This window comes from Arthrobacter sp. CAN_A2, from assembly GCF_015752045.1.
Taxonomy (GTDB): Bacteria; Actinomycetota; Actinomycetes; order Actinomycetales; family Micrococcaceae; genus Arthrobacter_D.
Genome location: NZ_JADOUS010000011.1, coordinates 1 through 57,071, shown reverse-complemented (window position 1 = coordinate 57,071; position 57,071 = coordinate 1). Strand labels below are relative to the sequence as shown.

Here is a 57,071-nt window from a genome sequence, read left to right as displayed (position 1 = left end):
CGTTGCCGAGGCGGAGGCGACGCTCGACGTCGGGTCGGGCGCCGTGACGGACGCAGGCTGCACGGCATCCGGGACGTCGCGCCGGATGTGATGAGGGGCGCTGCGATCGGCGGCGCCCGCGGCGAGGTCGGTCGCCCGGTCGGCACCAGCGACAACCCCACGATCCATGTGCTTCGTGCGCTCGGTGCGCTCCGCGGGCGGGCCGGACCTGTCCCGAACCGCGGGGTTCGTACCACGGTCAGCCGTCGAGCCGGGGCTACGGCCGGCAGCACGCTCGGCGACACCATCGGAACCGCGGTCAGCCGCACGACCAGCGACACCGCCGACAACAGCGCCGGAACCACGGTCCGCCGCACGAGCCGCGGCACCGCCGGCAGCAGCACCGGGGCCGCGGTCCGCCGCACGACCAGCGACACCGCCGACACCGCCGATACCGCCGACAACCGGACCGACACCGCCGCCGACCCTTCGCCCGCCCGGACGCTCCCCCACGTGCGTCCGGTACAGATCACCGAAGGATGCCGACGAGTCCGTGTCACGGGGACGGCCACCCGGACGCGCCGGATCCGCTGCCGCACGCGGAACGGCTGCCGCAGGCAGCCCCTGCACGGGGGTCATCGTGCCATGCTCGCGAGGAAGGCCGCCTGGGCATAGGCTGCGTCCGCCGTCTCCGGAGTTGCCTCCGTGGCGACCACCGGCGCCGCCACGGAGGCAGCTCCGGCGGGATCCGCGGGCAGGATGCGGCGGATCGTGGTGATGTTCGCGTCGGTCTCCCACATGTCCCGGACCGCGACGGTCTTGCCGGGCTGCGGGGCATCGATCGCCTTGCCTCCCCCGAGGTACATGGACACGTGGCCGCCCTCGAGGCTGAACAGCAGGTCGCCGGGCTGGGCCTCGGCGAGCGACGGAACCTGGGTGCCGGCGTTCATCTGGTCCCAGGTCACGCGCGGGATCTGGATGCCGATGTCCGCATACGCACGCTGCACGAATCCCGAGCAGTCGAGGCCGGACGCCGGGTCGGTGCCGCCCCACACGTACGGGATGCCCTCGTAGGACCGCGCGGCCTCGATCAGCCGGGCCGCGTCCGCCGAGGCCGGAACGGGAACCGGAGCTGTACCCGCTCCAGCGACGGGCGCCGGGGACCCGCCAACGGGTGCAACCGCAGGCGCCGCATCGGCGGACTCCGTGGGCACACTTCCGCCGGATGCACCTGAAGCACCTGAAACGCCTGCGAGTGCGTCGGCGAACAGGTCCGCGGAGGTACTCGCCGCCGCCTTCGGCGAACCCGCCGAGGATGTGGCCGTCGTCGTCGCTGCCGTGCCGGCCTGCGCCCGCGCCGCCGGGGCGGCGAGCATGGTCAGGGTGGACTGGATCTGCTGGATGCGGCCCACCGCGTCGGTGATCGTCATGGTCTCTCCTCTACATTGCGCCGGGCACTGCTGACCGAGGCGAGTTCGTCGAGGACACGCTGCTCGGCGCCGATCAGCGCCGTGGCCTCCGTGTCCCGATGGCGGTCCTCGAGTTTCTCGAGGCCCATGGTCGCCGCGCGTGCAGCACGGTACTGGTCCTGTGCGCGGCCCTGCTCACCCCGCAACTGCTCCTCGAGGGCGTGCAGGTCGGCGAACATGCTGCGTGCCGAAGCCCGGGCCGCGGCCACCGCGTACAGCGACGCGGAGCCGGCGGGGCTGATGTCCGTGCCGTCGAGGGCGTCGCTCAGGATGTCGGTGCGGGTACGTGACGCCCGGAGCCGCTCGTTCGCTGCCGCCAGGGATCCCGCGGCCTCTTCCTCGCGCAGCTGGCGCAGCCGGAGCAGGCCCGCGAGGGGGAACTGTCGTGCCATCAGGAGACTCCCATCGATGCCGTGAGGTGCGCCAGGCGGTTCCAGGCGTCGTCGAACGGGGTCTGCTCGTCCATCCGCTGCTGCAGGAACGCGTTGATCCCGGCCTCGTGGTTCAGGGCGGCGTCCACCAGCGGATTCGACCCGCGGGCGTACGCGCCGACGTCGATCAGGTCCTGGGCGGCCTTCCGCGCTGCGAGCGTCCTGCGCAGCACGCCGGCGACGGCCGCCTGCTCGCGGGTAGTGACGCGGGACGCCACGCGGGAGATCGAGGCCAGCGGGTCGATCGACGGGAAGTGCCCCGCGACGGCGAGCTTGCGGTCGAGCACCACGTGCCCGTCGAGGATGGACCGCGCGGCATCGGCGACGGGCTCGTTGTGGTCGTCGCCGTCCACGAGCACGGTGTACATGCCGGTCACGGAGCCGGACGCGCCGGTCCCCGCACGTTCGAGGAGCTGGGCGAGCAGGGAGAAGGTGGACGGCGGGTAGCCGCGGGTGGCGGGAGGCTCTCCGACACTGAGGCCGATCTCGCGCTGCGCCATCGCGACGCGGGTGAGCGAGTCCATCATGAGCATGACGTCGGCGCCGCCGTCGCGGAACGACTCGGCGATCCGCGTGGCCACGAACGCCGCGCGCAGGCGCAGGAGCGCCGGCTCGTCCGACGTCGAGACCACCACGATCGACCGGGCCAGGCCCTCGGGACCGAGATCGTCCTCCAGGAAGTCCCGGACCTCGCGGCCGCGCTCACCCACGAGCGCGATCACCGAGACGGCGGCGTCCGTGCCGCGGGCGATCATCGACAGGAGCGAGGACTTGCCGACCCCGGACCCGGCGAACAGGCCCATGCGCTGTCCGCGTCCCACGGTGGTGAGCGTATCCATCACCCGCACGCCGAGCTGGAGGGGTTCGGTGATGCGGGTGCGTGCCAGTGCCGGTGGCGGGGTGTTGCCCAGCGATACCCACGCGACGTCGGTGAGCGGGCCGCGCCCGTCGATGGGCCGGCCCACGCCGTCGAGCACGCGGCCGAGCAGGCCCGGCCCCACCGGAACGAGCAGCGGTCCCCCGTGGGAGCGCACGCTTGCTCCCGCCTGGATCCCGGCGAGGTGGGCGTACGGCATGCAGCGCAGCCCGGTGAGCGAGGCGGCGACCACCTCGGCGTCGACGGTTCCGGTGCCGGCCGCGGGATCACCGATGGTGACGACGTCCCCGATGGCGCAGTCGAGGCCGACGACGTCGACGCCGAGTCCCACGACGGAGGCGACCCTGCCGAACCGCTGGGGCGCGGCGGCGGCGAGTGCGTGGCCCACGGCGTCCTGGATCGTGAGGCTCATGCCGCACCCCCGGCGGCCAGGGCGGAGCGCACGCGGGCGAGCGCCGTGCCCAGGCGCGCATCCACATGACCGTCCGGGCACTCGGCGACGGCATCCCCGCGCCGGAGGGAGGCATCGGGCACCAGCTGCACGCCGACCGGCGTGTCACCCGGGGCGAGCACGGCCAGGTCCGCGGGGTGCAGGCGTACGGCGCGCACCTCCTCGCCGTCCGCCCCCCGGAGGGCGCGTGCGACGGCGGCACGCGCCGAGGACGGGCCGTCCTCGAGGGCGCGGCCGAGCAGGGCCTCGGTGATGTCGATGGCGGCGTCGAGGATGCGGGTGCGGGCCTCGTCGAGGACCGGGGCGGTCCGCGTGTCGAACGCCCGCGCGGCCGTGTCGAGGACCCGCAGTCGCTGCGCGAGGACGGCCTCCGCGTGCGCACGGGCGGCGGCATGCTCGGCGTCGAGCCGTGCACGGTGCTCGGCGAGTTCGGCGCGGGCGAGCGCCAGCCCGTCCGCGTATCCCGCAGCGTGGCCCTGGGCGACGGCGGCGTGGTGCGCGGCCTGCCCCGAGCCGGGACCCAGGCGCGGGAAGGCGACGGGGGTCAGGGCGTCAGTCGACATATTCGTCCTCGTCCCCACGCTGGATGGTGATGGTGCCCTGCGCCTCGAGATCGCGGATGGCACGCACCACCTCGGCGCGTGCTTCCTCGACCTGCGACATACGGACGGGCCCGACGGCGCGGATCTCGTCGTCGAGGATCTCCCGGTTGCGCTCGGAGACGTTGGAGCGGATCACGGTCACCACGGCCTCGGCGGCGCCCTTCATCGCCAGGGCGAGGACGGCCGAATCGATACCGCGGAGCACCTGCTGGACGTCGCGGCGCTCGAGGTTGACGATGTCCGCGAAGGTCAGCATGCGGGCGCGGACCTCCTCGGCCAGCGCCGGGTCGCGGAGCTCGAGGCCGTCGAGCAGCGCGCGTTCGGTGCTGATGTCCGCCCGGTTGATGATGTCCACGAGGGGCTGGATGCCGCCGATCGCCGTCGCACCCTGGCGGGGTGCCGCAACGGCGCCCGCCCTGATCTTGATGGTGTCGGCCACGATGGACACGGCCTCAGGGGTCGCGGAGCCCATGGTCGCGATGCACTGCGCCACGTCGGTGCCGGTGTCCTGGTTCAGCGCGGCGAGGACGGTGGACGCGCGTTCGGGTTTGAGGTGCGCGAGGACCAGGGCGATGGTCTGCGGCAGCTCGCCCTCGAGGACGGTCTGGATCTGTCCGGGTTCCACGCTGTCGAGGAACTCGAAGGACTTGCCGGCCGCAGTCGAGGCCAGGCGCCCCACCACGCCCGCCGCGCGTTCCGCGCCGAAGGAGGACTGGAGGAGCCCGATGGCCACGTCCATGCCGCCGCGCGTGCGGCGTCGGCCGCTGGTGCTGAGCTCGTGGAACTCCGCGAGAGCCTCTTCGGCAGCGGCTGGTTCCACCCGGCGCAGGCGGACGATCTCCGCGACGATCTCCTCGGCCTCGGCCTCGGACATCTGCTTGAGGACCTCCGCCGCCCGGTGCTGGTCGAGCTGCATGAGCACCATGGCGGCCTTCTGCGTCCCGGTCACGGCGGCGCGTGCGAGGGTGCTCATACGCTCTGCCTGTCATCCATCATGCTGCGCAGGAATTCCGCCGTCTTCGCGGGATCCTGGGAGGCGAGGGCGTCGACGTCCGCGCGCATGCGTTCGACGTCGGATTCCACGGCCCTCGCCTGCAGCGCAGCCTGCACCGCGGCGACGTCGATCGTGGTGGTGTTCGGCGCCGGCTCCAGCGGGGCGAGGACGGCCACCGCGGGATCGATCGCGGGTGTGCTCGGCGCCGGGATCGCCGGGTAGACGCCCTGCAGTTCGCCGAGGTCGAGCGGTTCGCGCCGCTGGCGGCGCGAGCGGCGTGCGTAGATGATGAGCGCCACGATGGCGACGAACAGGATGGCCGCCACGATGGACAGCGTCCGGATGAGGTCCGCCCGCTGCTGCGCGGCCTCGGCCGCCTGCGCCTCCGCGAGGGCATCCGCCGCGGCGTTGGCCCCGGCGTCGCTGAACGGCAGCTCCTCGACCGTCACCACGTCGCCGCGGGCGGCATTCACGCCGGCGGCACTCGAGACGACCGCGGTGAGTGCGGCGACGTCCATGTTCGCGGTGGCACCCCGGTTCACCGCGACGGAGATGGTCTGGCGGTTGATGCCGCCGGCGGGCACCGTGGTGGACTCCGTGGTCTTGTTCACGGCGTTGTTGCGCGTGCTCGTCTCGGAGTTGAAGGTTCCGTCACCCTCGGCGCCGCCGTCGGGCACGGCGATGTTGTCCGGCCCGAGGACGCCGGCCTGGCCGCCTCCGGCACCCTCGTACGCCTCGGTGGAGGTGGACTCGTTGAGTGCGGGCGCGTTCTCGGGCGTCGTGAAGGTCTCCTCGACACGCTCCGCGCTCTCACGCTGCATGTCCGCGGCCACGGCGACGGTCGCGTTGCCGACCCCGACCACGCGGTCGAGCATGGCCTGCACGGACGCCTGGATGCGCTGCTCGTAGTCCGAGGCCTGCTGGTCGCTGCCGCCGGTGGCGCCGACGCCGACCGCGGACAGCACCCGCCCCTCGGAGTCGATCACGGCCACGTCCGCGGCGTCCATGCGGTCGATCGAGGCGGAGGTGAGGTGCGTGATCGCCTGCACCTGGTCGCTCGAGAGGCTGGCGCCCGGATCGGTCTCCACGAAGACCGACGCCGTCGGCTTGCCCTGCTCGGCCACGAACACGGTGTCCTCGGGGACGGCGAGGCGGACGGTCGCGGCCTTGACGCCGTCGATTGCGGAGACCGTCGCGGCGAGCTCTCCCTCGAGCGCCCGCTTATAGGTGGTGGACTGCTGGAACTCGGAGGACGTGACCCCCATGTCGTCGAGCAGCGAGTAGCCGCCGGTGGAGGAGGACGGCAGGCCCGCGGAGGCCGCCTTGATCCGCTGGTCGTACACCGCGGTCTCGGGGACGAGGATGGTGCCGCCGCCCTGGGTCAGCTCGTACGGCACGCCATCGGTCTGCAGTTGGTCGACGATGGTGCTGGCATCCTCACCGCTCAGGCCCGAGAACAGCGGGGTGTAGGAGGGCTTGGAGAGCCAGGACGTGAGCGCGATCCCGCCGAGCACGAGCATGGCGACGCCGATGATGGCGATGGTGCGCTGGGCGATGGTGAAGCTCTTCACGGCGTCACCCAGGCGGGTGGCGGCGGTGGACAGGGGCGTGGGCATCAGGCCTGCATCCTCATGATCTCGTTGAAGGCGTCAACGCCCTTGTTCCGGACGGCCGCGACGAGCTCGAGCGTCACCTGGGCCCGCGTGGAGGCGAGGGTGGCGTTGTGGATGTCGGTGAGGTCGCCGGTGACGGCCTGCACGGAGAGCGCGTTCGACGCCGACTGCAGGCCCTGCAGGTTGTCCACGGCGGAGGTGAGGGAGGTCGCGAAACCCTCGCCGCCGGCGTCGGACACGGCACCGACGGACGGCAGGTATGAGGTGGCGGCGGGCTGGACGGCGCCGATGGCGGGGACGGGCATCAGGAGCGTCCGATCTGGAGGGCGGCTTCGTAGGTGGCTTGCGCGCGGTCGACGACGGCGGCGTTGGCCTGGTAGCCGCGCTGCGCCATGATGAGCTGCCCCATCTGGGCGCTCATGTCGATGTCGGGGTAGCGGACGTAGCCGTCCTCGTCCGCGAGGGGGTGGGTGGGTTCATGGACCAGGCGGCCCTCGGCGCTGCCGAACTCGGCCCCGGCGACGTACGCGCCCTGCCCGTTGCCATCGGCGCGCGCCGTGATGTAGCGCTGCTGGAAGGCTGCGCCGTCGGTCGAGGTGACCGTGTTGGCGTTGGCCATGTTGTCCGCGACGGCGTCGAGCCACTTGCGGTGCAGGGTGAGTCCCGTGCCGGAGATCCCGATGGCGTCGAAGGTCATCAGTTGGTCCTCAGCGCGGTGCGGATGCTGGTGAACGGACCCTCGACGGCGCGGGCCGCGAACTGGAAGCGCAGCACGGTGTCGATGTTGGAGAGGGTCTCCGTGTCCATGTTCACGTTGCTGCCGTTGAGCCGGGTGGGCTCGAGGGAGGTGTCAGTGGTGGCCTGCACGCTGCCGTCCCCCATCGACACCGACCGCGCGAGGGCGTCCTCGAAGCTGACCCGCTGCGCATGGAATCCTGGGGTGTTGACGTTCGCGATGTTGTTCGCGGTGACCCGCTGGCGCAGGGCGAGCCCGTCGAGGGCACTGCGCATAGCGAGCGAGGACACTGAATCGAGCACGGCGGCAGACCCTCTTCTTGCAAGGCTGAGCGGCCGATCCATGGCCTGGGGGTGAGCGATCCATGCTCACTCGTATCTATCGGACGCGCGTCCGGCACTTGTAAGGCGCTTGCGTCGAAGCTTTCAGCCCGTGACGTCGAGGTAGACGGAGGACTGCCGCGGGGCTGTCGCCGCCTGGACGGATCCGAGTGCGGACCGATGGCGCCGCAGGGTGTCGGCGTCTGCCGTCAGGCGGGTGAGTACGGCCTGCTGGCGTTCGCTGATGCGTGCCGCCCGCGGCACGAGGACAGCGGGAATGGGGGCGTCCACGCGGGGTGGGGTCCAATCCACGGCGGCGGCGGCCCGGCGCAGGAGCTCCGGGTCGGCGGCCGTCTCCTCGTCGGGGATGGTTGCCGCGGCCGCTTCGAGTGTGTCGAGGACGTCCTCGAGCGCATCAAGCGCGGAGGTCCAGGCCGTGAGGGCGGCGGTCGCTGCCGGGCTGTCGGGCTCAGCCGACACCGAGCACTCCGAGGGAGCGGGGCGCGTCCTGGTCCTGTGGGAACGCGGGGGTCTGGCTACCAGGGACGACGGCGGGCGCCTGCCCGGTGCGGGCGGCTTCGTGCCAGGCCTGGCGCAGCGGTTCGAGGATCTCGGCACACTCCGCGGTCCTGGCGCGGTCCCGCCGGGTATTGGCGTCGACCAGGGTCTGCCGCACATAGGTGTAGAGGGACATGAGCCCGGCCGCGCCGTCCCAGACGTCCGTACGCAGCGAGGACATCAGCTCGCCCACGATGTCCTGCGCGTGCAGCAGGTTCTCCGAGGCTTGCGTCCACTCCCCCGCCTCCTGGGCGGCACCGGCCCGCGCGAGGTCGAGCAGCAGCCGGTCGTAGAGCATGGTCAGCAGCCCTGCGGGAGTCGCCGACAGGACGGCGTCCTGCACGTACTGCGAACGCTTGGCCTGGTATCCGTTCATCTGCAGCATCTAGAGCCCGCTTCCGGTGGGGAGGCCTGCCAGCTGGGATGACAGCCAGTCCCCCTGTGATTGGAGTTGTGAGAGCTGGACCTCGAGCGCCGAATAGGTGCGTTCGAGGGTCGCCCGGCGCTTCTCGAGCCGCTGGTCCCAGCCGGACACCTGGTCGTTGAGGCTGCGGACGGTCGATTCCTGGCTCGTGATCCGGCGCGTGAGCTCGCCGTCGAACTTGTCCGAAGCTGCCTTGCCGGCATCCGCTACGCGCCCGGCGAGCTGGGTCAGGGCGTCCTTCACGGCGGTCGGGTCCTTCGCGAGCGCGGCGGCGAACTTCTCGGCGTCGAACTCCACGGTCCCGGAGCGGGTCAGCGTGATGCCGAGCTCCGACGTCGACTTGCCGTTGATGGGCGCCGTCGCCGCCGTGAGTACCGACTGGGCGATCCCGCGGACGGCGCTGTCTCCCGTGAACCGGCCCGACGTCGGCGCGGCACTGGCCGTTGCACTCGGCGAGACCTTGGTGTTGGCATCGACGAAGGAGAAGACGCCGCGCAGCGCCTCCACGAGCTCCTTCGCCTTCGTGGTGGTGGCCTCGGCGTCGCGGGAGACGGTGACGGATACCGGCTCGGTGGTGGTCTTGGCGACGGTGACGGAGACGCCGGGGAGGATGTCGGTGAACGTGTTCGACGACGACGCCACGGTCTGCTCCGCCGCAGTGCCGCCCCAGAGGACCACCTCGGCGTCCTGCGCGGCGCGGACGGTCGCCGCGCCGGTCTCCGTGAAGAGGTCGGTCGCGGTGCCGGCAGCGACGTCGGCCGCGGTTCCCCGGAAGACCTCGAACCCGTGCTCGGCACCGGGCTCCTGCGCCGTGAACTGGAGTCGGTACTGCTGCACGCCGCCGATGGTCCCGGTGCTGACCTTCGTGGCGGTGATGCCGATGTCGGCCTTGTTCACCTGGGCGACGACGTCGTCGAGGGTGCCGGTGGTTGCGATCTCAGTGGTGGTGCCGTCCTTCGCCCGCAGGGTGAGCGTGGAGGCCTCCGGGGAGAAGGCCGTCATGACGCCCGTCACGGAGGACTGTGACTGCGCGAGCTGCCGGACGGTGAAGTCGAGGGTGCCTGCGCCGGCCGACGACGTGGCCGTGGCGGTGGCGGCGTCGGAGCTGCTGGCGACCTTGTAGAGATCGAGGGCCAGGGGCTTCGCGGTCTTGGTGGCGAGCTCCGTCAGTGAGCCGAGCTGCTTGTTCAGCTGCTGCAGGGCGGTGACGAAGCCCTGCGTCGAGGCGGCCTTCGCCTTGAGGATCGTCTGCGGGCGGGCTTCCAGCTGCATGAGCTGGTTGATCATGTTCGTGGTGTCCAGCCCGCTCGCGATGCCGTCGATGGAGAACGCCATGGGTCTACCTCTCGGGTGGAACGGGTCCGTGCTGGGAGTCTTTCAAAGGGGTCGTGCTCAGCAGGCGAATGCACGGTGGCGGGACCTCTCGGTCCAGGATCAGTCCCGCCACCGTGCACTCTTCGCCTACGAACTCACCGTCTAGCGGAGGAGCTGAAGGACACCCTGGTTCATCTGGTTGGCCTGGGCGAGCATCGCGGTACCGGCCTGCGAGAGGATGTTGGCGCGGGTGAAGTCCGCCATCTCCTTCGCCATGTCGGTGTCGGTGATGCGGGACTTGGCCGCCGAGAGGTTCTCCTGCGAGACGTTGATGCTGTTGATCGCGGACTCGAAGCGGTTCTGCACCGCACCGAGGCCGGAGCGTGCAGCAGACACGTCCTTGATCTGTGTATCCAGTTCGGCGATCGACGTCAGCGCATCCGCCGAGCTGGTGAACGTAAGGCCCTTGACGGCCGTCGCGACAGCCTCGATGTCGGTGGCCGCAACCGTGATCTGATCGTTCGCGGCGGTCGAGCCCGCTCCGACCTGGAACGTGAGGCCGGTTGCTGCCGCGCTCAGCAGGTCCGTACCGTTGAAGTTGGTGGACGTTGCGATACGCGAGAGCTCATCGCCAAGTGCCGTGACTTCGGTCTGGATGGCCGTGCGTGCATCTGCGTTGTTCGAGTCGTTGCCCGACTGGACCGCGAGGTCACGGACACGCTGCAGAATGCTGTGGACCTCGGAAAGCGCACCTTCAGCGGTCTGGACCACGCTGATGCCGTCCTGGGCGTTGCGGGCTGCAACTCCCAGTCCGCCGATCTGCGAGCGCAGGCCCTCGGAGATCGCCAGGCCGGCGGCGTCGTCGGCTGCACGGTTGATGCGGAGACCGCTGGAGAGCTTCTCGAGCGACTTGGACATATCGCCCTGGGTGCTGGAGAGGTTGCGGTAAGCGGTGTTGGCCGCGGTGTTGGTGTTGATCTGGAAACCCATGATGTATTCCTCCGTGAAAGGGTTGCTATCGCAGGCCCATCCATGGGCCTGCAACGGTAGCTATCGGAAGCGACCCCGAGTGCGTTAGGAATCCGTCGAACTTTTTTCAGTACGTTCCCTGACCCATCCACTGCAGCCCGACCAGACGCAAGGAAGGCCAAGTTTTCGCCGTGGGTTACGCCGGAGCAGGCCGAATCGGCGGCCGGTCCCGAGGCACGACCGTAAGCTCACTTCTCGATCAGATTCCTGATTCTGGAGGGAAGGAAGTGCTGGGTGCGTGCTGTTGTGCCGCGTGAGGCTGTTGGGGGCAGTGCTGAGCGGACGGAGATCTCCCGGATACCGGTGATCACGACGGTCGTCGTGTCGGCGCTGTATGTCGTCGGTCTCCTGCTCGGCGACCGGGTGCGGTTCGAGGTCATCGGCGTGTGGCTCGGCATCGGCGCGGAAGTCGCCGCTGTCGCCGTGTGCGTCTGCGCCGTCCTGAGGACGCGCCTGACGCAGTGGCAGGTGGTGTTCGGCGGTGCGGCAGTCACCGCCTACACCGTGGGCGACGTCTACTATCTCTCGACACTGCAGGGGCAGCAGGCCCACGCCGTCATCTCGGCTGCGGATGTCGCCTACTTCGCCTTCTACCCGCTGATGCTCGGCGCCCTCGCGGTGACGGTACGCAAGCTGAAGGGCGTGACGTGGCCCCTGCTGCTGGACAGCCTGGTGGGAGCGCTGGCTGCCGCGTCCCTCATGGCCATGATCCTCGCGCCGGTCCTGCGATCCGGCGCCGGCGGTGGCACGACGTTCGAGATGATCGTCGTCGTCATCTACCCCGTGCTCGATCTCCTGCTGATCACTGCCGTCGGCGGCCTGCTGGCCTCCCGCGGGCTCGACCTCGGCCCGCGCTGGCTGCTACTCGTACTGGGCCTGGTCCTCTTCGCCGCCGCGGACATCGCCTTCGCCCTGGGCGTGCAGGACTACGTTGTCGGCTCCGCCGTCGACACCGGGTGGATCCTCGGAATCGCCGCCATCGCCCTGTGGATCGACGGCGTCGCTCGAGGCGGGGTTTCTTTCCGCCACCAGGACCGTGGCCTGCCTGCCGTCACCATGCTGATGGTGTCCACCACCGCGGCCGTCGCCGTCCTGATCATCGGCTGCCAGATGCCCATCGCGCCGCTCGCCCAGGTCCTCGCCGCCCTCACCCTCCTCCTGGCCGCAGTGCCCCTCCTCTTCCGGAACCGCATGCTGGTCACCCTCGCCACCACGGACGAACTGACGAAGCTGCCGAACCGCAGGGGGCTCGTCACGGATCTCCGCGGACGGTTGGGCGGACGTCACTCCGGCGCCCTGTTCTTCCTGGACCTCGACCGCTTCAAGGACGTCAACGACGCTCTGGGGCACAGCGTCGGCGACGCCCTCCTCGTCCAGGTGAGCGAGCGCTTCGCCCGGCCGCTGCGCCCGAACGACCTGTTCGCCCGCCTCGGCGGCGACGAGTTCGCCGTGTTCCTCGACGGCCTGTCCAGGGAGGAAGCCCTGGTGGTGGCGCAGCGGCTTCAAGCCGAACTCACGGAACCGATCCAGATCGGGACGGCCTCCATCAAGATCAGCGTCAGCATCGGCATCGCCCTCACGCCGGAGAACGGCACCGACATCAGCCTCCTGATGCGCAAGGCGGACATCGCGATGTTCCGGGCCAAGTCCACCCGCAGCGGACACCACCTCTACAGCTCGATGGACGACGACGGCGGTGCGCGGAAACTGAGGACCCTGCAGGAGCTCCGCGCAGCACTGGTCGAGGGCCAGTTCGAGCTTCACTACCAACCGAAGGTGAACCTCCCCGACGACGGCGTGACCAGCGTCGAAGCCCTGGTCCGGTGGAACCACCCCCTTCTCGGGCAACTGCCGCCGACGTCGTTCCTCCCCCTGGCCGAGGAAGCCGGCCTGATGCCCCAGCTCTCCACGCTCGTGCTCGAGGCCGCGGTGGGTCAGGTCTCCCGATGGCATGCCGACGGGCTGACGATCAGCGTGGCCGTGAATCTCTCCGGGTCCTGCATCCAGCCGGATCTGCCCCGCCAGATCCTCGCGCTGCTCGAACAGCACGGCACACCACCGCAGCGCCTCATGCTCGAGATCACCGAGGACATGCTGATGGCCGACCCCGTCCATTCCGCGAAGATCCTCGCGCGCCTTCGCAACGCGGGCATCCAGATCTCGATCGACGACTTCGGGACCGGCTACAGCTCCCTCGCGTACCTGCGTGACCTTCCTGCCGACGAGCTCAAACTGGACCGGTCCTTCATCACCGCCATGCGCACCGATCCACGCGCCGGCGGGCTCGTGGGCTCCATCATCGATTTGGCCCACAGCCTCGACCTGCGGGTGGTCGCCGAAGGGGTCGACAACGCGGAGACCCTGGTGGAGCTGCGCGCGCTGGGGTGCGATCTCGCCCAGGGCTTCCACTTCGCCAAACCGTTGCCCGCCGCGAAGGTCGCCCCGTGGATCACCAAGCACGCCCTGCCCGCAACGGCTACCAGCCTTCTCGGATGAGCCTCTCCTGGTAAGTTGTCGACGACGCGCCTGACGACGTTCCTTACATCGCGCCGGGCAACGCCGATAGTTCTCCCGGTTCCACCGTCCGTGGCACCGGGGAGGAGGTAAGACCGTGAGCGCCCAGAACCTGTCCGCCCTGCTGTGGCAGGAACGCGAGCTGCTCGAGCTCCTCGTCTTCAAGCTCGAGGAGGAACAACTCCTCCTCACCTCCGGCAACACCCGCTGGCTCCACCACGCCACCCGCGAGGTGGAACAGGTCCTCGAACGGCTCCGCGACACCGGCCTGGCCCGTGCCGTGCACGCCGCGGGCGTCGCGAAGGAGTGGGGCATCGACGGCACTGCCACCCTCCGGGAGCTGGCCGTAGCGGCCCCCGACGAACCCTGGGGTGAACTGCTGACCGCGCACCTCCAGGCCATGACGGTCCTCGTGGCACAGATCGGCGCATTGCGTGACAGCAACCAGCACTTCCTCAAGGCGGCCAGCCGGTCGGCCCAGGAGACCCTCGCGGGCATCGGCACAGGCGCGGGCACGTATGCCGCGGACGGCGCCACGAGCCGCCGATCCGGCGGACAACCCACCCTCCTCGACAAGGACATGTAACGCGACGATGAGCACATTCAGCGGACTCACCACGGCGTACTCCGGACTTGCCGCAGCACGCGCGGGCCTCGACGTCACCGGGCAGAACATCGCCAATGCGAACACGCCGGGGTACACGCGGCAGCGGCTCGAGACCTCGGCCACCGCCCCGGCCCGCCCATCGCTCTTCACCACCGGCATCCGCCCCGGCGAAGGCGTCCTCGCCGCAGGCATCGCCCGGCTCGGAGATGCCCATCTCGAGGCACGGGTCCGCATCACGGCGGGCGCCGCCGGCTACACCGCCGTCCGCGCGCAGGCCTTCACCGCACTCGAGGACGGGCTGCGGGAGCCGGGCGCCAACGGCGTCTCGGCGTCCCTCCAGGACTTCTGGGCCGGCTGGCAGGAGGTCTCCAACCAGCCCGAGAAGGACGCCCCGGCGTCGACGCTGCTCGCCGCGGCAGGGCAGCTCACGTCCCGCATCGCCGCCGGGTACCGGGAGGTGGAGGCGCAGTGGGCGACCGCACGCTCCTCGGCCACGAACCTCGTCGCCGAGGTCAACGACGCCGCCGCACAGGTCGCCGACCTGAATCGACAGATCCGCTCCGCCGTGGCCGCCGGCGCCTCCGCCAACGAGCTCGTGGACCGCCGGACCACCATGACCTCGACGCTCGCCGGACTGACCGGCGCGACGGTCCGGGACAACGCGGACGGCACGGCCGACGTCCTGGTGGTAGGCAACCCCCTCGTCTCGGGCACCACGGCCCGTACGCTGCAGGTCGCCGGACCGGCGGGGCTCGACGACGCCGGGACCGTCCAGGTCGAATGGACGCACCGGCCGGGCACCCCGGCCGGGATCGAGAGCGGCGAGCTCGCCGCCACACTCTCCCTCCTCGCTCCCGCCGACGACGGCGGCCCCCTCGCCCAGGCAGCCGCCGGGTACAACGCTTTCGCGGCGACGCTCGCCGACCAGGTGAACACGCTCCACGGAAACGCCGGCAAGGGGCCGTTCTTCGCGTACCAGCCGGGCCGCGCCGCGGCGTCACTGGACGTCCTGCCGACCCGCCGCGAGGACCTCGCCGCAGGCGCCCCGGGAGCGGGCGGCTTCGACGGCTCCGTGGCGCTGGGCATCTCGGGGCTCGGCACGGGTACCGGATCGCCCGACGCCGCCTGGTCGGCGTTCGTCGTCGACCTCGGCGCGGCGGCCCGCACCGAGCTGCAGGGCAACGCCCTGGCGGAGGTCTCCGCCACCAGCGCCCTGCAGCAGCAGCTGGGCGCCACCTCGGTCAGCATGGATGAGGAACAGGTCAACCTGCTGCAGTACCAGCACGCCTACCAGGGCGCCGCGCGTGTGATGACGGCCGTCGACGAGATGCTCGACGTCCTCATCAACCGCATGGGAATCGTCGGACGCTAGGGAAAAGGCCACCATGATCACGCGCGTCACCAACCAGACCATGCTGCAGGGAGCCCAGCGCTCCCTGCAGCACAACCTCGCGCGGCTTGCGGAGCTGCAGGAGAAGGCATCCAGCCAGAAGGCGATCAGCCGCCCGTCGGACGATCCGGCCGCCGCGGGCGAGGCGCTGCGCGTCCGTGCCGAGATCAGGGCGAACGAGCAGTACGCCCGGAACATCTCCAACGGCGAGGGCTGGCTCTCGCAGCTCGACAACGCGATGACGACGTCGAAGCGCGCACTCGACCGCGTCAACGACCTCACCCTGCAGGGCTCCAACTCCGTCCTGCCGCCGGCCGCGCGGGAGGCCCTCGCGCTCGACATCGAATCCCTGCGTGGCGAACTCGCCACCCAGGCGAACGCCACCTACGCGGGCCGTTTCCTGTTCGCCGGGAACACCGACGCGCCCGCCGCGCTCCGACCGGACCTCACCTTCGCGGGCGGCGGGGCCGTGGAGCGCAGGGTGGGCCCGGGCCAGAGCGTCCGCGTCGACGCGGACGGCGCGGACGTGTTCGGTAGCGGCCCCACCTCGGCGTTCGCCCTGCTGGACACCATCGCCGCGGACCTGCGCGCCGGCCGGGACGTCTCCGTGAACCTCGCGCCGCTCCAGCAGCGCATCCAGGACCTCACCGCCCACCACAGCGAGATCGGCACACGCCACGCGCGCCTGCTCGAAGCCAAGGACGCCGCCGCCGACGCCTCGCTGGCCCTCGAAGGAGAACGCGCCACCGTGGAAGACGTCGACCTCGCATCCGTGATCCTGGACCTCAAACTCCAGGAAACCGCGTACCAGAGTGCGCTCGCCGTCTCGGCGCGCGTGCTGCAGCCCTCCCTGATGGACTTCCTGCGATGAGGGCCGCGTTCGTCACGCCTCCCCCCGGGCTCGCACCACTCACGGACTTCCACCTCGAGGAGGTGCAGGGCGCGGACGGGCTGTTCACCCTCACCGCGGCGCACAACGCGGAGGTACGCCTGTTCCTCCTCGACGCCGCCACCTACGTGCCGCAGTACAGCCCCCGCTTCTCGGACGCGCAGCGCGACGTCCTCGGACCGGACGTACCGGACGCCCACCTGTTCGTCGTCGCGAACCCCGGTCCCGGCGGCACGACCGTCAACCTGGCCGCGCCGATCGTCCTGGACCCGACGACGGGACGCTGCGCGCAACTGATCCTCGAGGGAACCGACTACCCCCTCCGGGCGTCCCTGGCGCAGGCCGCCTGACACCGGGCGGACATGGGAAGAGCCGCCCGGCGATGCCGGGCGGCTCTTCCCATGTCACGTTCCTGCTCCGGTCACGTCGTCGCGCAGGCGTGGCGGGTCACGCCTGCGCGCACCCACCATACCTGCCCGACGGGCGGAGGGTGGGCGGAGGTTACGCGAAGTCGGATGTCGCGGGATCGGCGCCGATGCGGCCGGCCGCGCCCTTGTCGAGCCCGTTGATCGCCTCGATGTCCTCGTCCTCGAGCTTCACATCGAGGGACTCCCAATTCTCGATGATGCGCGACTCCGTGACGGACTTCGGGATGACCACGTTGCCGAGCGCGAGGTGCCAGGCGATAACGACCTGCGCGGGCGTGGCGTTGCGCTTCTTCGCGATGTCCTGCAGCACGGCGTCGTCGAGCAGTCCCTTGCCGGAACCGATGGGCGACCACGACTGGTGGAGGATGCCCTTCTCGGCCTCGAACGCGCGGAGCTCGGACTGGTTCAGGTAGGGGTGGGTCTCCACCTGGTTGATGACGGGGACCACGCCCGTCGCGTCGATGATCTCGTTGAGGGCCTCGATGGTGAAGTTCGAGACACCGATGCTCTTCACGCGTCCCTGCTTCTGCAGCTCGATGAGGGCCTTCCAGGTGTCCACGTACTTACCCTGCTTGGGCTGCAGCCAGTGGATGAGGTAGAGGTCCAGGGTCTCGAGGCCGAGACGCTCCATGGACTCCTCGAACGCCTTCAGCGTGCTCTCGTAGCCCTGATCGGAGTTCCACAGCTTCGTGGTGATGAACATTTCGTCGTGGTCCAGGCCCGACGACGCGATCGCGCGGCCCACGCCGGCTTCGTTCCCGTAGATCTTGGCCGTGTCGATGTGGCGGTAGCCGGCCTTGAAGGCCTTGGCGACGACGTCCTCGGCCACGTCGTCCTCGACCTGCCACACCCCGTAGCCGAGCTGCGGGATCGTGTGGCCATCGTTGAACGTAAGATTTGGTGATGTAGTCATATAGGCGGGAACCAACGATGCAGCCCGTTTATTTCGGTTCCCACTGACAACTATCAGCCTGCGTGGTTTCGGACCGGCCCTGGTGGCCGCGTCGGTCGCCCGCGGGACAGGGGTGGGACGGGGGTGGGACGTGCTCGACGACGACGGCGATCTGACCGCCCTGCACGACGCCGCGTACCGGTACGCCTTCCGCCGATCGCTCTCGGCGCGGCTCGCGTCCTCCGCCGCACAGGAGGCCGTCGAGTCACTGGGCGCGGGCCCCGTCGGACCTCCCGATCCGGACGACGACCGATCCGCCGCGGCCGATGCCGACACCGAGCTGGTCGCCGCCCTCCGGGCGACAAGGACCGCCCTTGAACGCTACCTCCCGACGACGCTCCCGCCTCGTGTGCTCGGCGACGCCTCCCTGCGTACCGCCCTCGCCGACCGCGCCCCCGCCGACCGCGAACTCCTCCTCCTGCACCACTGGGACGGGCTCCCGGTCGAGGATGCCGCGCGGATGACCGGGGGCGAGGCGGCACGCCTCCCTGCCATCGAGTCCGCCTGCGCACGCGGGGCCCTGAGCGGTGCCGCGACGGCCACTGCCACGACGGCCGGGCCGGAAGGGGCTTCGGCGCCGCCCGGTACCGACTTCGCCGCCGCCCTGGCCGCCGCCGATCCCGCCTCAGCCATCACCGGGGAGGATCTGGCCCGCAGTCGCTGTGGCCTTGCCGGCGCCGCACAGCCGACCGTCGAGCAACCCGTCCCTGCTGCCGTCGCTCCTGTTGCCGCTACCCTCGCTGCCGCACTGTCTACGGTGCCGGCGCCATCCGCAGTATCTGCGGCACGGGCGGGCCTCCCCCGGTTCCCGACCCGCGCCGTCGTGCCCGGCCGACAGGTCCAGGCGATCCTCGGGGTCCTCTGCCTGCTCGCCGTCATGGCCGGCCTCACCACGGCCCTCATCCCGCACACCACCCCGGGCCCGGCGGGTGACGCAGAGCGGTTGTACGCGCTCGCCGACGTCGTCGCCGTCGTGTCCGTCGCGGACCTCGTGCCCACGCAGGTGGACGGCGACCTGCGGATGCTGCAGGCCGCCTCCGTGGTCCAGATCGTGAAGGGCGATGCCGAGGGGTCCATCCTGACCATCGATGTGACGGGGCGGAGCACTCTGGAGCGCCCCGTCAGCCGCAATCTCTTCACGCCGGACCAGCTGATGTTCCTCGTACGCGACGGCGACGGCTTCCTCCTGCCGATCGAGGGGGAAGGGTCCGTCCTGACACTGATCGACCGCCGTTCCCCGGAGGCGACGACGATGGCGGGCAATCCGGCGCCGCTGCCCGACGAACTCCGCGACGCCATCCACGCCCTGCCCGCGGAGGAGCTCCAGCTCGATACGAACGGGACACCACCGGGATCGCTTCCCGCGGAGTCCATCGTGGGCGTCCGCCCGGCCGAGGGCCGGAATGTGCAGAACCTGCCCGCGGACCGGCTCGGCGAGTTCCATGTCCTGCCCGCAGGGGACGGCCGGGCATGCGTGGTCTTCGAGTACAACGGGCGGGAGGTCCTCCTCCGATGGCCCGAAGGCTTCTCCGCCTACGAGCGCGAAGAAGTCCTGTCCTACCCTGACGAGGACCCCCGGCGCGGCCGGCAGGTGCTGACTGTCCTGAACGACCGCGGCTACCCGTACGTGGATGAGAACCGGTGGGCACCGTTCATCGGCGGCGCGCCGACCGGTGGACGGGGCGAGTGCGGCGGGCAGGAGCTCGAGGTCTGGGACATCGCCGTCGAACCCGGGACCACGCTGCTGTCCTACTGACCGCCCGGCATCGCCCGCTCGGCCTCGCCGACGTCGTCCGCCACCAGCTGGGCGCGGCGGCGCACATTGTCGAGGCCCGACGACGCGATCCCCCACCGTTCGCCGTCGAGCCTCGTCATCGCGGCGGCCTCCGCGGTCGTCGCCAAGGTGTTCCCTGCCCTGGACAGCGCCCGGTGCACCTGCAGGAGGGCGCCGGGGATGTCGAGTCCCGTACTCGGGGACGAACTCTGGGCGCTCACGCAGATCGCCCGCACGCGGGGCAGCATCGCGCCGAGCTCGTCGGCGACCGCCACGAGTTCGTTGTAGACGTCGTCGTCCTCGATGCCCTCGAGGATCTGGTGATAGCGGTCGAGGCCCCGGCGGAAGCGGTCGTGCGCGCGACGCCACACCCCGGTGCCGAGCTCGGCGTCGTCCCTGCGACCCTGCCGCGCCGCTGCGAAGAATGCCACCTGGCCGTTACAGGTACTGGCCGGGGCCGTGGCCCTCGGCTTGGAGCGACGTGGCCTGGCGGCCGGGCGGGATCCGCTTCGGTTCACCGTCCTCACCGATGACCACCCCGGGGGCGATCACGGTGCCGGGAGGGAGCTCGCGGAGCTGGAGGCGTGCCGCGAGCTGCTGGTTGGCCATCTGCTGCGCTGCGAGCGCCGTCTGGATGCCGTGGAAAAGTCCCTCGAGCCAGCCCACGAGCTGCGCCTGCGCGACGCGCAGCTCGGCGTCGGTGGGGACCGCGTCCGGGTCGAAGGGCAGATTGATGCGGTGCAGTTCCTCGACCAGCTCGGGGGCGAGGCCGTCCTCGAGCTCCCGCACCGAACGCTCGTGGATGGAGGCGAGCCTGGTGCGGCCGGCGTCGTCGAGCGGCGCGCTGCGGACCTCCTCCAGCAGCTGCTTGAGCATGGTGCCGATCCTCATGACCTTGGCCGGCTCGTCGACGAGGTCGGCGAGCGACGCCGGGCGGCCGTCCGCCTGAGACGGGGCGCCCTCGTCCCCGGTCGGTGCCGCGGATCCCGGGGCCGGCACCCCGGCCGGAATCGGCGGCTGATCAGGGGTGCCGGCCGCGATCGCGGGCACCGGATCGGACGGACCGGCAGGCTGCTGTTCAGTCATCCCGCTATGCTCCCACAACCGCCGGAGGCCGAGCACGTCACAGCCGGGCTTGTTCCCGGGCCGGCGCCGCGGCCCGCAGCCGGCCCGGCGGAGCGCTGCGGGCAGGAGAGGCATGGTTCCCGGGGACGACGAAGCCCGACGCCGATCCTCCGGCGTCGGGCTTCGTGCGTGGGGTGCCGCCTAGCAGCAGCGACCCTCGGGGTTCGCGTCCTGGCGGTCCGCCTTGTCCCGCCAGAACTCCCGCTCGGTCATGGGCTGACCACCGGCGTGCGTGCGCTCGTGGTGGTCGAGGTACGCCTGGTAGGCGTTCTCCCCCATGATGCCCTTGAACAGCCAGGCCAGCTCCCGTGCGGTGTCGCGCGCCCGGGTGAGGACCTGCGGCACTGTCATCAGTGGCCCGTCCTCGCCGGACGCCTGCCGGGCTCGAGGGCGGCCCACCGGGCCTCCAGCTCCTTCTCGGCGGGGGTGGCAACCAGTCCGGCCGGTGCGAAGACACGCGACGCCACGGGGGTGTCCTCGGTGTCCGCTCCTCCACCCTGCCGGTAGGCCCTGATGGTGGCGAGGATCGCGGTGGTGATGACGATGATGGACAGCACCACGAAGACGATCGACAGCGTGCCCTGGATGAAGGTGTTGCGGACCACCGCCTCCATGGCGGCGACGGTCTTCGCCGTGCCGAAGCTCTGCTCGCCTGCGGCGAGCGCATCGCGGAAGGCCATGTGCTGCGCCCAGTAGCCGATGGCCGGGACCGGCGAGAAGATCTTGAGGAACGACGCCGTGATGGTCACCACGGAGGCGAATGCCAGCGGCAGGGCGGGGATCCACAGGAACCGGAAGAGCCCGCGCTTGGCGCAGATCGCCATGCAGACCGCGAGCGCGATCGCAGCGAGCAGCTGGTTCGCGATCCCGAACAGCGGGAACAGCGTGTTGATGCCGCCCAGCGGGTCCGTGACGCCCATGATGAGGATCGCTCCCCACCCGGCCACCATGATCGCGGTGCACATCCAGGCCCCGGCGCGCCACGAGGTGTCGCGGAAGCGGGGCACGAAGTTGCCGATGCTGTCCTGCAGCATGAAGCGTGCCACGCGGGTACCGGCGTCGACCGCCGTGAGGATGAACAGGGCCTCGAACATGATCGCGAAGTGGTACCAGAACGCCATCATCCCCGCGCCGCCGAAGACGCCCTGCATGATCTGGGCGATGCCGACCGCCAGGGTCGGAGCGCCGCCCGTCCTCGAGACGATCGACTCCTCGCCGACGTTGGAGGCCATGGTGCTGAGTACCTCGGGGGTGAGGCTGACGCCGGTCAGGCCCAGGCCGTTGACGAACGCGACAGCGCCCTCGATGGTGCCGCCCGTCGCCGCTGCCGAGGAGTTCATGGCGAAGTAGATGCCGCGGTCGATCGACAGCGCCGCGACGAGCGCCATGATCGCCACGAAGGACTCCATGAGCATGCCGCCGTAGCCGATGAAGCGCGTCTGGCGCTCCTTCTCGATCATCTTCGGCGTGGTGCCGGAGGCGATCAGGGCGTGGAAGCCCGAGAGCGCACCGCAGGCGATGGTGACGAAGAGGAAGGGGAACAGCGTGCCGGCGACGACCGGGCCCGTGCCCGTGGTCGCGTACTCGGTGACTGCGGGGACGCTGATCTCGGGACGCGTGATGACGATCGCGACCGCCAGCATGATGATCGTGCCGATCTTCATGAAGGTGGAGAGGTAGTCGCGCGGGGCGAGCAGGAGCCAGACCGGCAGGACGGCGGCGATGAAGCCGTAGATGATGATGCCCCAGGCGATCGTGATGCGGTCCAGCGTGAAGAGCTCGACGCCCCAGGCCGTCTCGGAGATCCAGCCGCCGCCGATGATGGCGAGCAGCAGCAGCACGAACCCGATCACGGACACCTCGGTGACCTTGCCGGGGCGGAGGTAACGCAGGTAGACGCCCATGAACAGGGCGATCGGGATGGTCATCGAGACGGAGAAGACGCCCCACGGGCTCTCACCGAGGGCGTTCACGACGACGAGGGCGAGGATCGCGACGATGATGATCATGATCGCCAGGGTGGCGATGAGTGCCGCGGTCCCGCCGATGACGCCGAGTTCCTCGCGCGCCATCTGGCCGAGCGAGCGACCGCCGCGACGCATGGAGAAGAACATCACGAGGTAGTCCTGTACAGCACCCGCGAAGATCACGCCGATGATGATCCACAGGGTCCCGGGGAGGTAGCCCATCTGCGCGGCGAGGACCGGGCCCACGAGGGGGCCTGCTCCCGCGATCGCGGCGAAGTGGTGGCCGAAGAGGACGCGCCGGTCGGTGGTCGCGTGGTCCTTCCCGTCCGCCTTGTACTCGGCGGGGGTCGCCCGGCGGTCGTCGGGCTTCAGCAGGTTCCGCTCGATGAACTTCGAGTAGAACCGGTAGGCGATCAGATACGTGCAGACCGCCGCGAAGACGAACCAGATGGCGTTGACGGTCTCACCGCGGACGATCGCGAGGATGGTCCAGGAGACACCGCCCAGGAGGGCGATGCCCACCCACAGGGCGATCTTCGCCGGCGTCCACCGGCGGTCTTCTGCTTCGGCCTGCTGCGGGTCGACGGCGACCGGCGGCAGGTCCGGGTCCGTCACCAGCACGGCGTCGTGCCGGTGGGACCCGTTCTGCTTGTTACTCATGTTGCTCCTCGAGGGCGAGAGTGTGGTGCACACGAACGTAGCAACTTAGTGAGGCGTGCATCACAGTGCAAGCCCTTCCGACGGGTGGTTGCGCCGAACGAACCTGCGGTTGCGGCGAGTGACCCGAGCCTCCCGGTTCGTTACGGGAATCCCCCGGCCGACTCCGGCCCCGGGCGGCAGGCCCCGCGGGCGTAGGGTTGTCGGGTGGCATGCCGCCACGCGATGCCGCCGGCGCCGTCGATCTCCCCGACCGAAAGCCCGCCGTGACCCTTCTTCGCGACCTCGTGTATGTCGCCCCGTCCTCGCGCGACCACCACCCGGCCCTCCGCTGCGCCATCGGCGTGACGGTACCGCTGCTCACCGTGCTGCTGCTCGGACGCCTCGACCTCGCGGTCTTCGCGACGTTCGGCGCGTTCGCCGGCGTGTACGGGCGGAACGAACCGCACCGCCGGCGCCTCGCCACCCAACTGCGCGGCGGCGGGCTCATGCTCGGCGTGATCCTCGCGGCCGCACTGACGGGCCGGGCCGACGTCGGACCCTGGGACCTCGTGCTCCTCACCAGCGCGGTGGCCGGGATCGGGACCTTCCTGGCAGGACTGTTCCGCCTCAGGCCCGGCGGTTCGCTGTTCCACATCTTCGCGTTCGCCGCCATCGCCTCCGTGCCCGGCCAGCCGCCGCTCTGGGAAGGGATGTCCACGGCGGCGGCGACCGTGGGCTTCACGGCGCTCCTCGGGCAGGCCGGGAACCTCTGGCCCCGGTACCGCACGCCGTGGGAGCGTGCTGCCGTCCACCGCCCGACGACGCAGCACCTGGCGGCCCTCGGCAGGGAAGCGGGACTGTACGTGGCGGCGGCCGCGCTCGCCGGCAGCCTGGCCACGGCCCTCGGGATCGGCCACACGTACTGGGCGATGGTCGCCGCGACGGTGCCCCTCGTGGGCCAGTCGGCGCGAGCACGCGTGACGCGCGGCCTCCAGCGCATCCTCGGCACGTTCGCCGGGCTGGTCCTCGCCGCCCTGGTCCTTCTGCCGGGACTGGCCGCGTGGCAGTTGGTGTTCGTCATCGCCGTCGCGCAGTTCGCCGCCGAGATGTTCGTCCTGCGTCAGTATGCCCTCGCGCAGGCGTTCGTCACCCCGCTTGCACTCGTCTCGGCGGAACTCGCCCACCCGACGGCCCCGGCAGGACTCATCGCCGATCGGGCCCTCGAGACCTCCATCGGGGCGAGCGTGGGTATCGCGCTGGTGCTGGTGCTCCACCTCTGGCAGCGGATCCCGTCCCGCCACGCCTAGGCCATGGCCAGCAGGACCTTGCCGGTGTGCTCCCCCGAGTCGAAGTAGGTGTGCGCTTCAGCGACCTCCGCGAGCGGGAAGGTCCGGTCCACGAAGGGGCGCACCGCTCCGGACGCCACGAGGGGCCAGACGTTCTCCCGCACGGCGCGCATGATCGCGGTCTTCTCCGCGACGGGGCGGGACCGCAGCGTGGTCCCGGCGACGCTGGCACGCTTGCCCATCAGCGCCGCGAGGTCGAGTTCCGCCTTCGCGCCGCCCTGCAGCCCGATCACCACGACCCGCCCGCCGGTCGCGAGGGACTCGATGTTGCGCGCAAGGTACTCCGCCCCGACGACGTCGAGGACGACATCCACTCCCCGACCGCCCGTCGCAGCCTTGACCTCCGCCATGAAATCCTGTTCCCGGTAGTTGATCAGCGAGTCGACGCCCAGGGATCGGGCGACCTCGAGCTTGGCGGCCGATCCCGCCGTCACGTGCGGGACAGCTCCGAGGGCGAGGCTGACCTGGATGGCCATCAGGCCGATCCCGCCGGACGCTCCGTGGATCAGGACGTGGTCGCCGGCCCCGAGACCGGAGTGCAGCACGAGGTTGGACCAGACGGTCGCCGCCGTCTCGGGAAGCGCAGCCGCTTCCACGAGGCCCACGCCCGCCGGCGCGGGGATGACCTGCCCTGCCGGCACCGCGACCTGTTCGGCGTACCCGCCGCCGGCCAGCAGGGCGACGACGGCGTCCCCCACCGCGAAGCCCGAGTCGCCCGCGTCGGCCACGTGCCCGGAGACCTCCAGTCCCGGGACGGCGGACGCGCCTGCGGGCGGCGGATAGAAGCCGCGCCGCTGTTGCACGTCGGCGCGGTTGAGACCGGCCGCGACGACGTCGATGAGCACCTCGCCGGCGGCCGGCGCCGGCGCGGGGACCTCCTGTACCGACAGGACCTCCGGCCCACCCGCTCCCTCGATCACGACTGCACGCACACCGGTCTCCGCTCTTCTGGGTATTTGGGCACCACCTTCACCTCATGAAACACTAACGGCGGGAAGGTTGTCCGAGCGGCCGAAGGAGCTGGTCTTGAAAACCAGTGGGCGGTCACCCCGTCTCAAGGGTTCGAATCCCTTACCTTCCGCGATCAGCGCCGCTTCCGCGCTGGCAAGAGGCCGGTCGGACCGATCGAAGGATCGGTCCGACCGGCCTCTGTTGTTGCACGGGCCTCCGGAATCGCCGGCACTGCTTGCACTGCCGGCACCCTCTGCCTAGACGACGTCGGATGCCTCCAGGCGGCCTGAACGGACCGCCTCCGCGAAGGCTTCGTAGTCGCGTTCGTTCTGATCGGCATAACGCTGCGAGAAGTCGGTGATGGAGCGGTCGAACTTGTCGCTCTTCCCGAGGTAGGCCGAGATCGCGACAGGGTCGCCGGAACGGGCGTGCGCCCGGGCCAGGGTCCAGCCGCAGGCCTCGGCATAGAACGTCAGGGCGAGCGGCTTCATCCCCTCGACGACGGCCGAGCCCTTCATGTCGCGTAGTTGCCGCCAGTACAGGTACCGGTTCTCCTGCACGCCCTTGGTCCAGCCCAGGAAGATGTCGCTCGCAGCCTGCATCATCCGCTGCCCCTGCACCACGCGCTCGCCCGGCTGCTTGAACCGGCTCTTCGGCAAGTGGTCCTCGAGTACGGATCTCGTGGCCTCCTTGACCTGCAGGAAGAGGGGATCCTGCTGATCGCGGCCCTGGAGCAGCGCGATGAACGCCCGCGTACCGACGCTGCCGACGCCCACGACCTTGCGGGCGACGTCGACGACCTCGAAGCGTTCAAGCAGCTGGCGCCGGTCGACGGGCAGGGTGGCCCGGTAGGACCGCAGCTGTTCACGGATCGCGGGTCCCACCTCATCAGGAGACATCCCGTACGCGTCTCCCAGTTCCCGGAGAGGGATGACGATCGGTGGCTGGCTGACGATCCGGTACTCCCCGTCCGCGAGTTCGGCGAGCTTGGAGAGTGCGTGCAGGCTGTCCCGGGTGCGGGCCTTCTCGACGTTCTGTCGCGCCGCCTTCGCCCCGCTCTGGGCCTTCTTCAGGGCCTTGCCCTTCTGGGTTCCCACGGCCAGATCCACGGCCGCCAGCAGCTGCTCTTCGGACAGGCGGGCGTACCAGATGTCCAGGGTGCGCATCTGGGCGAACCCGGCCATCGCTTCCCGATAGGCCCGCACCGCCCCCAGGGTCACCTCACGGGTCTCGTCGGCGGTGAACGCATTGTTCCGCGCCGCGATCGTGAAGCTAGCGGACATCCGCTTGACGTCGTATTCGAACGGTCCCGGAAGGGTCTCGTCGAAATCGTTCAGGTCGAACAACAGGTTCCGCTCCGGTGAGGCGAAGACGCCGAAATTGGACAGGTGGGCATCCCCGCACAGCTGGGAGACCAGGCCGGCCCGCGGCGTGTCCTTCAGGTCCGCAGCCATGATCTTGGCCGCACCCCGGTAGAACGTGAACGGCGAGACCAGCATCCGGCCGTGCCGCACCGGTACGAGGTCCTGTTCCCGGGTGAGGTTCTGCTCCTCGAGCAATGCAACCGGATCCGGCCGTTCGGACGCGGGGACCCAGCCCTTGTGACCGGAGACCGGCGACTTCTCCCGGCACCGCTTGCCCTTCGCGGCGCGTTCCTCGACAGTCCGATGTTTGATCTTGGTCTCGGCCATGATCGGCGGCCTTCCTTCTGCATCAGGGAACCGGTCCAGGGATCAGGCGCCCGGGGCCGGTCCGTGCTCGGCGCGCAACGCGCCCTGTCATGGTCTTCAGCGGCGAACCAGTCGGGGAGACGGGTGCGTCGCCCGTCACGGTAGCGATCAAGACCGGTCCGCACCTCCTCCTCCGTGGGTGATCACCGGCCCGCTCCGCATCACCTCCAGGCGGAGCGGGTCTACGCCCTGGTCGGCGCCTCGGCAGCGATCGCCGCCCGCCGTCGGCCCCCTGCTCGGCGGCTTCATCACCACGTTCCTGTCCTGGCGCGTCGCCTTCCTGCTCGAGGCCCTCCTCATCGTGGGCGTCCTCCTGCAGAGGCAGGTCTCGACGGCGCTCGAAGCCGACGCCCAGGTGGTGAGCAACGCGCAGCTCGAGGAACTCCTCGCGGGCCGGCCGGAGCAGATCCAGGACGAGATCATCCGCATCAACACGGAGGCACGGCCCCTGGCCCTCCAGATCGCGCTGCTCGTCCCGCTCCCGATACCGGCGCCCCCGCCGTGGTGCCCCGCGCCGTCGTGCGGTACTGTCCCGAGGAGCAGCAGCCGCGCCACGGATGCGTGGCCTGAGACGGGGGTCCGATGCGTACTGGGCAGGGTAGACGGGAGCCGCAGCGCCGTTGGGGTGCAACGGCGTCGGTCACGGGGTCGGTCGCGGCGATCGCGGTCATCGCGGGGTGCGGCATCTTCGGATCGGAGGAGCCGGAGCGCCGCGCCGACGGCACCGTGACGGCCGAAGCCGAATCGGAGACCTCCCCGATCGCTGTAGGCGACTGCATCAATGATCCCGGCATGAAGGATCACTCGGACATCGCCGTCATCCCGTGCGATGAACAGCACGTGTTCGAGGCCTTCGCCACCACACGGATGCCCGACGGCGAGTACCCCGGCCAGGGCGAGGCCAACACCGCCGCCACCGACTTCTGCGCCGAGGAGTTCAGGAGCTTCATCGGCGTCGACTACGACACCTCCGTCCTCGAACTGCTCTACTTCTATCCCGTCGAGGAGAGCTGGAACGCCCGGGACGATCGGGAGATCCTGTGCTTCGTCGCCGAGCGGGAGGAGACCCCGGTGACAGGAACGCTCCGAGACGCGGGCAGATAGCAGGGTTCGTCCACGGATTTCAACCAGTGGCCCCGGATCTTCCGGGGCCACTGGTTTTTTAGTAACCCATTGTTAACGATGTTCTGGTTGGCTACTCCTGGGGATAAGAATGTCACCTGCGTCACATACGGTGCACATGCCAACACGTCCACTCATCACGGGTCGGCGGGCTTCACTCGCGGCCGCGATCGCGGCCATCGTCAAGGAGAAGAAAGAACGAATGGCTAATTCGTCATGGAAGGGAGCGCTCTGTGCGGCGCTGTCGGCGGGGCTCATGGCCTCACCGATGATCGCACTGCCGGCCAACGCCGTCGAGACACCTCCGGGGACGGCGTCCGTCACAGGAGACGGCGTCATCATCAACGAGGCGTACCTCACGGGCGGTTCCACGGGAACGCCCTTCACCAACAAGTACGTGGAGCTCTACAACCCGACCGACGCTCCGGTGAGCCTCGAGGGCTGGTCGCTGCAGTACCGCTCGCCCACCGGGACCACCAGTACGCCCAATGCCACCGCGCTCCGCGGGACCATTCCCGCCAAGGGCTACTTCCTCGTCCAGGGCGGCAGCAACGGTACGGCCGGCGCCTCCCTGCCTGCCCCTGACCTCGCGACGGGCCTCAACCCGGGCGCTGCGGGTGGCGTGATCGTCCTGGCGAACCAGGCCACCAGCGTCGGTGCGCTGCCGGTCGGCAACGCCTCCGGCGTTCCCGGGGTGGTCGACCTCCTCGGCTACGGCAGCGCGAACGCGTTCGAGGGCACCGCCGCCACCACACCGGGCGCGGGCAGCACGAAGTCCGCGAACCGCACCGCGTTCACCGACACCGACAACAACGGCGCCGACTTCACGCTGCAGGACACCACGCCGATGAACGCGACCGGCACGGCCGGCGCGCCCACTCCGACGCCGACCCCGACTCCCACGCCTACTCCGACGCCCACCGACCCGCCGGTGCCCGGCGTCGTCACCCCCATCCGGGACATCCAGGGCACCGGCTCCGCCACGCCCCTGGCCGGACAGACCGTCACCACGCGCGGCAAGGTCACCGCGGCCTACCCGTCGGGCGGCTTCGCCGGCTTCTACCTCCAGGCCGCCGGCAGTTCGGCAGCCGGGGACCAGACGGCGTCGGACGCCATCTTCGTCTACTCCCCCGCAACCGTCGGCTCCGTCGCCGTGGGCGACTACGTGGAGGTCACCGGCACCGCCGGCGAGTTCTTCAACCTGACGCAGCTCACCGTCGCCGCAGGTGGCACGGTCAAGCTCACCGAGCCCGCCGAGGAGGCAAAGGCCTCCGCCATCACGCTCCCCGCCACGGATGCCGCGCGTGAATCGGTGGAGGGCATGCTCTTCCAGCCCTCCGAGGCCTTCACCGTGGCCGACAACTACACCCTGAACCAGTACGGCGAAGTCACCCTCGCTGCCGGGGCCGAGCGCCTCCGCCAGCCGACCGACGTAGCCCGCCCGGGCACACCCGAGAACGCTGCGGTCATCGCCGACAACGCCGCCCGGAGCATCAGGCTCGACGACGGCGCATCGACCAACTTCTTCACCCAGGTCAACCGCGGCAAGGTGCTGCCGTACCTCACGCCGGCCCAGCCGGTCCGGGTCGGCTACAGCGCGCAGTTCACCTCGCCGGTGGTCCTGGACTACCGCAACAGCGCCTGGAAGTTCCAGCCGCTGGCCGAGCTGAACGGGGCCAGCCCCGACGGCGTCCAGCCCGTGCAGTTCGCCGGTGAGCGCCCTGCCGCCCCCGAGGAGGTCGGCGGCACCCTGAAGATCGCCTCGTTCAACGTACTGAACTACTTCGCGACGACCGGGGACCAGCTCACGGGCTGCACCTACAACACGGACCGCGCGGGGAACCCCATCACGGTGCGAGGCGGCTGCGATGCCCGCGGCGCCGCGAACCAGGAGAACTTCGAACGCCAGGAGGCGAAGATCGTCTCGGCGATCAACGCGCTCGACGCCGATGTCGTCACCCTCATGGAGATCGAGAACTCCGCGAAGTTCGGCAAGGATCGCGACTTCGCCCTCAAGACCCTCGTCGACGCCCTCAACGAGAAGGCGCCCGGCACCTGGGACTACGTCCGCTCTCCCGCGGCCCTGCCGGCGCTGGAGAACGAGGACGTCATCCGCACGGCCCTGATCTACAAGAAGGCCACCACCGAGCCCGTGGGCGCGTCCGTCATCCTCGATGACAACGTGGTGTTCACCAACGCGCGCAAGCCCCTGGCGCAGGCCTTCAAGCCCGTCGGCGGGACCGAGGACGAGACCTTCCTCGCGATCGTCAACCACTTCAAGTCCAAGGGCTCCGGCCCGAGTTCCGGTCCCGACGCCGACACCGGTGACGGCCAGGGTGCCTGGAACGCCGCACGCGTGGACCAGGCCCGGGCCCTCGTCGCGTTCGCCGATTCCATGAAGACGGCCGCGAAGACGGACAAGGTCTTCCTGACCGGCGACTTCAACTCGTACACCCAGGAGGACCCCATGCAGGTCCTCTACGAAGCCGGGTACGTCAACCAGGGCGAGAAGGACGACAGTTTCTCCTACGTCTTCTCGGGCCTGAGCGGCTCCCTCGACCACATCCTGGCGTCGCCGACTGCGGACGCCACGGTGTCCGGGGTGGACACGTGGAACATCAACTCCGTCGAATCGGTGGCCCTCGAGTACAGCCGGTTCAACAACAACGTCACCGACTACTACCGGGCGGATCAGTACCGCGCCAGCGACCACGACCCCGTGATCGTCGGCCTGAACCTCGCACCGGCCGATACCACCGCTGAACTCAACCTGCTGAACATCAACGACTTCCACGGCCGCATCGACTCCAACACGGTGCGCTTCGCGGGGACCGTCGAGAAGCTCCGTGCCGAGTTCGGCGATGAGAAGACGGCCTTCCTCTCGGCCGGCGACAACATCGGCGCGTCCCTGTTCGCCTCGGCGCTGCAGGACGACAAGCCGACGATCGACGTCCTGAACACCCTGGAACTCCGCGCATCCGCCGTGGGCAACCACGAGTTCGACAAGGGCTTCGGCGACCTGACCGGCCGTGTCTCCGACGCCGCCGACTTCCCCTACCTGGGCGCGAACGTCTACACCAAGGGCACCACCGAGCCCGCCCTCGACGAGTTCTCGATCATCACGGTCGACGGCGTCGACGTAGCGGTGATCGGTGTCGTCACCAGGGAGACCCCTGGCCTGGTGACCCCGAGCGGGGTGTCCGGCCTCGAGCTCGGGGACCCCGTGGAGGCGGTCAACCGTGTTGCCAAGGAGATCGAGGCACAGGACCTCGCCGACGTCATCGTCGCCGAGTACCACGAGGGTGCCGGCGACGGCGTCGTCGAGGGTGCCACCCTGGAGCAGGAAGTCGCAGCCGGCGGAGTGTTCGCCGAGATCGTCACGGAGACGACGCCCCTCGTGGACGCCATCTTCACCGGCCATACGCACAAGCAGTACGCCTGGGACGCCCCCGTCCCCGGCGTAGCAGGCGAGACCCGGCCCATCCTGCAGACCGGGTCCTACGGCGAGTTCGTCGGCCAGATCACCCTGACCGTCGACTCCGCGACGGGCGACGTCGAGTCCTACACGGCCCGCAACGTCGCACGCACCACCGACACGGACGCGTCCCTCGTGGCCGCCTACCCTCGCGTCGCCGCCGTGAAGACCATCGTGGATGCAGCGGTGGCGCAGGCCGCCGTCATCGGCAACCAGCCGGTCGGTGCGGTCACCCGCGACATCACCACGGCCTTCACGGGCGCAACCCGTGACGACCGCGCCAACGAGTCCACCCTGGGCAACCTCGTTGCCGACTCGCTGCGGGCCAGCCTCGCGCCGGCCGAGCGCGGCGGGGCGCAGATCGGCGTCGTCAACCCGGGCGGGCTCCGCAACGAGCTCTACTACGCCCCGGACGGCGTCGTGACATTCGCCGAGGCGAATGCGGTCCTGCCGTTCGTCAACGACCTCTGGACCACCACCCTGACCGGTGCGCAGTTCAAGGCGATGCTCGAGCAGCAGTGGCAGCCGGACGGCAACACGCGGTCATTCCTGGCCCTCGGCCTGTCGGACAACGTGAGCGTCACCTACGATCCGGCCCTCGCGCGGGGTTCGAGGATCACCTCGGTCATGATCGACGGCGCACTCCTCGACCCGGCGAAGGACTACCGGATCGGCACGTTCAGCTTCCTGGCGCAGGGTGGCGACAACTTCACGGTCTTCCGTGAGGGCACCGACACCCGCGAGTCCGGACTCGTGGACCGCGACGCGTGGATCGACTACGTCCGGACCAACAGCCCGCTGTCGCCGTCGTTCGACCGCCGCAGCGTGCAGGTGCAGGGTGCCCCGACCACGGTGAAGGCCGGCACCGCCGTCTCCTTCACCGTGTCCAAGCTGGATCTCACCTCACTCGGCAGCCCGACCAACACCACGCTGGCAGCACGCTTCGTGGCTGCGGACGGCACGACCACCGAGCTCGGCAGTGTCCCGGTCACAGGCGGCACAGCCACGGTGAACGTCACCGTTCCGGCGACGGCAAGCGGTCCGGGGCGCATCGTCCTGACGGCCGCTCCGAGCGCGACGACGGTGAACCTGCCGGTCACCGTCGAGGCCGTCACCCCGACGGAACCGCCTGCGCCCGAGAAGCCGGTCAAGCCCGTCAAGCCGGAGAAGCCCGTCAAGCCGATCAAGCCCGGCAAGCCGGCCTGTTCCGAGCCGACAGCGCCGGCCGAGAGCGCGAACAACGGCAGCTGGGCCAGCTACCGCGCGCACCTGGCGAACTACGACCGCTGCCTCAAGGGCTAGGTCGAGCGCCGGTCGCCCCGCGACCGGTCGAGCGTGACAGAGGGACCCCCACCAGTTCACTTCGGGTGGGGGTCCCTCTGTCGTCCGGCTCGTCTTCTGCAGGGTCGGATTCTCTGCAGGGTCGGATTCTCTGCAGGCGTGGGTCGAGGCGTCAGCCGGCCGTCCGGGCCGCGGTGACTCCGGCCCCGGCGCGTAGCTCGCCCGACGGCGGAACCGCATCCGGCGTCCGCCCCGGCGCCCGGTCCAGGACGGCACCCGCGATGGCGTCGGCGTCGAGCAGGGTCCTGCTGCCTGCCTCGAGCGCCGCGCCGGCCTGGGCGGCGATGGCCGTGCCCCATTGCACGGAGGTGAGCTGGAGACCGATGACGAAGAGGGACCCCTGCTCCCGGCCGGACCGGTCCACGGCGCGGTACGGCGGCGGAGTGACATCCAGTCCGTCGGACGTGACGGGGATGCCGGCTTCGCCCATGAAGGTCGCGGGCCGGACCATCCCCTCGTGCAGCATGTGGCGCATCAGCGGGGAGAGGCTCGTGGACACCCGGTTCGCCGGCATCATGGCCTCGACGAGATAGTGCGCGGTGAACGAGTCCCCCGAGACCCACGGCGAGGCCGCGCGGAACAGACCGGCCTCCGGGTCGAAGCCGAAACTGGGGTTCGGCCCCGCGAAGCGGACGACCCCGGCCCGGACCAGCGCGGCGAGCTGGGCGATGCGCAGCGGGGGCGGGCCGCTCGCCAGACCCTCGACCAGCGGCTCGAACCAGCCGCGCAGCTCCGCGTCCCACGACGAGACGGAAATCCCTCCGTCGGCCACGGCCTGCTTGATCACCGTGCGGCCGGCGTTCAGGGCTCCGATCGCCATCTTGAGCGGATCGTCCTCGCCCTTCGCCGATCCCGCGGCGTCCGCGTCGAGGTAGGCGAGCACCGCCGCGGTGAAGGCTTCACCGTCCGCGAAGCGGCGGCCGGCGAAGGGATGGGCGAGGGCTTCGACGTCGAGCCGCAGGTCAGCGGGCACGGCCCACGCGACGACGTCCCCGGCGGCGGCCTCCCAGCCCGGCCCCTCCGTCGCCAGGGCAGCGTCGAGATAGGCAAGGAACGCCCCGGGCGGCGCGAGGAGCGCAGCGGGATCGGTGCGGCTGAGGGTCGAGTAGTAGGCCCACAGCACGTCACGGTGCAGGAGGGGCCACAGGTCGTGGTCGAACCCGGGCTGGACGCCGGCCACCCGGAACGCGAGGGTGTGCTCGGGGGTGCAGAAGCGCAGGACGACGCTGCGCGGGAAGTACGAATCGAGGGACGCCTTGGCACGATAGGGGACCCCGCGCCTCGAGGCGGCCACGAGTCGGGGCTCCTTGCCGGACGGCGTATAGACGAGCCGTCCGTCGTCCCCGCTGGAGAACCGGCCGCCGCGACCCTCCGTCAGCTGGATCATGGCGTCGAAGAAGTTGAGCCCGAGCCCCCGGACCAGGACGGTCTTCCCCGCGGGGAGACGGTTCCACGAGACATCGGCCGGGACGGCAGGCGGCCAGTACTGCAGGCCGTGCCGCGCTGCGGCGTCCTGGAGCCGGCCCTGCTCCGGGGTCAGGGTCGCCGCGAGGTGGCCCAGTGCCAGGACGACGTCGTCGGCGTCGAACTGCGACCCGTCGTCGAGGGTGATCCGCCATTCCCGGTCGCCGCGTCGGGCTGAAGCGCTGCGGTCGAGGCCGACCGCCTCGTTGCGGTGGTGGACCACCGTGATGCCCGGCGGCGCCGCCCGGACCGCCTCGGTGAACACCCAGGCGAGGTACCGGCCGTAGAGCGCCCTGCTCGGGAAGTCCTGAGCGGCGAGTCCCGTGCACTCCGCCACGTCGTCGTCGTCGAGCCCCGGGACGAGGCCGGCGGCCACCCGCTCACGCCATGCGTCGAAGGACAGTCCCACGGGCGACGGGGCGATGCGCGCGGCCGGGGCGCCGACCGGCACCACCGTCGGATACAGGCAGGGGGTGTTCATCAGGAAGAGCCGCGACTGGTCCGGGCGCCAGACGTGGCCGGGCCCGGGGTCGTGCGGTTCGACGACGCGGATGACAAGCGCGGGAGCGGACCCCCCGAGGGCTCGATGCCGGGCGATCAGCCGCTCCACCACCGAGGTGCCGCGGGGTCCGCCGCCGATGACGGCCACCTGCCGTGCGTCCTGATTCTCCACCCTGCAAGAGTATCCAACCCGGCCGTCGTACCGGTCCGCCAGGGGCTCCGGGCTTTGGGAACGCTTCCGCCTCCCTGCATAGGATGGGCGCATGACGCTGCACACGGATACCCCCGCCATGACGGACGACCCCTTTCTCTGGCTGGAGGACATCTACGGCGACCGGCAGCTCGACTGGGTGCGCTCCGAGAACGCGCTCACGGAGGACGCCCTCGTCACGCCGGACTTCGAGGCCCGCGAGCGCAGGATCCTCGAGGTGCTCGACTCCACCGACCGCATCCCGATGGTGGGCAAGCACGGCGAGTTCTACTACAACTTCTGGCGTGACGGGAGTCATCGGCAGGGCATCTGGCGCCGTACCACCTGGGAGAGCTATGCCTCCGACGCCCCGGAGTGGGAGCTCCTCCTCGACGTCGATGCCCTGAGTGCATCCGAGGGCACGGAATGGGTCTGGGGTGGCGCGCTCTTCCTGCGCCCCGCCGACGGCGCGCCGCACGAGCGGGTCCTGGTGGTGCTCTCCCCCGACGGGGGCGACGCCGCACGGTATCGCGAGTTCGACCTCGGGACCCTGGACTTCGTGGACGGCGGGTTCGACATCCCCGCGGCGAAGAGCCGCATCACGTGGGCGGGGCCGGACACCCTCTATGTCGGCACGGACTTCGGCCCGGGTTCCATGACGTCGAGCAGCTACCCGCGGACTGTCCGCACCCTGCGGCGCGGCGGCAGCCTGGACGACGCGGACGAATACTTCGGCGTGGACGAGGACCACATGATGGCGCTCGTCCTGCACGATCCCACGCCCGGCTTCGTACGCGACATCGCCGTCGACACGATCGATTTCTACACGCGCCGCACCTACCTCCGGCAGGACGGCTCCTGGCTGCCGATCGAGGTGCCGGAGGACGCGAGCATCTCCCTGCACCGCCGGTGGCTGATCGTACGGCCCCGCACGGACTGGACCGTCGCCGGCACCACCCACGTCGCGGGATCGCTGCTCGTCATCGACTTCCAGGCGTTCCTCGCCGGCGGGCGCTCCTTCGCCACGGTGTTCGCACCGGACGCGTCGACGTCCCTGCAGTCCTGGAGCTGGACCCGGGATCACCTGCTGCTGAACCTGCTGCGCGATGTCTCCTCCGAGATCCGCATCCTCGATCCCGAGCAGGACTGGGCTGCGGAACTCCTCGATGCATGCCCGCCGCTGCATTCGGTGGACGCCTACGCCGTCGATGACGAGGACGACGACGCCGGCAACGACTACTGGCTCATCGCCACCGGTTTCCTCACGCCGTCGACGCTCTACCGCGGAACGATCGGCGGCGAGCACACCGCCATCAAGGCGTCGCCGTGCTACTTCGACGAGGGCCGCTTCGCGGTCGAGCAGCACTTCGCGGTGTCGAGCGACGGCACGCGGGTCCCGTACTTCCAGATCGCCTCGAAGGACCTCGCGCTCGACGGCGGCAACCCCACCCTGCTCTCCGGTTACGGCGGTTTCGAGCACTCCATGACCCCCGCCTACAGCGGCGTGATCGGCCGGGGATGGCTGGAACGCCTCACCGACGACGGCCGCCCCGGGGTCTACGTGCTGGCGAACATCCGCGGCGGCGGCGAGTACGGCCCGGCGTGGCACCGCGCGGCCCTGCACGCCGACCGGCACCGCGCGTACGAGGACTTCGCGGCGATCGCCGAGGACCTGGTGCGGCGCGGCGTGACGAAGCCGGCGCTTTTGGGCTGCACCGGCCGGAGCAACGGCGGCCTGCTCGTGGGCAACATGCTCACCACCTATCCGCACCTGTTCGGCGCCGTCTCCTGCGGCGTCCCGCTGCTGGACATGCGCCGGTACACGAAGCTCTCCGCCGGGTATTCGTGGATCGCCGAGTACGGCGACCCGGACAAGCCCGAGGAATGGGAGTACGTCCGGACGTTCTCGCCGTACCACCTGCTGCGCGAGGACGTGGCCTACCCGAAGACCCTGATCTGGACGGCGACGAGCGACGACCGCGTGGGACCCGTCCAGGCCCGCAAGATGGCGGCGAGGATGAAGGACCTGGGCGTCGGGAACGTCTGGTTCCATGAGGCGCTCGAGGGCGGGCATGCGGGCGCCGCGGACAACCGGCAGGCCGCGAGGATGCACGCGATGAGCTTCGAGTTCCTGTGGCGGGCCCTGGCGGGATCCCTCTGATCGGTCCCGGTCCGTGATCGGTGGCAGCGCGGCCGTGCTGCGACCCGTCCGTCCGGTCCCGCTTGGCTGTTTTGCTCTTGCCGTCCCCTTCTGGGTAACCTTGGGAGGCTAGCGATAGCCGATGGAGACGTGCCAGAGCGGCCGAATGGGCTTCACTGCTAATGAAGTGTGGGCCTAAAGCCTACCGGGGGTTCAAATCCCCCCGTCTCCGCGTTGAGGGGCCCGTGTTTACGGGCCCCTTTTTCGTGCCCTTCCCGCACGACCGGCGACGTCAGGAACTCACGTCGCCGGTCCGGTAGGAAGCCCGTATGCGGCCGTCCTCTCCCCTGGTCGGGTGGCCTTCCGGGTCCGGAAGCCCGTCAGCAGCAGCGCCAGGGCCACGAGGTAGGCCACCACGATGGGTGGTTCGTTGGGGTCAGCGGCCGTGGCACCCGGGATGCCGGCCCGGGCCTGGAAGGCGAGCTGCGCCATGTAACCCAGCTGCTGAAGTGCACCCGAGGCCAGGAGGGTCCCGCCCAGGAGATAGCCCCAGGGGCTCTGCCGCCACAGCTGGACCGCCGCGAGCAGGTAGGCCGGCACGATCAGGACGAGGTCTGCGGCGTAGGACAGGTGCAGGCCGGCGACGGGCTGGACGATCAGGCCGTCCGGCGGGACCGTTCCGGTCAGGGCGAACCGGGAGGCGTAGTACGTCCAGATGCCGCCCAGCCCGAGGCCCAGCAGACCCAAGATACTCGCCGCTGCCCTGGCGGGGAGACGGTGCCGGAACCGCCGAGCGAACCCCTCCCTGTCCCGGCCGGCGAGTGCCAGGGCGAGCGCGTAGACCGCCAGGGCCAGGATGGCCACGTGGAGCAGGAAGGCCGTGCTGAACCCCAGCCCGAACACGTACAGCGTGAAGGTGTACAGGGTGTAGGCCAATGTCCCGGTCCAGAGGATCCAGCCCCGCAGCGATCCCCGGCGGGCCAGCCACAACGATCCCAGGAGCCCCGGGACGGCCACGGCGAGATTGACGGCGTCCAGGCCCCGGTACATCGCCACCACCGACGGCGCTTCCTGATACACGCCACGGACCGTCAGACCCATCAGGCTGGATGCCAGTACCAGAGCGGCGACGGCGACGGACAGCAGCCGCGGCACCTTCCCGGGGTGATCAGGCGCGATGCCGTTCGGCAGGTCCCCGGAGACCTCCGCCTGGCCGACCACCCGGCCGCCCGCCGTGCCGGTCCCGTCCCGGGTATGCACCAACCTGCTGAGACGCGAACTAGCCTGCCGCACGAACTCGGCGGCCTTGACGGCCGCCTGACAACATAGGGCGCTCACACGTCGCGGCAGCGATGCTTCGGTGATGGGAGGGCAGCTCATACGGATCACGCTCCGGATGCAGGTGACGGCACGACGAGGGCTGGGCCGCGGCGATGAATCGGCGGGACGGACAACAGCATCATCGGCCTCCACGGCCCCGGGCAGGGTCCAACGTCCCGACCCGCTCTCAGCGCTGCCTGCGTCCGGGCGCTACACCCTGCCCCGCCGAAGCGCGGGCATTACACCCAGCGCCTTCGGCGTCCGAGCGCTACGCCTTGAGCGCCAGCGCGAACGGCAGCACCCCGGACGCCCCGGCAGCGCGGAGCGCCCGCCCGGCCTCCGTGATGGTCCAGCGGCTGTCCGCGAAGTCGTCGACGAGGAGCACCGGTCCGGGGTTCGCCGCGAACCATGCGGCGCCCTCGTCCGGGACGGCGAAGTGGTCCCACACCGAGGCGAGGCGGAACGCGCTGTTGCCACCGGGCTGCCCCTGCGGGAATCCGTGCGGCGTGGTCAGCTGCCCGAGGTAGGGGATGCGACCCACACCGGCGAGCGCCTGCGCCAGGGACCCGACGAGCTGGGGGCGCCGCCGGGAGGGGACACTGACCACGGCCACGGGCCGCTCGTCCCAGCCCCACTGGGCCAGCACGCGGACGACCGCTTCGACGACCGCGGGATCGAGCGGCGCGTCGGGTGTCGCATCCGCGAGGAGTTCGCGGAGCCTGCTGCCCCACACGAGGTCGGTGAGGCGGGCGAGGGCGCGGCCCGGCAGGCTGACCTCCCCGGGCTTCAGCTTGCCCTTGAGCGGTACGCCGAGCTTGTCCATGCCGGAGGGCCACTGGCCGCGGGGCTCGAGCTCCACACCGACCCTGCTGAGGGCCTGGTTCGCGGAGTCGGACGCCTCGTGGGCCACCTCGTCCGAATACCACGGGGCGGCGCAGTTGTCGCAGCGTCCGCAGGGGGTGGCGGCCGGGTCGTCGAGGGACTTCGAGAGGAACTCCATGCGGCAGGCCGTGGTGTTCTCGTAGTCGAGCATCGCCTTCTGTTCCACGACGCGCGCCTCGCTGATGCGGCGGTACCGCTCGGCGTCGTACTCCCAGGTGGTCCCGGTGCCTTCCCATCCGCCGGTGACCTTGCGGACCGCCCCGTCGACGTCGAGCACCTTGAGCAGCAGCTCGAGCGGCGAGCGCTTCAGGTTCACCTGCGTCTCGAGGGCCGGGGTGGACAGGACGACACCCGGGCGGAGGGCCTCGATCACCCGCAGGGCCGCGTCCTGGGACGGCATCGAGGCGGTGGCGAAGTACTCCCAGATGTCGCGGTCCTCCGCGCCGGGCAGCAGCAGGACGTCGGCGTTGGGCGTCCCACGCCCGGCGCGGCCGACCTGCTGGTAGTACGCGACAGGGGACGAGGGCGCCCCGAGGTGCACCACGAACCCGAGGTCGGGCTTGTCGAAGCCCATGCCGAGGGCGCTCGTGGCCACCAGGGCCTTCACCTCGTTGTTCTTGAGGGCGGCCTCCGCGGCCTCGCGGTCGGCAGGGTCCGTGCGCCCGGTGTAGGCGCGGACCGCGTGTCCGTTCTCCCGGAGCAGGCGGGCGGTATCCTCCGCGGCGGAGACCGTGAGGGCGTAGATGATGCCGCTCCCCGGCAGGTCCGAGAGGTGGGTGAGGAGCCAGGCCAGACGCGACCGCGGACTCGGCAGCCGCAGCACCCCGAGCCGCAGGGACTTCCTGGCGAGCTCCCCGCGCAGCGTGAAGACGTCCGTGCCGCCCGCGCCCAGCTGCTCCTCGACGTCCTTCACCACGCGCGAGTTGGCGGTCGCCGTCGTGGCCAGCACGGGCACCCCGGCGGGCAGGCCCATGATCAGCTCGCGCAGGCGACGGTAGTCCGGCCGGAAGTCGTGCCCCCAGTCGGAGATGCAGTGGGCCTCGTCGATCACGAGCAGGCCCGTCCGCCGCATGAGCTCCGGCAGGTGCTGCTCACGGAAGGACGGGTTGTTGAGGCGCTCGGGTGAGACGAGGAGGACATCCACCTCGTTGGCCTGCAGCTTCGCGGTGATGTCCTGCCACTCGGTCTGGTTGGCCGAGTTGATGGCCTCGGCCCGGACTCCGGCCCTGGCCGCGGCCGCGACCTGGTCCCGCATGAGCGCGAGCAGCGGCGAGACGATCAGGGTGGGGCCCGCACCGCGTGCACGCAGGAGCAGGCTCGCAACGAAGTACACCGCCGATTTGCCCCACCCGGTGCGCTGGACCACCAGCGCGCGCCGGCCGCCCTCCACGAGGGCCTCGATGGCCTCGAACTGTCCCTCGTGGAACCGGGCGTCCGGCGACCCGACGAGGGTGGTCAGGATTTCGGTGGCTTGCTCGTTCAGCGTGGTGGTCGGCGACATCTTCCCAGTATCCCAGCCGCCTCCCCCACTCACCGTGCGGCAACCGCTATGTGCGCAACCGGCGCCACGGCCCCACCGATACACTTTCCAACGTGACTACAACCTTCGATCTCTCTGCATCCTTCAAGGCCTACGACGTCCGCGGCATCGTCGGCGAGACCATCACCGTCGACTCGGTCCGGGCGGTAGGAGCAGCCTTCGTCGACTCGCTGGAGCTGGCCGGGGAGACCATCCTCGTCGGCGGAGACATGCGGCCGTCGTCGCCCGAGTTCTCGAAGGCGTTCGCCGAGGGTGCCACCCGCCGCGGGGGAAACGTGGTCTTCCTCGACCTCATCTCCACCGACGAGCTCTACTACGCCAGCGGCACCCTGAACGCGGCCGGCGTGACGTTCACCGCCAGCCACAATCCCGCCCAGTACAACGGCATGAAGATGACGCGCGCCGGCGCCGTCCCGGTGTCCTCGGAGACGGGCCTCAACGACGTGCAGGAGCGCGCCGAACGCTACCTCGCCGACGGCTCGATCCCCGCCGCCGCGGCGCAGGGTACCACCGGCGTGCGCGACGTCCTCGAGGAGTACTCGCGGTTCCTGCGCGCCCAGGTGGACCTCTCGTCGTCGCGCCCGCTCAAGATCGTGGTGGACGCCGGCAACGGCATGGCGGGCCTGACCACCCCCGCCGTCCTCGGCGACAAGATCCTGCCCGCCCTGCCGTTCGAGATCGTGCCCCTCTACTTCGAGCTCGACGGCTCGTTCCCCAACCACCCGGCCAACCCGCTCGAGCCGGAGAACCTCCGCGACCTGCAGGCGGCCGTCGTCGAGCACGGCGCGGACATCGGGATCGCGTTCGACGGCGACGCCGACCGCTGCTTCATCATCGACGAGCTCGGCGAACCCGTCTCACCGAGCGCCATCACCGCGATGGTCGCCCGCCGCGAGATCGCCCGCGCGCAGGCCGCCGGCGAGGCCGAACCCGTGATCATCCACAACCTCATCACCTCGCGCGCGGTGCCCGAACTGATCAGGCACGACGGCGGCCGTCCGGTCCGTACGCGCGTGGGCCACTCCTTCATCAAGGCCGTCATGGCGAAAGAGGGCGCCGTGTTCGGCGGCGAGCACTCCGCCCACTACTACTTCCGGGACTTCTGGAACGCGGACACGGGGATGCTCGCGGCGATGCACGTCCTCGCCGCCCTCGGCGAGCAGGACGGGCCGCTCTCTGAGCTGGGCCGCGAATACGAGCCCTACGTCTCCTCCGGCGAGGTCAATTCGAAGGTCGAGGACCTCCCGGCGTCCATCGCCCGGGCGCGCGCCGAGTTCGAGCAGGACGGCGTCGTCGTCGACGAGCTCGACGGCCTGACCTTCACGCCGGACCACGGGGACTGGTGGTTCAACCTGCGCGCCTCGAACACGGAGCCCTACCTGCGGCTCAACGCCGAGGCCGTGGACCTCGAGACCATGGAACGCATCCGCGACCGGGTGCTGGCCGTGATCCGGAGCTGACCGGGTGACTGGATCCTCCGAGACTCCCGCTGCCGTCCCGCAGCCTGCGGACCCGGCCGGGGACTCCTGGCGCGGCTCGGTGCCGGCCACGAGCGCCACGGACCTCGAGAACCTGCTCGGTACCGGGCTCGCGTCTGCCCAGGAGTCGCTGGCGCGCGACGGCGGGCTCCTGCCCTTCGCCCTGGTGGTGGAGAACGACGGCGCGGTGCGCCTGGTGGCGGTCACTCCGGCCGATGCGGCGGACGGCGGCGACTTCGATGCCGACGGCATGATCAGCGACCTCACCGAACTCCTGCGCCAGCACCGCGACGAGTTCCGCGCCGCGGCGATCGTCTGTGACATCACCCTGCTGGACGAGGACTCCGACGCGATCCACGTCGCCGCCGAGCATCAGGACGGCTCGGTGTTCGCCGCGGTGCTGCCCTACGGCAACGGTCCGGGGACGAACGGGCTGGAGTTCGGCGAGCTGTCGGCCGACACCAGCGAACCCGCCGTCTGGGTGGATCGGACCGAGCCGGTGGTATGAGGATCAATGCCTTCGCGGACGTCAGCCTTCGCGCGATGATGGTGCTCGCGGCCGCCGCGGACGGCGAACTGCTCACCACCCAGAGCATCGCCGACGCCGTCGGCACCCCCTACAACCACGTGAGCAAGACGATGGCGAAGCTGCGCGAACTCGGCATGATCGACGTGGAACGCGGTCGTCACGGCGGCGCCCGGCTCAGCAGCGCCGGCCGCGCAGCCACCGTCGGCCGGCTGCTGCGGGCGCTGGACACCCGGACGGACCCGGCCGACTGCGTGACCGCCACGGGCGCCTGCCCGCTGGTGACCGAGTGCCGGCTCCGGGCCGCCCTGGGCAGGGCCCGTGAAGCGTTCTACCGGGAGCTCGACGACGTGGTGGTCGCCTCGCTGCCCACGTCCCGGCAGATGAGCCCTGTCTTCCAGGCCATCGGCCTGCGCCCCGACCTGTAAGCCGCTCCGGCGCGCCGAACCGCCTGCAGGATTTGCAACCGTTTTCTACGACGTGTAGTACTTGGAGCGTCAATACATGCATATCAGATGCAAGTATTCGTCGCCGAGGTCCGGCCGAATTCCCGGGCCACTATCTCAGGAGTCCATCATTCTCTCGGACAAGTCCTTCCCCGTCATCGAGGCAACCCTCCCACTGGTGGGGTCCCGCATAGGGGAGATCACGCCCAGGTTCTACGCCAGCCTCTTCGCAGCGCACCCGGAACTGATGGACGGTCTCTTCAGCCGCTCCAACCAGCGCAACGGCGACCAGCAGCAGGCCCTGGCCGGGAGCATCGCCGCTTTCGCCACGCACCTGGTGAACAACCCCGGAACGCTGCCGGAGACGGTGCTCGCCCGCATCGCGCACCGCCACACCTCCCTCGGAATCACCGAACCGCAGTACCAGGTGGTGTACGAACACCTCTTCGCGGCCATCGCCGACGACCTCGCCGACGTCATCACACCCGAGATCGCCGAAGCCTGGACCGAGGTCTACTGGCTGATGGCCGACGCGCTGGTCAAGCTGGAGAAAGGCCTCTACGCCGCACAGGCCAACACCACCATGTGGAGCCCGTGGAGGGTCGCCGCCAAGACCGCCGCCGGCACCGGCTCGCTGACCTTCGTCCTCGAACCGGCCGACGACACCCCCATCACCCCTGCCCTCCCGGGCCAGTACGTCAGCGTCAAGGTCACCCTCCCCGACGGCCTGCGCCAGGTCCGCCAGTACTCCCTCTCCGGCAACGCCGGCACCAGCCGTAGCTTCACCAGCAAGCTCGACGACGGCGGTGAGGTCTCCCCCGTGCTGCACAACCACGTCCGGGTCGGCGACATCCTCGAGATCTCGAACCCCTACGGGGAGATCACCCTCAAGGACAGCGACGACCCCGTGGTCCTGGCCTCGGCCGGCATCGGCTGCACGCCGTCGGCCTCGATCCTGCGGTCCCTCGCGGAGTCCGGCTCGGACCGCCAGGTGCTCGTCCTGCACGCGGAGAGCACGCTGGACAGCTGGGCGCTGCGTTCCCAGATGACCGACGACGTCGAGCGGCTCGACGGCGCCGAGCTTCAGCTCTGGCTCGAACAGCCTGAGGCGGATGCGAAGGAAGGGTTCATGACGCTGCGCGACGTGGATCTGCCGACCAACGCCTCGCTGTACCTGTGCGGTCCACTGCCGTTCATGAAGAGCATCCGCAACGAGGCCATCAACGCCGGCATCCCGGCGACCAGGATCCACTACGAGGTCTTCGGCCCGGACATCTGGCTCGCCGGCTGACAAGCCGATCGAGACCGACGACGGCGGCCCCGCACCTTCGAAGGTGCGGGGCCGCCGTCGTCGCCCTGCCGGTAGTCAGTGCGCCGACATGCGGTCCTTCAGGGCATCGAGTTCGGCCTGCAGCGCGTCCGGGAGCGAATCCCCGAACCTCGCGTACCACTCCTCGATGGAGGCGAGCTCGACGTCCCATTCCTCACGGTCGACGTGCACGGCGGACTCCAGCTCGGCCGGCGTCATGTCCAACCCCGTGAGGTCGAGCGCATCCCCGGTCGGGACGAAGCCGATGGGGGTCTCGACGGCGTCCGCCGTACCCTCCAGCCGCTCGATGACCCATTTCAGCACCCGCGAGTTGTCGCCGAAGCCGGGCCAGGCGAAGCCGCCGGACGCGGTGCGGCGGAACCAGTTGACGAGGAAGATCTTCGGCAGGCGCGCCTGGTCGGCTCCGGCGCTGAGGGTGAGCCAGTGGCGGAGGTAGTCGCCGGCGTCGTAGCCGATGAAGGGCAGCATGGCCATGGGGTCGCGGCGGACGCGGCCCACCTCGCCCGCGGCGGCGGCCGTGGTCTCCGACGACAGCGTCGACCCCATGAAGATGCCGTTCGCCCAGCTGCGGGACTGCGTGACGAGGGGGACCGTCGTCTTGCGGCGTCCGCCGAAGAGGATGGCCGAGAGCTCGACGCCGTCCGGCCGGTTGAACTCTTCGGCGAGCATGTCGATCTGGTCGATCGGCGTGCAGAACCTGGCATTCGGGTGCGCCGCGGTGTGCTCCATGTCCGGCGTCCAGTCGCGGCCCTGCCAGTCCGTGAGGTGGGCCGGCACCTCCTCGGTCATGCCCTCCCACCAGACGCCGCCGTCGTCGGTGAGGGCGACGTTCGTGAAGACCGAGTTGCCCTTGGCGATGGCGCGCATCGCATTCGGGTTGGTGTGCCAGCCGGTGCCGGGCGCGACGCCGAAGAGTCCCGCCTCGGGATTGACCGCCCGCAGTTCGCCCTCCTTCCCGAAGCGCATCCAGGTGATGTCGTCGCCCAGCGTCTCGACCTTCCAGCCGTCGATCGTGGGGTCGAGCAGTGCGAGGTTCGTCTTGCCGCACGCCGAGGGGAACGCCGCGGAGAGGTAGTAGGTCCGGTCCTGGGGCGAAGTGAGCTTGAGGATCAGCATGTGCTCGGCCAGCCAGCCCTCCTCGCGCGCCATGACGGATGCGATCCGCAGCGCGTAGCACTTCTTGCCGAGCAGGGCGTTGCCGCCGTAGCCGGAGCCGTAGGACCAGATGGAGCGCTCCTCGGGGAAGTGGACGATCCACTTCTCCTCGTTGCAGGGCCACGGGACGTCGGCCTCGCCGTCGGCGAGAGGTGCGCCGAGTGAGTGGAGGGCCGGCACGAACGCGGCGTCGAGTTCGGTCATGCGGTCCAGGACGGGGGTGCCGATCGTCGCCATGATGCGCATCGACGTGACCACGTAGGCACTGTCGGTGATCTCGACGCCGAACTTGGGGTCCTCGGCGTCGAGGTGGCCCATGACGAACGGGATGACGTACATGGTGCGGCCGCGCATGGCACCGGAGAACAGGCCGGTGAGTTTCGCCTTCATCTCCGCCGGGTCCATCCAGTTGTTCGTGAAGCCCGCCTCGCGTTCGTCGGCGGAGCAGATGAACGTCTGCTCCTCCACCCGGGCCACGTCTCTGGGGTCCGAGAAAGCCGCAAAGGAATTGGGGAACGTCTCCGGGTTGAGCCGGACGAACGTCCCGCTCTCGACCAGTTCGTCCGAGAGACGCCGGTTCTCCGCCTCCGAACCGTCCACCCAGACGACGTCGGCGGGCTGCGTCAGCAGCCGCACCTCCTCGACCCACGCGAGCAGGGGCTTGTGGGTGGTCGGCGCAGTGGGGGGTGTGTCAACCGTGAGCTGTCGTACGGGATCGCCCATTACTCTTCCCTTCGTTGGGTGCATGGTGTCTACCGATGCTAGGGGCGGGATATTTCACGCAAGGGCCCGATCGAGGAAGCACACACCCAGGCCGTGGTGTCTTCCGCGTCAACGAGCCGATGTCCAGCGCTTACGTTACGCCCTGGTGTGATGAAGGTCACCTAGACCGGTCTACCGCGCGTGGAGCGGACTGGCTGATTAGGCGCCGCAGACAATCCACGCTAGAGTTATTTACGGCCAAACGGCCGGTTTGTGGGACTCATTCGCAGTGCGGATCGACGGACCACAGATGCGTGCGTAGCTCAACGGATAGAGCATCTGACTACGGATCAGAAGGTTGGGGGTTCGAATCCCTTCGCGCGCACCACGGTTCATGCAGACCACGAAAGGCCCCGGCTCCGGTCGGGGCCTTTTGCATGCGGGTTGCTCCCCACCGGGGTGGATGCAAGGCTCGACCCATGAGCGAACCCCAGAGCATCGATGTCATCGTGATCGGCGCCGGCGCTGTCGGTGAGAATGTGGCGGGACGAGTGGTCGAGAGGGGTCTCTCGGCGGTGCTCGTCGAATCCGACCTCATCGGGGGTGAATGCTCCTACTGGGCGTGTATGCCGTCCAAGGCCCTCCTCCGTCCTGGCACCGTCCTCAACGCGGCGCGGGGCGTGGCCGGTGCGCGGGAAGCAGTCACGGGTGCGCTCGACCCGGAGCAGGTGCTCGAGCGCCGCACCTCCTTCACCTCCGGCTGGGACGACTCCTCACAGGAGGAATGGGTCACCTCGACGGGCATCACCCTGGAACGGGGCTGGGCGAAGCTCACCGGTGAACGCGAAGTCGCCATCAGCCACGATGACGGATCCGAGACCATCTACCGCGCGAATCACGCCGTCGTGCTCGCCACGGGCTCGACGCCGACCGCCCCGCCCATCGACGGGCTCGCCGACCTCGACTACTGGACCACCCGCGAGGCGACGTCGGCGAAGGAGATCCCCGCAAGCCTCGCCGTCCTCGGCGGCGGCGTGGCCGGCGTCGAACTGGCGCAGGCCTATGCGCGACTCGGCGCCGAGGTCACCGTCATCGCCCGCAGCGGGATCCTCGGCAACTACCCGAAGGAAGCCTCGGACCTCGTGCTCGACGCCCTCCGCGGTGAAGGACTCATCGTCCTGACGGACACGGCGACGAACTCCGTGCGTCAGGAGGACGGCGGATTCGTGCTCGACGTCGGCAACGGCCGGACCGTCACGGCGGAGAAGCTGCTCGTCTCGACCGGACGGCACCCGAACACCTCCGGCCTCGGCCTCGAGAGCGTCGGCCTGGACCCGAAGAAGCTGACCCGGGACGCCACCGGGCGCGTCCCCGACACCGGCGGCTGGCTGTACGCCGTCGGTGACGCGGGCGGCGTGGTCCAGCTGACGCACCAGGGCAAGTACGAGGCACGCACGACCGGTGACGCCATTGCGGCTCGCGCACAGGGCACCCTCGGCGACTCCGCCGAGGACTGGAGCGCCTACGCAGCGACGGCGGACCGGGGTGCCGTCCCCCAGGTGGTGTTCACCGACCCGGAGATCGCCATGGTGGGCCGCACCCTCGACCAGGCGCGGAAGGACGGCGTCGACGCCTCCGAGACATCCCTCGAGATCGCCGTCGCCGGGTCCGCCCTGCACTCCGACGGATACAAGGGCTGGGCGCAGATGGTCGTCGACGAGGACCGGAAAGTCGTCGTGGGCGTCACCTTCGCCGGGCCCGAGGTGTCCGAGATGCTGCACGCCGCGACGATCGCCATCGTCGGGGAGGTACCCCTCGACCGCCTGTGGCATGCAGTGCCCGCCTACCCCACCGTCAGCGAGGTCTGGCTGCGCCTGCTCGAGAAGTACGGGCTGTAACCGGCCGGGTCGCGTCAGCGGAGGGTGGAGGCCCGGCGCACCACGAAGTCCGTGACGTCGGCGTCGCGCCCGTCGAGCTCCGCCCAGGAGCCGTCGAACGTCATGACGGTGAGCCCCGACGTCGGGTAGTCCGTCGCGAGGTCCATGACGGCGTGCTCGCTGGAGCGGACGGACGCCAGGCGCATCGCCAGGTCCTGGACGCCGGGGTTGTGCGCGATCACGAGCAGGCTCGTCACGGTCTGCGGCACGTGGTTGATGAGGGCGAGCATCTCCGAGGGACGGGCCGCGTAGAGCTCGTCCTCCAGCTTGGGGGTGGGCGCCTTGTCCCCCAGCTCCTTGCAGACCCAGGTGCAGGTCTGGCGGGTGCGCAGGGCCGTCGAGACGAGGATGAAGTCCGGGACGGCGTCGTGCTCAAGCATCCAGCGCCCCACGAGCGGAGCGTCGGCGTGGCCGCGCGAACTGAGCGACCGTTCGTGGTCGGGCACTCCCTCCTGGAACTCGGCCTTTGCGTGGCGCAGCAGCATGAGTCGCTTCAGGTGGTGGGAGGCCATCCTCGCAGTCTAGGGCTTCCCCGGCGTGCCCAGCAGCCTAGATGGAGTACTCGGGAGCAGCCCAGACCACGACTTCGGGGTGGTCGTAGAAGCGGTAACCCTGACCGCGGACGGTGCGGACGGTGTTGGCCAGACGCCCGAGCTTCGACCGCAGCCGGCGGATGTGCACGTCGATGGTGCGCTCGTTCGGCACTTCCTCGGCGTTCCGCCACAGACCGCTGAGGAGTTCCTCCCGGCCCACCGTGCGGGTCGCGTTCTCCACGAGGTAGTTCAGGAGCTCGAACTCCTTGAACGTGAGGTTCAGCGTCTCGCCGTCGAGGTGGACCTCGCGCCGCGACAGGTCGATGAGCACTCCCGTGGGCCGGGACTGCTGTGCCCGGGACGGTGCGGGTGCGGCCTCGGGGCGGGCGCGGCGGGCGACGGTCGGATCGCCGAGGGCGGCACGGACGACGTCGATATCCGATCCGGGGGCATCCGCCGGGGCGAGGGCGACGGCCGCGTGGCTCTCGGCGGTCGGCACGAGCGAGCGCACATAGGCTCGCACGTCCTGGGCCAGTTTGGTGAAGGTGGTGCCTGCCGCTGCGGCGGTGGCCTCGTCGAGTGCGACGTAGAGCACGAAGCCCCGCGCGGTCGTGTCGCCGGTGACCGCCTGCGGGCCCGGGACGCCATTGGGCGCCACGACGGGGACGGGCGCCGTCATGGCCGGACCGATGTCTCCGCCGGGTACGGCCTGGAGACGGGACGGGGAGGCCGGGGGCTGCTGCGCGTGGCCGGGAAGGGCGTGCCCGAAGGACGGGCGCGCCTGGCGGCTCTGGGGCGAGCGGAGGGAGATATGGACGTAACCCGGATTTACTGACATGGAACCAACCTCGTGAAGTGTGCCGTCATCGCGGCTCGAATGCGGGATGTGCCCGGTCGGGATGAAGAGGATCGCCCGCCGTTGGGCTTGAAAGTGCGTAAAAGGGTTGGGGTGTAACCGTTACGCGTGCATTCGACGACAGCAGCGGCCGGGTCCGGACAGGACGTCCGGGGAGGAGACTGCGGCTGCACATGCGAGTGAAAGGGTGTTCACGTGACGAATTATTGCACGTAACAATTGGCTACGCGCAAGTAACAAAGGTCGATAGTCCAGCATGCGGACGCTTGACGCCGGAGACGGAACGCACTCGGAGGGGACGCGGTGCGCGAGCTCAGCGCAATGCGTCCACGCTACATACCGGATACGAGAAAATTCGTCCATCTTCGAGTACCTGAAAGTGTCGGCGGCAGAGTAGGCCGACCCGTCAAGAGACGAAGCGGCAGGAACGTCGGTCCTAGCCGACGACGCCGTAGAGACGGTCTCCGGCGTCACCGAGCCCCGGGACGATGTACGACTTCTCGTTGAGCCGCTCGTCGATCGACGCCAGGACGATCGTGACGTTGCGGCCCTCGAGCTCCTCCTGCAGCGTGGCGAGGCCCTCGGGCGCGGCGAGGAGGCAGATGCAGGTGATGTCCGCGGCCCCCCGGGCGAAGAGGAACTTGATGGCCTCGCGGAGCGTGCCGCCCGTAGCGAGCATCGGGTCGAGCACGAAGACCTGACGTCCGGTGAGGTCGTCCGGCAGCCGCTCGGCGTAGGTGATGGCCTCGAGGGTCTCTTCGTTGCGGGCCATCCCGAGGAAACCCACCTCGGCCGTCGGCACGAGCCGCGTCATGCCCTCGAGCATCCCGAGGCCGGCGCGGAGGATGGGGACCACAAGGGGGGTGGGCTTCACGAGCCCGACGCCTTCGGTCTTCGTGACGGGCGTCTCGATGGACACGGTCTCCACACGGACGTCACGCGTGGCCTCGTAGGCCAGCAGGGTGACGAGTTCCTCGGTGAGGAGCCGGAACACCGGCGACGACGTGTCCTTGTCCCGGAGAACCGTGAGTTTGTGGGCTACCAGGGGGTGGTCGACTACCAGTACACGCATGTCTCAAAAGTACCATTGGAGCCATGTCCCCCTCCCTCCTCCCCGTCCTCCCCGAGCACCGGGCGTGGATGGGACTGGCTCTGGAGGCAGCCGCACTGACGAGGGCGAGCGCGGACGTGCCGATCGGCGCCGTCGTCGTCGGACCCAACGGCGGGGTGCTCGGCACGGGCCGGAACCAGCGCGAGGAGCTCGGGGATCCGACGGCCCACGCCGAGGTGCAGGCCATCCGTGCTGCCTCCGCACGCCTCGGCGGATGGCGGCTCGACGGCTGCACCCTGGTGGTGACGCTCGAGCCGTGCGCCATGTGCGCCGGCGCCTCCGTGCTGGCGCGCATCCCCCGCGTGGTGTTCGGAGCATGGGACGAGAAGGCAGGGGCCTCGGGCTCGGTGTTCGACGTGCTGCGCGAGCGCCGGCTGAACCACTGGACCGAGGTCTTCGCGGGGGTCCGCGAGGAGGAGTGCGCCCTGCTCCTCACGAAGTTCTTCACGGCCCAGCGGTCCGGTTCCGGCCCGACGTGATGGCAAGGGGTGACAGTGCGTAGGCTGATGAAATCCGCAGCATCCCCTTCGAAGGAGTAGACGTGGCAGATCAGCAGGACGGCTTGAAGGAAGTACAGGACATTCTCGGCAAGGCTCACATCGCGATCCTTACCACGGTGAGTCTCGACGGACAGCTCGTGAGCAGGCCCCTCGCGCTCCAGGCGAAGGACTTCGACGGCGACCTCTGGTTCTTCACGGAGGACCCCTCCCCCAAGGCCGACGAGATCCGTGCCAACCCCCAGGTCAACGTCTCAGCGAGCACGGGCAAGGGCTACGTCTCGATCGCGGGCACCGCGACCCTGACGAAGGACCAGGCGAAGATCGACGAGCTGTGGGGACCGTCGGTGTCCGCGTGGTTCGAGAACGGTCGTGAGGATCCCGCCGTCGCCCTCATCCACGTCGACGCCGATACCGCCGAGTACTGGTCCATGGACGCGCCGCGCGTCGTCTCCGCCGTGAAGATGGTCAAGGGCCTCGTGACGGGCACCAAGCCCGACGTCGGCAGGAACGACGTCGTCGAGCTCCCCTAGCTGTTCTGCCCAGGCCGTTTTGGGTCTGGGGCGCCGGACCCGGTAACGTAGTGGCGTTGGTGACGTGTCCGAGCGGCCGAAGGTGCAACACTCGAAATGTTGTTTGGTGTAAAAGCCAACGTGGGTTCAAATCCCACCGTCACCGCCACTGAAAACCCCCGGGAAACTGGGGGTTTTCTGCATTCTCGGGGTGCTCGTGGTGCATCCGTGGTGCATATCTCGAAGAGTCGTGCCGCATCGAGGTGCTCCGGTGCGAGCTCCCCCCGCGAATGCCCGCCGCATCATGTCGTCTCCGCATCAGCCCACCCGACCGCGCTTTGATTGGCGGCAGCTTTGATTGGCGGCAGCTTGATCTCGGCCAGGCTTTTCACCTCGGGTGAGGTTTCACGGCCTAGCTGCTCGTCGAGGGTGACCTTCAACCGCGCAGCTGAAACCACGACCCAGAGGTATTGCGCGCTAGTTACCCTCCGAAGCTACAACTACGTGGTTGGTGAACTCGATGGTGAGCTGGTTCAGGTCTGTTGCCAAACCCCGGGCGGGCAAGCGTGGATGCACAGCGCAGGCTAATTCACCTCTCTGTCGTCGGAATGGGCCGGAACCGGCTTGAATGGCCAGATGAACCCAACCACTTGGGACAGCCTTGTCGTCGAGACCCAGTTCGCCACAGAGCTGACCCTGACCGGGCTTCGGAGGCTCTGCTCCGTCCCTACAGACCCTGCACTGGTGCAGTGGGGCAGCAAAGACTCGAATTACGCACTTCACGTCGGGATGTACTCGTACTCGTCCGGCCTCGAACGCCTGTGCAAGCTGGCTATCGCTTGTAACGGGTACGCGGCCGACGGGGAGTTCCCCAAACTCCGCAGCTACTCGCACAAGATTGGGGACCTGCTCGATGCCGTTGAAGGGTTAACGCCGGCAGGCCCTGGTGCCTCGATGCGTAGGGCGAAGTACCTGGTCCGACCCTCGGATGACCTCGACCCCGACCTTACGAACATGGTCGACCGGTTCGCCAACGGAGCTGGACGGTACGAGCACCTCGACTCGCTGTGGAACGACGACGCCAAGGTCAACACCTACAACGAGTGGTCTGCACTTGCTACAAGGGCTTCCGTCTCCGAGGAAGTGCGCAGGCTGATCTCGGTCAAGGAGGCAATGGCGAAGGTAATCGGATCGGAACTGATCGATGACGGGCTCGAATGTACGGCGGTAAGTGTGATGAAGGACTTGGAGATTCCGACATACGAACCCTCGATCGGCATGGTGCTGAGCCTTTTCCGGAAGGTCCGGTGGGTGTCAACAATCCTTGATGTTGCTACCTACTACACAAGTGAGGATCTCCCGCTCCTAGGCGAGGTCGTCTCACGGCACTTCATCCACTCGTCTGCGAAATTTTTCAACTACCACATCACCAGAATCGGCGATGATCTCATCGTCGAGGAGGAGCTAAAAGCGGCGTGCAAGCGTATTCGCATACGCGAGGCGGAACCGGATGACGAAGAGTCCGATGGGATTGGGGCCGAGGAGTGACGCGCCCCCACAGCGCAGACCCTTGTCTTGGTGATACTTGGTTGTCGATGCCTTCCCCTACTGAGCTGATTGTCGGCGATGGTGTTTTCTTGCGTGGTTGGTGATGACGCTTTCAGCGGTACTGAGCGTCCATCCCAGTCCTGGAGCTTGCAAAAGGTAGAGGCGGCCTGACTGCCGGGGTGCCTTCACGATTCGCGGCCGAGGTCCGCTTCTTGCGCGCGAGCATCTTCGTTAGGACTGCCTTGTCGAGGTTGGTGGTGGCCGTCTCGGTAATTCCCTTGTAAGACCGGTAGCTCGGTTCGGTGACTCCGGCGAGGCCGGCGGCGAGGTTCTGCTTCTGTGCGGTGGTGGCCTTGACGACGCTGAATCCTGTAGTACCCGGTGTTCAGCCTTCGTTGCTCGATGGCTGATGATCATCGCCCTCCACGAGAGGTCGACAAAACATACTTTTCCGTTGCCGCCGGTTAGTATCCAATGTGCTGGGCAATGTTGACGGCACGAACTATGACTGGGGGGTCAGTGACAACCGAGCAGGTCCTTCCGCCGGATCCGCATCTCATGGAGTCCATGCGCGCCGTCGGCTACACGCTTCAGACGGCCGTTGCTGACCTCATCGACAACTCGATATCCGCAGAAGCCACCAACGTCGACATATTCTTCGGCGATCAACCTGATCCGTACGTTGCCTTGGTCGACGACGGCGAGGGAATGACAGCTGAGCATGCCATCGAGGCGATGCGCTTGGCTGGTGCCAGCCCGATGAGGTCGAGAAATCCCAAGGACCTTGGACGCTTCGGTCTTGGACTGAAAACGGCATCGTTGTCGCAGTGCCGGGACTTGGTCGTCGTTTCGAAGCGCGACGGCGTCCTGTGCGGCTTCGAGTGGGACATCGATCACATGATCGAAAAGCAGACTTGGAGTCTGCTCGTCCTTGCCGAGGACGAGCTGCAGGAGCTTCCCCGATTCAGCGAATTGGACGGGCGCACTTCGGGGACACTCGTCATCTGGCGAAACCTCGACAGGCTCGAAGCGACCGTCGGCGATCTCAGCTCGTCGTTCGATGCCGCGATGATGGATGTCAAAAATCACTTGGCCCTTGTGTTCCACAGATTTCTTGCCGGCGAACACGGTCAACGCCTCAAGATCTCGCTGAATCGCGTCCCCGTGCAAGGCTCCGACCCCTTCTTGGAGTCCCATAAGGCCACTCAGATCGGACCATCGGAGTCCTTCTCCGTCGATGGGGAGCGGATCGACGTCCAGCCGTACACGCTGCCGCATCTGAGCCGGATGACGACAGTGGAGAGGAAACGGGCCCAAGTCGCCGGCCGCGTGCGCGACAGCCAGGGCTTCTACATCTACCGCGGGCGACGCTTGGTCATCTGGGGTACGTGGTTCCGTATAGCTCCCAAGGATGACATGGGAAAACTTGCCAGGGTCAAGGTGGATATTCCGAATACGCTGGATCATCTGTGGTCCTTGGACATCAAGAAAGCCTCAGCGACACCACCACCCCAGATCCGGGAGAATCTTCGCCGGATCGCCGGTCGAATAGTGGAACCGAGCAAACGTGTGCACCTCTATCGGGGCCGCATCGTCCAGGAACAGTCACGTACAAGTCCTGTGTGGAATGTCGTCGATGACCGGGGCACCTTCAGATACGAGATCAATCGACAGCATCCAGCACTGGAGATGCTGGCCGAGCAGATGAGCCCCGACGATGTGGCGCAGATGACCGCAGTGCTTTCGCTGCTGGAGTCAACCTTCCCCGTCGAGGACGCATACAACAGGCTCGGCCAGGACGAGAGCCACTCGCCACTTCAACCACCTGATCGGGAGCTCGAGGACATGGCCTCGGCGCTCTGGAAGGCCCACAAAGCCGGCGGAGGTGGTTCTGAGCAGTTCGTAGCCGCCATGGCTTCGATCGAACCTTTCGCTCTCATTCCCGCGCCCACCGAACTTCTTTGGAAGGTAATCAATGACTAGTCAGGCCGCCTCGGACCCCAGTGTCATCCGTTCTCAGACGGAAAAACTTGAGACAGTCGTCAGTGCTCTCCTGAGCAAGGACACCTACAGCGAGGCCCACCTCCGGGACCAGCTGGTAGCTTTCCGACCGGTCGTGGCGCCGGATGTGTCCGACGACGACATAACAGCAGTCCACCGGCGGCTCGTGCGCAAATTGAGCATCGATGTCGAGATGGGGGTTGGAATCACGGACAAGGACTTCAAGTCCTGGCTGCCGGAGAAGAGACACGACATCGAGTGGACCCGCTGGCTGACCTACAAGCAGTGGCTGCGCAACAGCAATCGTTCTCCGCGGGTCCTCGAGAAGATGGAGGAATTCACTGACATCATCCTCGACTACGTCGGGGACCCAACGCTTCCGGGGCCTTGGGACCGCAAAGGCCTGATCATTGGAGACGTGCAGTCCGGCAAGACACAAACATACTTGGGGCTGCTCAACAAGGCAGCGGACGCCGGTTACCGATTGATCGTGCTTCTGGCCGGTAACACGGAGTATCTGCGCCAACAGACACAGATACGCGTCGACGAGGGATTCCTGGGAAAGGACTCCAGCAGGAACATCTCCCGCCTGGGCACCGGTATGCCCGCAGCAGACAGGTACGTGGGGGTCGGACGGCTGAACAAACAACTGACCTACGCGACGGGAATGACGACCGTCGTCCAGGACTTCCTCCAAGCTAGCCGGGATGCGACCAGCATCACCGTTTCCTCGGATTCTCCGAATCCGTTCATCTTCGTCATCAAGAAGAACGTCCACGTCCTCAAGGCGCTCATTGACTGGACCCACGAACAACCCAAGTCGCATGGCAAGATCGATCTCCCGCTCCTCCTGGTCGACGACGAGTCGGACTACGCGTCCGTCAACACGGGCAAGGAGGACGACCCCACCCAGACGAACTTCCTCATCCGACAGCTCCTCAGCAAGTATTCGCGGAACTCCTACGTAGCCATCACCGCGACTCCCTTCGCGAACATCCTCATCGATCATGAAGCCGAGACCGAGAAGGAGGGCGAGACCCACAAGGACCTCTTTCCCAAGGACTTCATCTACGGCCTCGAAGCGCCGAGCAACTACGTCGGGGCCGTGGCCACGTTTGGCACAGAGGATGACGTGAACACCGACAAGGTGATCGATCTGCACGACGTCGAGGCTCTACTGCCCTTGAAGCACAAGCAGACCTGGTTGGGCCCCCGTTAGCAGTCCAGCGTCTATGCGATAGCTAATTGGTTGTCTTGCGTCCAGTTTTCCCAATAGCGGTTCGGCGTCATGCCGTCTAGGGATCCGTGGGGCCGTTCATGATTATAGATAGCTTTCCACTCGTCGGCCAGATACT

52 protein-coding genes and 4 tRNA genes (1 of these 56 running past the window's edge) are annotated in these 57,071 nt (G+C 69.1%); 26 read left to right on the top strand and 30 right to left on the bottom strand.

Going from position 1 to position 57,071, the window contains the following annotated elements; all coding sequences use genetic code 11:
- A protein-coding gene (locus tag IWX63_RS14385) for a flagellar hook-length control protein FliK (protein ID WP_199278846.1) crosses the window boundary here: on the bottom strand, positions 1-63 show its beginning. The gene continues 1,044 nt to the left of window position 1, outside the view; only the first 63 of its 1,107 coding nucleotides appear in the window; the start codon lies at positions 61-63; its stop codon lies off the left edge, out of view.
- A gap of 27 nt (positions 64-90) precedes the next feature.
- Between IWX63_RS14385 and IWX63_RS14380 the strand changes: the two genes are divergently transcribed.
- Positions 91-654: a hypothetical protein gene (locus tag IWX63_RS14380; protein WP_199278845.1), complete on the top strand. Its 564-nt coding sequence runs from the start codon at positions 91-93 to the stop codon at positions 652-654.
- Here IWX63_RS14380 and IWX63_RS14375 read toward each other — a convergent pair.
- The 13 genes from IWX63_RS14375 to IWX63_RS14315 all read right to left on the bottom strand — a co-directional run bounded on the left by IWX63_RS14375 (position 615) and on the right by IWX63_RS14315 (position 10,758).
- Positions 615-1,409 carry a C40 family peptidase gene (locus IWX63_RS14375; protein WP_199278844.1) on the bottom strand — a complete coding sequence of 265 codons (795 nt, stop codon included), beginning with the start codon at positions 1,407-1,409 and terminating at the stop codon, positions 615-617. The genes IWX63_RS14380 and IWX63_RS14375 overlap by 40 nt on opposite strands.
- Positions 1,406-1,840: a flagellar FliJ family protein gene (locus IWX63_RS14370; RefSeq protein ID WP_199278843.1), complete on the bottom strand. Its 435-nt coding sequence runs from the start codon at positions 1,838-1,840 to the stop codon at positions 1,406-1,408. The genes IWX63_RS14375 and IWX63_RS14370 overlap by 4 nt, the downstream gene beginning before the upstream one ends.
- Positions 1,840-3,168 (bottom strand): FliI/YscN family ATPase, encoded by a 1,329-nt coding sequence (locus IWX63_RS14365; RefSeq protein WP_199278842.1) that lies wholly within the window; start codon positions 3,166-3,168, stop codon positions 1,840-1,842. The genes IWX63_RS14370 and IWX63_RS14365 overlap by 1 nt, the downstream gene beginning before the upstream one ends.
- The gene (locus tag IWX63_RS14360) at positions 3,165-3,770 is read right to left on the bottom strand and encodes a FliH/SctL family protein (protein WP_199278841.1); all 606 of its coding nucleotides are present in this window, start codon (positions 3,768-3,770) and stop codon (positions 3,165-3,167) included. Before IWX63_RS14360 ends, IWX63_RS14365 begins: the two co-directional genes overlap by 4 nt.
- Positions 3,760-4,782, bottom strand: a complete 1,023-nt coding sequence (gene fliG / locus IWX63_RS14355) for a flagellar motor switch protein FliG (RefSeq protein ID WP_199278840.1) — start codon at positions 4,780-4,782, stop codon at positions 3,760-3,762. The genes IWX63_RS14360 and fliG overlap by 11 nt, the downstream gene beginning before the upstream one ends.
- Positions 4,779-6,419: a flagellar basal-body MS-ring/collar protein FliF gene (fliF, locus tag IWX63_RS14350; protein WP_199278839.1), complete on the bottom strand. Its 1,641-nt coding sequence runs from the start codon at positions 6,417-6,419 to the stop codon at positions 4,779-4,781. The genes fliG and fliF overlap by 4 nt, the downstream gene beginning before the upstream one ends.
- A complete protein-coding gene (gene fliE / locus IWX63_RS14345) occupies positions 6,419-6,721 on the bottom strand; it encodes a flagellar hook-basal body complex protein FliE (protein WP_043443279.1) in 303 nt (100 codons plus the stop codon). Before fliE ends, fliF begins: the two co-directional genes overlap by 1 nt.
- Positions 6,721-7,113 (bottom strand): flagellar basal body rod protein FlgC, encoded by a 393-nt coding sequence (locus IWX63_RS14340; RefSeq protein WP_199278838.1) that lies wholly within the window; start codon positions 7,111-7,113, stop codon positions 6,721-6,723. The genes fliE and IWX63_RS14340 overlap by 1 nt, the downstream gene beginning before the upstream one ends.
- A complete protein-coding gene (locus IWX63_RS14335) occupies positions 7,113-7,454 on the bottom strand; it encodes a flagellar basal body rod protein FlgB (RefSeq protein ID WP_199278837.1) in 342 nt (113 codons plus the stop codon). Before IWX63_RS14335 ends, IWX63_RS14340 begins: the two co-directional genes overlap by 1 nt.
- 123 nt (positions 7,455-7,577) lie before the next feature.
- Positions 7,578-7,952, bottom strand: a complete 375-nt coding sequence (locus IWX63_RS14330; RefSeq protein WP_199278836.1) for a hypothetical protein — start codon at positions 7,950-7,952, stop codon at positions 7,578-7,580.
- Entirely contained in the window at positions 7,942-8,415 is a 474-nt protein-coding gene (fliS, locus tag IWX63_RS14325; RefSeq protein ID WP_334685892.1) for a flagellar export chaperone FliS, read from the bottom strand. The genes IWX63_RS14330 and fliS overlap by 11 nt, the downstream gene beginning before the upstream one ends.
- The gene (gene fliD, locus IWX63_RS14320; RefSeq protein ID WP_199278835.1) at positions 8,416-9,789 is read right to left on the bottom strand and encodes a flagellar filament capping protein FliD; all 1,374 of its coding nucleotides are present in this window, start codon (positions 9,787-9,789) and stop codon (positions 8,416-8,418) included. It lies immediately after the preceding gene.
- A 141-nt stretch (positions 9,790-9,930) separates the two neighbouring features.
- Entirely contained in the window at positions 9,931-10,758 is an 828-nt protein-coding gene (locus tag IWX63_RS14315; protein ID WP_199278834.1) for a flagellin N-terminal helical domain-containing protein, read from the bottom strand.
- A gap of 273 nt (positions 10,759-11,031) precedes the next feature.
- Between IWX63_RS14315 and IWX63_RS14310 the strand changes: the two genes are divergently transcribed.
- From IWX63_RS14310 to IWX63_RS14290, 5 genes are all read left to right on the top strand, one after another.
- Positions 11,032-13,293 (top strand): putative bifunctional diguanylate cyclase/phosphodiesterase, encoded by a 2,262-nt coding sequence (locus IWX63_RS14310; RefSeq protein WP_199278833.1) that lies wholly within the window; start codon positions 11,032-11,034, stop codon positions 13,291-13,293.
- 115 nt (positions 13,294-13,408) lie between these two features.
- Positions 13,409-13,897: a flagellar protein FlgN gene (locus IWX63_RS14305; protein WP_199278832.1), complete on the top strand. Its 489-nt coding sequence runs from the start codon at positions 13,409-13,411 to the stop codon at positions 13,895-13,897.
- Between the two features lie 7 nt (positions 13,898-13,904).
- Complete coding sequence (gene flgK, locus IWX63_RS14300) at positions 13,905-15,290, top strand: flagellar hook-associated protein FlgK (RefSeq protein ID WP_199278831.1); 1,386 nt, start codon at positions 13,905-13,907, stop codon at positions 15,288-15,290.
- A gap of 13 nt (positions 15,291-15,303) precedes the next feature.
- Positions 15,304-16,179: a flagellar hook-associated protein FlgL gene (flgL, locus tag IWX63_RS14295; RefSeq protein ID WP_199278830.1), complete on the top strand. Its 876-nt coding sequence runs from the start codon at positions 15,304-15,306 to the stop codon at positions 16,177-16,179.
- Complete coding sequence (locus IWX63_RS14290) at positions 16,176-16,547, top strand: flagellar assembly protein FliW (protein ID WP_199278829.1); 372 nt, start codon at positions 16,176-16,178, stop codon at positions 16,545-16,547. The genes flgL and IWX63_RS14290 overlap by 4 nt, the downstream gene beginning before the upstream one ends.
- A 151-nt stretch (positions 16,548-16,698) precedes the next feature.
- On the opposite strand, the gene IWX63_RS14285 is transcribed toward IWX63_RS14290, so the two are convergent.
- Positions 16,699-17,538: an aldo/keto reductase gene (locus tag IWX63_RS14285; protein WP_199278828.1), complete on the bottom strand. Its 840-nt coding sequence runs from the start codon at positions 17,536-17,538 to the stop codon at positions 16,699-16,701.
- 82 nt (positions 17,539-17,620) lie between these two features.
- Here IWX63_RS14285 and IWX63_RS14280 point away from each other — a divergent pair, with 82 nt between their 5' ends.
- A complete protein-coding gene (locus IWX63_RS14280) occupies positions 17,621-19,333 on the top strand; it encodes a hypothetical protein (protein WP_199278827.1) in 1,713 nt (570 codons plus the stop codon).
- Here IWX63_RS14280 and IWX63_RS14275 read toward each other — a convergent pair.
- The 4 genes from IWX63_RS14275 to IWX63_RS14260 form a co-directional block, all read right to left on the bottom strand.
- Positions 19,327-19,782, bottom strand: coding sequence for a hypothetical protein (locus tag IWX63_RS14275; RefSeq protein ID WP_199278826.1), 456 nt, complete (start codon positions 19,780-19,782; stop codon positions 19,327-19,329). The two genes, IWX63_RS14280 and IWX63_RS14275, sit on opposite strands and share 7 nt — an antisense overlap.
- Before the next feature lie 7 nt (positions 19,783-19,789).
- Complete coding sequence (locus IWX63_RS14270; protein WP_199278825.1) at positions 19,790-20,437, bottom strand: bacterial proteasome activator family protein; 648 nt, start codon at positions 20,435-20,437, stop codon at positions 19,790-19,792.
- A 180-nt stretch (positions 20,438-20,617) separates the two neighbouring features.
- A complete protein-coding gene (locus tag IWX63_RS14265) occupies positions 20,618-20,827 on the bottom strand; it encodes a YbdD/YjiX family protein (RefSeq protein WP_199278824.1) in 210 nt (69 codons plus the stop codon).
- The gene (locus IWX63_RS14260) at positions 20,827-23,103 is read right to left on the bottom strand and encodes a carbon starvation CstA family protein (protein ID WP_199278823.1); all 2,277 of its coding nucleotides are present in this window, start codon (positions 23,101-23,103) and stop codon (positions 20,827-20,829) included. Before IWX63_RS14260 ends, IWX63_RS14265 begins: the two co-directional genes overlap by 1 nt.
- Positions 23,104-23,312: 209 nt before the next feature.
- On the opposite strand from IWX63_RS14260, the gene IWX63_RS14255 reads away from it, so the two are divergent.
- Positions 23,313-24,389, top strand: a complete 1,077-nt coding sequence (locus IWX63_RS14255) for an FUSC family protein (protein WP_199278822.1) — start codon at positions 23,313-23,315, stop codon at positions 24,387-24,389.
- On the opposite strand, the gene IWX63_RS14250 is transcribed toward IWX63_RS14255, so the two are convergent.
- The gene (locus IWX63_RS14250; protein ID WP_199278821.1) at positions 24,386-25,360 is read right to left on the bottom strand and encodes an NAD(P)H-quinone oxidoreductase; all 975 of its coding nucleotides are present in this window, start codon (positions 25,358-25,360) and stop codon (positions 24,386-24,388) included. The two genes, IWX63_RS14255 and IWX63_RS14250, sit on opposite strands and share 4 nt — an antisense overlap.
- 61 nt (positions 25,361-25,421) lie before the next feature.
- Here IWX63_RS14250 and IWX63_RS14245 point away from each other — a divergent pair.
- A tRNA-Ser gene (locus IWX63_RS14245) sits at positions 25,422-25,509 on the top strand.
- Between the two features lie 127 nt (positions 25,510-25,636).
- Here IWX63_RS14245 and IWX63_RS14240 read toward each other — a convergent pair.
- On the bottom strand, positions 25,637-27,070 hold the full coding sequence (locus tag IWX63_RS14240; RefSeq protein WP_199278820.1) for a DUF2252 domain-containing protein: 1,434 nt from the start codon (positions 27,068-27,070) through the stop codon (positions 25,637-25,639).
- Positions 27,071-27,248: 178 nt separating this feature from the next.
- On the opposite strand from IWX63_RS14240, the gene IWX63_RS14235 reads away from it, so the two are divergent.
- The 3 genes from IWX63_RS14235 to IWX63_RS14225 all read left to right on the top strand — a co-directional run bounded on the left by IWX63_RS14235 (position 27,249) and on the right by IWX63_RS14225 (position 33,008).
- On the top strand, positions 27,249-27,839 hold the full coding sequence (locus IWX63_RS14235) for a hypothetical protein (protein WP_199278819.1): 591 nt from the start codon (positions 27,249-27,251) through the stop codon (positions 27,837-27,839).
- Positions 27,836-28,213 carry a septum formation family protein gene (locus tag IWX63_RS14230; protein ID WP_334685891.1) on the top strand — a complete coding sequence of 126 codons (378 nt, stop codon included), beginning with the start codon at positions 27,836-27,838 and terminating at the stop codon, positions 28,211-28,213. Before IWX63_RS14235 ends, IWX63_RS14230 begins: the two co-directional genes overlap by 4 nt.
- A gap of 220 nt (positions 28,214-28,433) precedes the next feature.
- Entirely contained in the window at positions 28,434-33,008 is a 4,575-nt protein-coding gene (locus tag IWX63_RS14225) for an ExeM/NucH family extracellular endonuclease (RefSeq protein ID WP_199278817.1), read from the top strand.
- A gap of 151 nt (positions 33,009-33,159) precedes the next feature.
- Here IWX63_RS14225 and IWX63_RS14220 read toward each other — a convergent pair whose 3' ends face one another.
- On the bottom strand, positions 33,160-35,184 hold the full coding sequence (locus IWX63_RS14220; RefSeq protein WP_334685890.1) for an FAD/NAD(P)-binding protein: 2,025 nt from the start codon (positions 35,182-35,184) through the stop codon (positions 33,160-33,162).
- Positions 35,185-35,275: 91 nt separating this feature from the next.
- Between IWX63_RS14220 and IWX63_RS14215 the strand changes: the two genes are divergently transcribed.
- Together IWX63_RS14215 and IWX63_RS14210 are read left to right on the top strand one after the other, a co-directional pair.
- Positions 35,276-37,363: a prolyl oligopeptidase family serine peptidase gene (locus IWX63_RS14215; protein WP_199278815.1), complete on the top strand. Its 2,088-nt coding sequence runs from the start codon at positions 35,276-35,278 to the stop codon at positions 37,361-37,363.
- A gap of 123 nt (positions 37,364-37,486) precedes the next feature.
- Positions 37,487-37,574, top strand: a tRNA-Ser gene (locus tag IWX63_RS14210).
- A gap of 68 nt (positions 37,575-37,642) precedes the next feature.
- Here the strand turns inward: IWX63_RS14210 and IWX63_RS14205 are convergent.
- Positions 37,643-38,722 (bottom strand): hypothetical protein, encoded by a 1,080-nt coding sequence (locus tag IWX63_RS14205; protein WP_199278814.1) that lies wholly within the window; start codon positions 38,720-38,722, stop codon positions 37,643-37,645.
- A 208-nt stretch (positions 38,723-38,930) separates the two neighbouring features.
- A complete protein-coding gene (locus IWX63_RS14200) occupies positions 38,931-41,045 on the bottom strand; it encodes a RecQ family ATP-dependent DNA helicase (protein WP_199278813.1) in 2,115 nt (704 codons plus the stop codon).
- Positions 41,046-41,137: 92 nt separating this feature from the next.
- Between IWX63_RS14200 and IWX63_RS14195 the strand changes: the two genes are divergently transcribed.
- The 4 genes from IWX63_RS14195 to IWX63_RS14180 all read left to right on the top strand — a co-directional run bounded on the left by IWX63_RS14195 (position 41,138) and on the right by IWX63_RS14180 (position 44,825).
- Complete coding sequence (locus tag IWX63_RS14195; RefSeq protein ID WP_199278812.1) at positions 41,138-42,544, top strand: phosphomannomutase/phosphoglucomutase; 1,407 nt, start codon at positions 41,138-41,140, stop codon at positions 42,542-42,544.
- A gap of 4 nt (positions 42,545-42,548) precedes the next feature.
- On the top strand, positions 42,549-43,070 hold the full coding sequence (locus IWX63_RS14190; protein WP_199278811.1) for a hypothetical protein: 522 nt from the start codon (positions 42,549-42,551) through the stop codon (positions 43,068-43,070).
- On the top strand, positions 43,067-43,516 hold the full coding sequence (locus IWX63_RS14185) for an RrF2 family transcriptional regulator (RefSeq protein ID WP_199278810.1): 450 nt from the start codon (positions 43,067-43,069) through the stop codon (positions 43,514-43,516). Before IWX63_RS14190 ends, IWX63_RS14185 begins: the two co-directional genes overlap by 4 nt.
- A gap of 148 nt (positions 43,517-43,664) precedes the next feature.
- Complete coding sequence (locus tag IWX63_RS14180) at positions 43,665-44,825, top strand: globin domain-containing protein (RefSeq protein ID WP_199278867.1); 1,161 nt, start codon at positions 43,665-43,667, stop codon at positions 44,823-44,825.
- Between the two features lie 75 nt (positions 44,826-44,900).
- Here IWX63_RS14180 and IWX63_RS14175 read toward each other — a convergent pair whose 3' ends face one another.
- Positions 44,901-46,742 (bottom strand): phosphoenolpyruvate carboxykinase (GTP), encoded by a 1,842-nt coding sequence (locus IWX63_RS14175; protein ID WP_199278809.1) that lies wholly within the window; start codon positions 46,740-46,742, stop codon positions 44,901-44,903.
- A gap of 291 nt (positions 46,743-47,033) precedes the next feature.
- On the opposite strand from IWX63_RS14175, the gene IWX63_RS14170 reads away from it, so the two are divergent.
- A tRNA-Arg gene (locus IWX63_RS14170) sits at positions 47,034-47,109 on the top strand.
- Between the two features lie 91 nt (positions 47,110-47,200).
- Positions 47,201-48,619 carry a dihydrolipoyl dehydrogenase family protein gene (locus IWX63_RS14165; RefSeq protein ID WP_199278808.1) on the top strand — a complete coding sequence of 473 codons (1,419 nt, stop codon included), beginning with the start codon at positions 47,201-47,203 and terminating at the stop codon, positions 48,617-48,619.
- A 14-nt stretch (positions 48,620-48,633) separates the two neighbouring features.
- Here IWX63_RS14165 and IWX63_RS14160 read toward each other — a convergent pair whose 3' ends face one another.
- From IWX63_RS14160 to upp, 3 genes are all read right to left on the bottom strand, one after another.
- Positions 48,634-49,170, bottom strand: a complete 537-nt coding sequence (locus tag IWX63_RS14160) for a SixA phosphatase family protein (protein ID WP_199278807.1) — start codon at positions 49,168-49,170, stop codon at positions 48,634-48,636.
- Positions 49,171-49,207: 37 nt separating this feature from the next.
- The gene (locus IWX63_RS14155) at positions 49,208-50,029 is read right to left on the bottom strand and encodes a winged helix-turn-helix domain-containing protein (RefSeq protein WP_199278806.1); all 822 of its coding nucleotides are present in this window, start codon (positions 50,027-50,029) and stop codon (positions 49,208-49,210) included.
- Positions 50,030-50,483: 454 nt separating this feature from the next.
- Positions 50,484-51,119, bottom strand: a complete 636-nt coding sequence (gene upp, locus IWX63_RS14150; protein WP_199278805.1) for a uracil phosphoribosyltransferase — start codon at positions 51,117-51,119, stop codon at positions 50,484-50,486.
- 23 nt (positions 51,120-51,142) lie between these two features.
- Here upp and IWX63_RS14145 point away from each other — a divergent pair, with 23 nt between their 5' ends.
- The 3 genes from IWX63_RS14145 (at position 51,143) to IWX63_RS14135 (ending at position 52,336) form a co-directional block, all read left to right on the top strand.
- Positions 51,143-51,637, top strand: coding sequence for a nucleoside deaminase (locus IWX63_RS14145; RefSeq protein ID WP_199278804.1), 495 nt, complete (start codon positions 51,143-51,145; stop codon positions 51,635-51,637).
- Positions 51,638-51,699: 62 nt separating this feature from the next.
- Positions 51,700-52,188, top strand: a complete 489-nt coding sequence (locus IWX63_RS14140) for a pyridoxamine 5'-phosphate oxidase family protein (RefSeq protein WP_199278803.1) — start codon at positions 51,700-51,702, stop codon at positions 52,186-52,188.
- 58 nt (positions 52,189-52,246) lie between these two features.
- A tRNA-Ser gene (locus IWX63_RS14135) sits at positions 52,247-52,336 on the top strand.
- Positions 52,337-52,469: 133 nt separating this feature from the next.
- On the opposite strand, the gene IWX63_RS14130 is transcribed toward IWX63_RS14135, so the two are convergent.
- A complete protein-coding gene (locus IWX63_RS14130) occupies positions 52,470-52,607 on the bottom strand; it encodes a hypothetical protein (RefSeq protein ID WP_199278802.1) in 138 nt (45 codons plus the stop codon).
- 196 nt (positions 52,608-52,803) lie between these two features.
- On the opposite strand from IWX63_RS14130, the gene IWX63_RS14125 reads away from it, so the two are divergent.
- The 3 genes from IWX63_RS14125 to IWX63_RS14115 all read left to right on the top strand — a co-directional run bounded on the left by IWX63_RS14125 (position 52,804) and on the right by IWX63_RS14115 (position 56,935).
- Complete coding sequence (locus IWX63_RS14125; protein ID WP_199278801.1) at positions 52,804-53,715, top strand: hypothetical protein; 912 nt, start codon at positions 52,804-52,806, stop codon at positions 53,713-53,715.
- Positions 53,716-54,234: 519 nt separating this feature from the next.
- On the top strand, positions 54,235-55,698 hold the full coding sequence (locus IWX63_RS14120) for an ATP-binding protein (RefSeq protein WP_199278800.1): 1,464 nt from the start codon (positions 54,235-54,237) through the stop codon (positions 55,696-55,698).
- Entirely contained in the window at positions 55,691-56,935 is a 1,245-nt protein-coding gene (locus tag IWX63_RS14115; RefSeq protein WP_199278799.1) for a hypothetical protein, read from the top strand. Before IWX63_RS14120 ends, IWX63_RS14115 begins: the two co-directional genes overlap by 8 nt.
- An 11-nt stretch (positions 56,936-56,946) precedes the next feature.
- On the opposite strand, the gene IWX63_RS14110 is transcribed toward IWX63_RS14115, so the two are convergent.
- On the bottom strand, positions 56,947-57,071 hold a 125-nt coding region (locus IWX63_RS14110; RefSeq protein ID WP_199278798.1), incomplete at its 5' end, for an integrase core domain-containing protein.

Coding starts and splice junctions, on each gene's coding strand:
- IWX63_RS14380 (WP_199278845.1), top strand. CDS start 91: ATGAGGGGCGCTGCGATCGGCGGCGCCCGCGGCGAGGTCGGTCGCCCG.
- IWX63_RS14375 (WP_199278844.1), bottom strand. CDS start 1,409: ATGACGATCACCGACGCGGTGGGCCGCATCCAGCAGATCCAGTCCACC.
- IWX63_RS14370 (WP_199278843.1), bottom strand. CDS start 1,840: ATGGCACGACAGTTCCCCCTCGCGGGCCTGCTCCGGCTGCGCCAGCTG.
- IWX63_RS14365 (WP_199278842.1), bottom strand. CDS start 3,168: ATGAGCCTCACGATCCAGGACGCCGTGGGCCACGCACTCGCCGCCGCC.
- IWX63_RS14360 (WP_199278841.1), bottom strand. CDS start 3,770: ATGTCGACTGACGCCCTGACCCCCGTCGCCTTCCCGCGCCTGGGTCCC.
- fliG (WP_199278840.1), bottom strand. CDS start 4,782: ATGAGCACCCTCGCACGCGCCGCCGTGACCGGGACGCAGAAGGCCGCC.
- fliF (WP_199278839.1), bottom strand. CDS start 6,419: ATGCCCACGCCCCTGTCCACCGCCGCCACCCGCCTGGGTGACGCCGTG.
- fliE (WP_043443279.1), bottom strand. CDS start 6,721: ATGCCCGTCCCCGCCATCGGCGCCGTCCAGCCCGCCGCCACCTCATAC.
- IWX63_RS14340 (WP_199278838.1), bottom strand. CDS start 7,113: ATGACCTTCGACGCCATCGGGATCTCCGGCACGGGACTCACCCTGCAC.
- fliS (WP_334685892.1), bottom strand. CDS start 8,415: ATGCTGCAGATGAACGGATACCAGGCCAAGCGTTCGCAGTACGTGCAG.
- fliD (WP_199278835.1), bottom strand. CDS start 9,789: ATGGCGTTCTCCATCGACGGCATCGCGAGCGGGCTGGACACCACGAAC.
- IWX63_RS14315 (WP_199278834.1), bottom strand. CDS start 10,758: ATGGGTTTCCAGATCAACACCAACACCGCGGCCAACACCGCTTACCGC.
- flgK (WP_199278831.1), top strand. CDS start 13,905: ATGAGCACATTCAGCGGACTCACCACGGCGTACTCCGGACTTGCCGCA.
- flgL (WP_199278830.1), top strand. CDS start 15,304: ATGATCACGCGCGTCACCAACCAGACCATGCTGCAGGGAGCCCAGCGC.
- IWX63_RS14290 (WP_199278829.1), top strand. CDS start 16,176: ATGAGGGCCGCGTTCGTCACGCCTCCCCCCGGGCTCGCACCACTCACG.
- IWX63_RS14285 (WP_199278828.1), bottom strand. CDS start 17,538: ATGACTACATCACCAAATCTTACGTTCAACGATGGCCACACGATCCCG.
- IWX63_RS14270 (WP_199278825.1), bottom strand. CDS start 20,437: ATGACTGAACAGCAGCCTGCCGGTCCGTCCGATCCGGTGCCCGCGATC.
- IWX63_RS14265 (WP_199278824.1), bottom strand. CDS start 20,827: ATGACAGTGCCGCAGGTCCTCACCCGGGCGCGCGACACCGCACGGGAG.
- IWX63_RS14260 (WP_199278823.1), bottom strand. CDS start 23,103: ATGAGTAACAAGCAGAACGGGTCCCACCGGCACGACGCCGTGCTGGTG.
- IWX63_RS14255 (WP_199278822.1), top strand. CDS start 23,313: ATGCCGCCACGCGATGCCGCCGGCGCCGTCGATCTCCCCGACCGAAAG.
- IWX63_RS14240 (WP_199278820.1), bottom strand. CDS start 27,070: ATGGCCGAGACCAAGATCAAACATCGGACTGTCGAGGAACGCGCCGCG.
- IWX63_RS14225 (WP_199278817.1), top strand. CDS start 28,434: ATGGCTAATTCGTCATGGAAGGGAGCGCTCTGTGCGGCGCTGTCGGCG.
- IWX63_RS14215 (WP_199278815.1), top strand. CDS start 35,276: ATGACGCTGCACACGGATACCCCCGCCATGACGGACGACCCCTTTCTC.
- IWX63_RS14205 (WP_199278814.1), bottom strand. CDS start 38,722: ATGAGCTGCCCTCCCATCACCGAAGCATCGCTGCCGCGACGTGTGAGC.
- IWX63_RS14200 (WP_199278813.1), bottom strand. CDS start 41,045: ATGTCGCCGACCACCACGCTGAACGAGCAAGCCACCGAAATCCTGACC.
- IWX63_RS14185 (WP_199278810.1), top strand. CDS start 43,067: ATGAGGATCAATGCCTTCGCGGACGTCAGCCTTCGCGCGATGATGGTG.
- IWX63_RS14175 (WP_199278809.1), bottom strand. CDS start 46,742: ATGGGCGATCCCGTACGACAGCTCACGGTTGACACACCCCCCACTGCG.
- IWX63_RS14165 (WP_199278808.1), top strand. CDS start 47,201: ATGAGCGAACCCCAGAGCATCGATGTCATCGTGATCGGCGCCGGCGCT.
- IWX63_RS14160 (WP_199278807.1), bottom strand. CDS start 49,170: ATGGCCTCCCACCACCTGAAGCGACTCATGCTGCTGCGCCACGCAAAG.
- IWX63_RS14155 (WP_199278806.1), bottom strand. CDS start 50,029: ATGTCAGTAAATCCGGGTTACGTCCATATCTCCCTCCGCTCGCCCCAG.
- upp (WP_199278805.1), bottom strand. CDS start 51,119: ATGCGTGTACTGGTAGTCGACCACCCCCTGGTAGCCCACAAACTCACG.
- IWX63_RS14145 (WP_199278804.1), top strand. CDS start 51,143: ATGTCCCCCTCCCTCCTCCCCGTCCTCCCCGAGCACCGGGCGTGGATG.
- IWX63_RS14125 (WP_199278801.1), top strand. CDS start 52,804: ATGAACCCAACCACTTGGGACAGCCTTGTCGTCGAGACCCAGTTCGCC.
- IWX63_RS14115 (WP_199278799.1), top strand. CDS start 55,691: ATGACTAGTCAGGCCGCCTCGGACCCCAGTGTCATCCGTTCTCAGACG.